The 57,671-nt window shown below is 58.6% G+C and carries 51 protein-coding genes and 1 pseudogene (1 of these 52 running past the window's edge); 27 read left to right on the plus strand and 25 right to left on the minus strand.

The features are described from left to right. Positions 1-388: 388 nt before the first annotated feature. Complete coding sequence (gene tyrS, locus IC37_RS14570) at positions 389-1,588, minus strand: tyrosine--tRNA ligase (protein ID WP_030130034.1); 1,200 nt, start codon at positions 1,586-1,588, stop codon at positions 389-391. A 210-nt stretch (positions 1,589-1,798) separates the two neighbouring features. Between tyrS and IC37_RS14575 the strand changes: the two genes are divergently transcribed. Both IC37_RS14575 and IC37_RS14580 read left to right on the plus strand, forming a co-directional pair. Continuing rightward, positions 1,799-3,229, plus strand: a complete 1,431-nt coding sequence (locus IC37_RS14575) for a peptidoglycan DD-metalloendopeptidase family protein (protein WP_030130033.1) — start codon at positions 1,799-1,801, stop codon at positions 3,227-3,229. 3 nt (positions 3,230-3,232) lie between these two features. Next, on the plus strand, positions 3,233-4,330 hold the full coding sequence (locus tag IC37_RS14580) for an anhydro-N-acetylmuramic acid kinase (RefSeq protein WP_030130032.1): 1,098 nt from the start codon (positions 3,233-3,235) through the stop codon (positions 4,328-4,330). Between the two features lie 68 nt (positions 4,331-4,398). Here IC37_RS14580 and erpA read toward each other — a convergent pair whose 3' ends face one another. Beyond that, positions 4,399-4,749 (minus strand): iron-sulfur cluster insertion protein ErpA, encoded by a 351-nt coding sequence (erpA, locus tag IC37_RS14585; protein ID WP_007906865.1) that lies wholly within the window; start codon positions 4,747-4,749, stop codon positions 4,399-4,401. A gap of 168 nt (positions 4,750-4,917) precedes the next feature. Then, complete coding sequence (gene argC, locus IC37_RS14590) at positions 4,918-5,952, minus strand: N-acetyl-gamma-glutamyl-phosphate reductase (protein ID WP_030130031.1); 1,035 nt, start codon at positions 5,950-5,952, stop codon at positions 4,918-4,920. Between the two features lie 135 nt (positions 5,953-6,087). On the opposite strand from argC, the gene hemJ reads away from it, so the two are divergent. The 6 genes from hemJ to coq7 all read left to right on the plus strand — a co-directional run bounded on the left by hemJ (position 6,088) and on the right by coq7 (position 10,711). After that, positions 6,088-6,519 (plus strand): protoporphyrinogen oxidase HemJ, encoded by a 432-nt coding sequence (hemJ, locus tag IC37_RS14595; protein WP_030130030.1) that lies wholly within the window; start codon positions 6,088-6,090, stop codon positions 6,517-6,519. Positions 6,520-6,553: 34 nt separating this feature from the next. Further along, positions 6,554-7,522, plus strand: a complete 969-nt coding sequence (locus IC37_RS14600; RefSeq protein WP_030130029.1) for a nitronate monooxygenase family protein — start codon at positions 6,554-6,556, stop codon at positions 7,520-7,522. A 93-nt stretch (positions 7,523-7,615) separates the two neighbouring features. Then, positions 7,616-8,593, plus strand: a complete 978-nt coding sequence (locus tag IC37_RS14605; RefSeq protein ID WP_030130028.1) for a DUF805 domain-containing protein — start codon at positions 7,616-7,618, stop codon at positions 8,591-8,593. A gap of 62 nt (positions 8,594-8,655) precedes the next feature. After that, the gene (locus tag IC37_RS14610; RefSeq protein ID WP_030130027.1) at positions 8,656-9,444 is read left to right on the plus strand and encodes an SDR family oxidoreductase; all 789 of its coding nucleotides are present in this window, start codon (positions 8,656-8,658) and stop codon (positions 9,442-9,444) included. 81 nt (positions 9,445-9,525) lie between these two features. Then, entirely contained in the window at positions 9,526-9,864 is a 339-nt protein-coding gene (locus tag IC37_RS14615; protein WP_007906873.1) for a histidine triad nucleotide-binding protein, read from the plus strand. Positions 9,865-10,063: 199 nt separating this feature from the next. Further along, entirely contained in the window at positions 10,064-10,711 is a 648-nt protein-coding gene (coq7, locus tag IC37_RS14620; RefSeq protein ID WP_008008345.1) for a 2-polyprenyl-3-methyl-6-methoxy-1,4-benzoquinone monooxygenase, read from the plus strand. Between the two features lie 136 nt (positions 10,712-10,847). On the opposite strand, the pseudogene IC37_RS14625 reads toward coq7, so the two are convergent. Together IC37_RS14625 and IC37_RS14630 are read right to left on the minus strand one after the other, a co-directional pair. After that, positions 10,848-10,967, minus strand: a pseudogene (locus IC37_RS14625) (S-adenosylmethionine decarboxylase); the annotation flags it as partial. A gap of 81 nt (positions 10,968-11,048) precedes the next feature. Continuing rightward, entirely contained in the window at positions 11,049-11,471 is a 423-nt protein-coding gene (locus IC37_RS14630) for an OsmC family protein (protein WP_030130026.1), read from the minus strand. A 246-nt stretch (positions 11,472-11,717) separates the two neighbouring features. On the opposite strand from IC37_RS14630, the gene crp reads away from it, so the two are divergent. Then, on the plus strand, positions 11,718-12,362 hold the full coding sequence (gene crp, locus IC37_RS14635) for a cAMP-activated global transcriptional regulator CRP (protein WP_030130025.1): 645 nt from the start codon (positions 11,718-11,720) through the stop codon (positions 12,360-12,362). A gap of 54 nt (positions 12,363-12,416) precedes the next feature. On the opposite strand, the gene IC37_RS14640 is transcribed toward crp, so the two are convergent. The 4 genes from IC37_RS14640 to IC37_RS14655 form a co-directional block, all read right to left on the minus strand. Next, positions 12,417-13,118 carry a lipoate--protein ligase family protein gene (locus IC37_RS14640; RefSeq protein ID WP_030130024.1) on the minus strand — a complete coding sequence of 234 codons (702 nt, stop codon included), beginning with the start codon at positions 13,116-13,118 and terminating at the stop codon, positions 12,417-12,419. A 148-nt stretch (positions 13,119-13,266) separates the two neighbouring features. Continuing rightward, positions 13,267-14,103 (minus strand): indole-3-glycerol phosphate synthase TrpC, encoded by an 837-nt coding sequence (trpC, locus tag IC37_RS14645; protein WP_030130023.1) that lies wholly within the window; start codon positions 14,101-14,103, stop codon positions 13,267-13,269. Beyond that, positions 14,100-15,149, minus strand: a complete 1,050-nt coding sequence (gene trpD, locus IC37_RS14650) for an anthranilate phosphoribosyltransferase (protein ID WP_007906883.1) — start codon at positions 15,147-15,149, stop codon at positions 14,100-14,102. Before trpD ends, trpC begins: the two co-directional genes overlap by 4 nt. Before the next feature lie 9 nt (positions 15,150-15,158). After that, the gene (locus IC37_RS14655; protein ID WP_008067458.1) at positions 15,159-15,752 is read right to left on the minus strand and encodes an aminodeoxychorismate/anthranilate synthase component II; all 594 of its coding nucleotides are present in this window, start codon (positions 15,750-15,752) and stop codon (positions 15,159-15,161) included. Positions 15,753-16,161: 409 nt separating this feature from the next. Here IC37_RS14655 and estP point away from each other — a divergent pair, with 409 nt between their 5' ends. After that, positions 16,162-18,069, plus strand: coding sequence for an esterase EstP (gene estP / locus IC37_RS14660; protein ID WP_030130022.1), 1,908 nt, complete (start codon positions 16,162-16,164; stop codon positions 18,067-18,069). Positions 18,070-18,240: 171 nt separating this feature from the next. On the opposite strand, the gene trpE is transcribed toward estP, so the two are convergent. The 10 genes from trpE to IC37_RS14710 form a co-directional block, all read right to left on the minus strand. Next, on the minus strand, positions 18,241-19,722 hold the full coding sequence (trpE, locus tag IC37_RS14665; protein ID WP_030130021.1) for an anthranilate synthase component I: 1,482 nt from the start codon (positions 19,720-19,722) through the stop codon (positions 18,241-18,243). A 70-nt stretch (positions 19,723-19,792) separates the two neighbouring features. Next, positions 19,793-20,611 carry a phosphoglycolate phosphatase gene (locus IC37_RS14670; RefSeq protein ID WP_030130020.1) on the minus strand — a complete coding sequence of 273 codons (819 nt, stop codon included), beginning with the start codon at positions 20,609-20,611 and terminating at the stop codon, positions 19,793-19,795. Continuing rightward, positions 20,608-21,282: a ribulose-phosphate 3-epimerase gene (gene rpe / locus IC37_RS14675; protein WP_008008336.1), complete on the minus strand. Its 675-nt coding sequence runs from the start codon at positions 21,280-21,282 to the stop codon at positions 20,608-20,610. Before rpe ends, IC37_RS14670 begins: the two co-directional genes overlap by 4 nt. A gap of 86 nt (positions 21,283-21,368) precedes the next feature. Then, the gene (locus tag IC37_RS14680) at positions 21,369-22,517 is read right to left on the minus strand and encodes an iron-containing alcohol dehydrogenase (protein WP_030130019.1); all 1,149 of its coding nucleotides are present in this window, start codon (positions 22,515-22,517) and stop codon (positions 21,369-21,371) included. 222 nt (positions 22,518-22,739) lie between these two features. Further along, positions 22,740-23,564, minus strand: a complete 825-nt coding sequence (locus IC37_RS14685) for an ABC transporter permease (protein WP_030130018.1) — start codon at positions 23,562-23,564, stop codon at positions 22,740-22,742. A 12-nt stretch (positions 23,565-23,576) separates the two neighbouring features. Then, positions 23,577-24,824 carry an ABC transporter permease gene (locus tag IC37_RS14690; RefSeq protein ID WP_030130017.1) on the minus strand — a complete coding sequence of 416 codons (1,248 nt, stop codon included), beginning with the start codon at positions 24,822-24,824 and terminating at the stop codon, positions 23,577-23,579. Between the two features lie 198 nt (positions 24,825-25,022). Next, complete coding sequence (locus tag IC37_RS14695; protein WP_030130016.1) at positions 25,023-26,066, minus strand: ABC transporter substrate-binding protein; 1,044 nt, start codon at positions 26,064-26,066, stop codon at positions 25,023-25,025. Between the two features lie 48 nt (positions 26,067-26,114). Continuing rightward, positions 26,115-27,239 (minus strand): ABC transporter ATP-binding protein, encoded by a 1,125-nt coding sequence (locus IC37_RS14700; RefSeq protein WP_030130015.1) that lies wholly within the window; start codon positions 27,237-27,239, stop codon positions 26,115-26,117. Between the two features lie 377 nt (positions 27,240-27,616). Then, on the minus strand, positions 27,617-28,258 hold the full coding sequence (locus IC37_RS14705) for a response regulator transcription factor (RefSeq protein WP_174160275.1): 642 nt from the start codon (positions 28,256-28,258) through the stop codon (positions 27,617-27,619). Positions 28,259-28,377: 119 nt separating this feature from the next. Next, complete coding sequence (locus IC37_RS14710; protein ID WP_030130014.1) at positions 28,378-30,774, minus strand: PAS domain S-box protein; 2,397 nt, start codon at positions 30,772-30,774, stop codon at positions 28,378-28,380. Between the two features lie 73 nt (positions 30,775-30,847). On the opposite strand from IC37_RS14710, the gene IC37_RS14715 reads away from it, so the two are divergent. After that, on the plus strand, positions 30,848-31,840 hold the full coding sequence (locus IC37_RS14715; protein ID WP_030130013.1) for an alpha/beta hydrolase family protein: 993 nt from the start codon (positions 30,848-30,850) through the stop codon (positions 31,838-31,840). Positions 31,841-31,972: 132 nt separating this feature from the next. On the opposite strand, the gene IC37_RS14720 is transcribed toward IC37_RS14715, so the two are convergent. Genes IC37_RS14720 through IC37_RS14730 form a run of 3 tightly spaced genes read right to left on the minus strand, consistent with a single transcriptional unit; the run spans position 31,973 to position 34,429 of the window. Further along, entirely contained in the window at positions 31,973-32,740 is a 768-nt protein-coding gene (locus IC37_RS14720) for a TerB family tellurite resistance protein (protein WP_030130012.1), read from the minus strand. A 1-nt stretch (position 32,741) separates the two neighbouring features. Continuing rightward, positions 32,742-33,413 (minus strand): N-acetylmuramate alpha-1-phosphate uridylyltransferase MurU, encoded by a 672-nt coding sequence (murU, locus tag IC37_RS14725; protein WP_030130011.1) that lies wholly within the window; start codon positions 33,411-33,413, stop codon positions 32,742-32,744. After that, positions 33,410-34,429 carry an aminoglycoside phosphotransferase family protein gene (locus IC37_RS14730; protein ID WP_030130010.1) on the minus strand — a complete coding sequence of 340 codons (1,020 nt, stop codon included), beginning with the start codon at positions 34,427-34,429 and terminating at the stop codon, positions 33,410-33,412. Before IC37_RS14730 ends, murU begins: the two co-directional genes overlap by 4 nt. A 1,125-nt stretch (positions 34,430-35,554) precedes the next feature. Here IC37_RS14730 and ltrA point away from each other — a divergent pair. The 12 genes from ltrA to IC37_RS14790 all read left to right on the plus strand — a co-directional run bounded on the left by ltrA (position 35,555) and on the right by IC37_RS14790 (position 51,593). Further along, positions 35,555-37,252 carry a group II intron reverse transcriptase/maturase gene (ltrA, locus tag IC37_RS14735; protein ID WP_030130009.1) on the plus strand — a complete coding sequence of 566 codons (1,698 nt, stop codon included), beginning with the start codon at positions 35,555-35,557 and terminating at the stop codon, positions 37,250-37,252. Positions 37,253-37,407: 155 nt separating this feature from the next. Beyond that, a complete protein-coding gene (locus IC37_RS14740) occupies positions 37,408-40,206 on the plus strand; it encodes an LPS-assembly protein LptD (protein ID WP_030130008.1) in 2,799 nt (932 codons plus the stop codon). Further along, positions 40,187-41,503 carry a peptidylprolyl isomerase SurA gene (gene surA, locus IC37_RS14745; protein WP_033864892.1) on the plus strand — a complete coding sequence of 439 codons (1,317 nt, stop codon included), beginning with the start codon at positions 40,187-40,189 and terminating at the stop codon, positions 41,501-41,503. The genes IC37_RS14740 and surA overlap by 20 nt, the downstream gene beginning before the upstream one ends. Then, positions 41,500-42,489 (plus strand): 4-hydroxythreonine-4-phosphate dehydrogenase PdxA, encoded by a 990-nt coding sequence (gene pdxA / locus IC37_RS14750; protein WP_030130006.1) that lies wholly within the window; start codon positions 41,500-41,502, stop codon positions 42,487-42,489. The genes surA and pdxA overlap by 4 nt, the downstream gene beginning before the upstream one ends. Beyond that, complete coding sequence (rsmA, locus tag IC37_RS14755) at positions 42,486-43,304, plus strand: 16S rRNA (adenine(1518)-N(6)/adenine(1519)-N(6))-dimethyltransferase RsmA (protein ID WP_030130005.1); 819 nt, start codon at positions 42,486-42,488, stop codon at positions 43,302-43,304. The genes pdxA and rsmA overlap by 4 nt, the downstream gene beginning before the upstream one ends. A gap of 115 nt (positions 43,305-43,419) precedes the next feature. Then, complete coding sequence (gene apaG / locus IC37_RS14760; RefSeq protein ID WP_030130004.1) at positions 43,420-43,800, plus strand: Co2+/Mg2+ efflux protein ApaG; 381 nt, start codon at positions 43,420-43,422, stop codon at positions 43,798-43,800. Further along, positions 43,800-44,681, plus strand: a complete 882-nt coding sequence (locus IC37_RS14765) for a symmetrical bis(5'-nucleosyl)-tetraphosphatase (RefSeq protein WP_030130003.1) — start codon at positions 43,800-43,802, stop codon at positions 44,679-44,681. The genes apaG and IC37_RS14765 overlap by 1 nt, the downstream gene beginning before the upstream one ends. A gap of 33 nt (positions 44,682-44,714) precedes the next feature. Beyond that, positions 44,715-45,044 (plus strand): thiosulfate sulfurtransferase GlpE, encoded by a 330-nt coding sequence (glpE, locus tag IC37_RS14770; protein ID WP_030130002.1) that lies wholly within the window; start codon positions 44,715-44,717, stop codon positions 45,042-45,044. A 297-nt stretch (positions 45,045-45,341) separates the two neighbouring features. Further along, positions 45,342-47,264, plus strand: a complete 1,923-nt coding sequence (locus IC37_RS14775; RefSeq protein ID WP_030130001.1) for a PrkA family serine protein kinase — start codon at positions 45,342-45,344, stop codon at positions 47,262-47,264. Between the two features lie 203 nt (positions 47,265-47,467). After that, on the plus strand, positions 47,468-48,739 hold the full coding sequence (locus IC37_RS14780; protein ID WP_007904257.1) for a YeaH/YhbH family protein: 1,272 nt from the start codon (positions 47,468-47,470) through the stop codon (positions 48,737-48,739). Continuing rightward, entirely contained in the window at positions 48,736-50,298 is a 1,563-nt protein-coding gene (locus tag IC37_RS14785) for a SpoVR family protein (RefSeq protein WP_030130000.1), read from the plus strand. Before IC37_RS14780 ends, IC37_RS14785 begins: the two co-directional genes overlap by 4 nt. Positions 50,299-50,363: 65 nt before the next feature. Beyond that, positions 50,364-51,593 (plus strand): multifunctional CCA addition/repair protein, encoded by a 1,230-nt coding sequence (locus IC37_RS14790; RefSeq protein ID WP_030129999.1) that lies wholly within the window; start codon positions 50,364-50,366, stop codon positions 51,591-51,593. Positions 51,594-51,676: 83 nt separating this feature from the next. On the opposite strand, the gene folK is transcribed toward IC37_RS14790, so the two are convergent. Together folK and folB are read right to left on the minus strand one after the other, a co-directional pair. Next, positions 51,677-52,195, minus strand: coding sequence for a 2-amino-4-hydroxy-6-hydroxymethyldihydropteridine diphosphokinase (folK, locus tag IC37_RS14795; protein ID WP_030129998.1), 519 nt, complete (start codon positions 52,193-52,195; stop codon positions 51,677-51,679). Continuing rightward, a complete protein-coding gene (folB, locus tag IC37_RS14800; RefSeq protein ID WP_030129997.1) occupies positions 52,186-52,542 on the minus strand; it encodes a dihydroneopterin aldolase in 357 nt (118 codons plus the stop codon). Before folB ends, folK begins: the two co-directional genes overlap by 10 nt. Before the next feature lie 74 nt (positions 52,543-52,616). Between folB and plsY the strand changes: the two genes are divergently transcribed. Next, entirely contained in the window at positions 52,617-53,186 is a 570-nt protein-coding gene (plsY, locus tag IC37_RS14805; RefSeq protein WP_030129996.1) for a glycerol-3-phosphate 1-O-acyltransferase PlsY, read from the plus strand. A gap of 23 nt (positions 53,187-53,209) precedes the next feature. Here the strand turns inward: plsY and tsaD are convergent, their stop codons facing one another. After that, complete coding sequence (gene tsaD, locus IC37_RS14810) at positions 53,210-54,235, minus strand: tRNA (adenosine(37)-N6)-threonylcarbamoyltransferase complex transferase subunit TsaD (protein ID WP_030129995.1); 1,026 nt, start codon at positions 54,233-54,235, stop codon at positions 53,210-53,212. A gap of 199 nt (positions 54,236-54,434) precedes the next feature. Here tsaD and rpsU point away from each other — a divergent pair, with 199 nt between their 5' ends. The 3 genes from rpsU to rpoD form a co-directional block, all read left to right on the plus strand. After that, positions 54,435-54,650 (plus strand): 30S ribosomal protein S21, encoded by a 216-nt coding sequence (gene rpsU / locus IC37_RS14815; RefSeq protein WP_002551877.1) that lies wholly within the window; start codon positions 54,435-54,437, stop codon positions 54,648-54,650. A 481-nt stretch (positions 54,651-55,131) separates the two neighbouring features. Beyond that, complete coding sequence (dnaG, locus tag IC37_RS14820) at positions 55,132-57,099, plus strand: DNA primase (protein ID WP_030129993.1); 1,968 nt, start codon at positions 55,132-55,134, stop codon at positions 57,097-57,099. Positions 57,100-57,166: 67 nt separating this feature from the next. After that, positions 57,167-57,671, plus strand: the beginning of a protein-coding gene (rpoD, locus tag IC37_RS14825; RefSeq protein ID WP_030129992.1) for an RNA polymerase sigma factor RpoD. The gene runs 1,343 nt beyond the window's last position; 505 of the gene's 1,848 nt are visible here — the first part of the coding sequence; the start codon lies at positions 57,167-57,169; its stop codon lies beyond the right edge, outside the window.

Consider the following 57,671-nt stretch of genomic DNA (forward strand, 5'->3'; position numbering starts at 1 on the left):
TTGGTTAAGATCTTTCGTCTCAACCGAGGCGCGCATTCTACAGCAGCCCCTGTTACTGTCAAGTGGTTATTTTCAGAAGTTTTCAAAGTTTCCCTTGCAACTTCAACCACTTGCGCTTCCGATCTCTCGTTAGCGGGAGGCGAATTCTACAGCGTTACTCGCTGCTGTCAACACCTCTTTTTCTCCGCTTTCGACCGAGAAGATCGAACCGTCAATAAGGCGACAACACACCGCCTTACCAACTCCTTCTGACTTCAATAAACTGAAGAGTACCGCCGCCGAAAACTGCGTAACTCTTTGTTTGCCAAGGAGTTTTCCGCTTCGACTGCGCCGGAAGTGGGGCGAATTATAGACTTTCAGAATCTGCCGTCAACCCCTGCTTTCAGCTTTATTCGGATTTGAGCGTAATACGCGCAAATGCCTTCTTCCCGGCCTGGCAAACATGGGTCACGCCCACTATGTATATAAAGGTGCGATCGACAACCTCACCATCTATACGCACACCACCAGAAGCGAGAAGATCGCGCGCCATAGCGGAGTTCTTCACCAGGCCCGCTTTATTAAGGACAGCAGCAATCGGCATATCTTCAGCAGCGGTCAATTCGATCTCTGGCAGATCATCTGGCAGCTCACCGTCTTTCATACGGTTGCCCGCCGCACGGTGGGCATTGGCCGCAGCCTCTTCTCCGTGGAAGCGCGCGACGATCTCTTCGGCCAGCTTGATCTTGATGTCACGCGGATTCGCACCCGCCTCAACATCCGCCCGGAATGTATTGATCTCTTCCATGGAGCGGAAGCTGAGCAGTTCGAAGTAACGCCACATCAGCACATCCGGAATAGAAACCAGCTTGCCGTACATGACACCCGGCGCTTCCTGGATACCGACGTAGTTGCCCAGCGACTTGGACATCTTCTTCACGCCATCCAGGCCTTCGAGCAATGGCATAGTCAGAATGCATTGAGCCTCCTGACCATAACCACGCTGCAGTTCGCGCCCCATCAGCAAGTTGAACTTCTGATCGGTACCGCCCAGCTCGACATCCGCGCGCAACGCGACCGAGTCATAACCCTGAACCAGCGGATAGAGGAACTCGTGAATAGCGATTGGCTGATTGGTCGTGTAACGCTTGTCGAAGTCGTCGCGCTCAAGCATGCGCGCCACGGTGTATTGCGAAGTCAGGCGAATGAAGTCGGCTGGCCCCATCTGATCCATCCAGGTGGAGTTGAAGGCCACTTCGGTCCTGGCCGGATCAAGAATCTTGAAGACCTGAGTCTTGTAGGTCTCGGCATTCTCGAGAACCTGCTCACGGGTGAGCGGAGGACGTGTCGCGCTCTTGCCACTCGGATCACCGATCATCCCGGTGAAGTCCCCTATAAGGAAGATCACCTGGTGCCCCAGCTCCTGGAACTGACGCAGCTTATTAATAAGCACGGTGTGACCCAGGTGCAAATCCGGCGCGGTCGGATCGAAGCCTGCCTTAATACGCAGCGGTTGGCCACGCTTGAGTTTCTCGATCAGCTCGGACTCGACCAACAGTTCTTCTGCACCACGTTTGATCAGCGCTAGTTGCTCTTCAACCGACTTCATAACAGACCCGCAAGGCTCAGATTCAAAGGGGAACAACCATACAAGATCGCGCACCAAATACAAGTTTTGCCCGGCGCACGGACGCCAATCCACGGACAGGGCGTTCGCAGACTTGCTTCAGAGTTGATTTGGTTATATTTTATACAGTTATTTCGTCTTCATCATGTCATTCATCTTTTCCAATTCATCTTTTCAAAGTCAAAACTACCTATGACCACAGAGCCGTCTAAAGCGCCGCCGCTTTACCCGAAGACCCACCTGCTCGCAGCAAGTGGCATCGCCGCCCTTCTCAGCCTGGCGCTTCTGGTATTCCCTTCCAGTGATGTTGAAGCCAAAAAGACGACCCTGAGTCTTGAACTGGAAAGCCCTGCAGAACAACTGACACAAGACCAAGACGCCGCCGATGTCGTCCAAGCCACAAATGAGCCGGCAGCCTCCCCCTTCGCGCAGATCGAAAACAGCGCCGAAGACACTCAGCAAGCAGCCCAGGAAACCGCCCAGCCCGCCCCTGCGCCAGCCGTCGAAGAAAAGAAAGCGCCAGGCCATAAGGAAGTGATCGTTGCCAAAGGCGACACTCTCTCGACCTTGTTCGAGAAAGTCGGCCTTCCGGCGACTTCGGTGCATGAAGTACTGGCCAGCGACAAGCAGGCCAAGCAATTCAGCCAACTCAAACATGGCCAGAAGCTTGAGTTCGAACTGAGCCCGGATGGCCAACTGACCAATTTGCACAGCAAAGTCAGCGACACGGAAAGCATCAGCCTGACCAAGAACGACAAGGGTTTTGTGTTCAACCGCATTACCGCCAAGCCCACTGTTCGCTCCGCCTACGTTCATGGCGTGATCAACAGTTCGCTGTCGCAATCCGCCGCCCGAGCCGGTTTGTCCCACAGCCTGACCATGGATATGGCCAGTGTGTTTGGCTATGACGTCGACTTTGCCCAGGATATTCGCCAGGGTGACGAGTTTGATGTGATTTACGAACAGAAGGTCGTCAACGGCAAAGCAGTCGGTAACGGCCCGATCCTCTCTGCACGCTTCACCAACCGCGGCAAGACTTACACCGCGGTGCGCTACACCAACAAACAAGGCAACAGCAGCTACTACACAGCTGACGGCAACAGCATGCGCAAGGCGTTTATCCGTACTCCGGTAGACTTTGCCCGCATCAGCTCGAAATTCTCCATGGGCCGCAAGCACCCGATCCTGAACAAGATCCGCGCCCACAAGGGCGTCGATTACGCCGCCCCACGCGGTACGCCGATCAAGGCTGCCGGTGACGGCAAAGTATTGTTGGCGGGTCGTCGCGGCGGTTACGGTAACACCGTGATCATCCAGCACGGCAATACCTACCGCACGCTGTACGGCCATATGCAAGGCTTCGCCAAAGGCGTCAAGACTGGCGGCAGCGTCAAGCAAGGTCAGGTGATCGGCTACATCGGCACCACCGGTCTCTCCACCGGCCCGCACTTGCACTACGAGTTCCAGGTCAATGGCGTGCACGTCGATCCGCTGGGCCAGAAAGTAGCGATGGCCGATCCTATCTCCAAAGCTGAACGCTCACGCTTCCTCGCGCAAAGCCAACCGCTGATGGCGCGCATGGATCAAGAGAAAACCACCCAGCTGGCTTCGAGTAAACGCTAAGCCATGGCGCTCTATATAGGTGTGATGTCCGGGACCAGCCTTGATGGCCTGGACATTGCGTTGATCGAGCAAACCCCGGCGATCAAGCTGATCGCCACCCATTACATCCCTATGCCTGATTCCCTGCGCGCCGAACTGCTTGGCTTGTGCGCCAGCGGCCCGGATGAGATTGCCCGCTCCGCCATCGCCCAGCAGAGCTGGGTGAACCTGGCCGCACAGGGCATTCACACCCTCCTCGACCAACAAAACCTGAAACCTGACGACATTCGCGCGATTGGCAGCCACGGCCAAACCATTCGCCACGAGCCGGCGCGCGGGTTCACGGTGCAAATCGGCAACCCTGCCTTGCTCACCGAGCTGACCGGCATCACCGTGGTCAGCGATTTCCGCAGCCGCGATGTAGCCGCCGGCGGACAAGGCGCGCCACTGGTTCCAGCCTTTCACGAAGCCCTGTTTGAAGAACGGCCTGGCAACCGCGCGGTATTGAACGTCGGCGGGTTCAGCAACCTCAGCCTGATCGAACCCGGCAAGCCTGTTGCCGGGTTTGACTGCGGTCCCGGGAATGTCCTGTTGGATGCCTGGATTCACCAGCAACGCGGCGACAACTTTGATCGTGACGGCCATTGGGCTGCCAGCGGCAAGGTCAAACCGGTTCTGTTGAACGAGCTGCTCAGTGATCCATTCTTTGTGACCCAAGGCCCGAAGAGCACCGGCCGCGAAGTGTTCAATCTGCCATGGCTGATGCAGCATCTGTCGCAGCTACAGACCTTTGCTGCCGAAGACGTACAGGCCACGCTGCTTGAGCTGACTGCGCTGACCATTGTCGAGTCATTGCAAAGCGCCCAATCAGATACCGAGGAGCTGCTTGTCTGTGGTGGCGGCGCGCACAACGCCACGCTGATGAAGCGCTTGGCCAGCCTGTTGCCGAACGCGAAAGTCAGCAGCACCGCTGCGTATGGTGTAGACCCGGACTGGGTCGAAGCCATGGCCTTCGCCTGGCTGGCCCATTGCTGCCTGGAAGGCATCGCGGCCAACCGCCCGAGTGTCACCGGTGCCCGCGGCCTGCGCGTACTCGGCGCCATCTACCCCGCCTGGACCTGAACCCCAGACAGCAAAACGCCGCAGAGTCCTGAGACTCTGCGGCGTTTGGTAATGCGGTGAGGGTGCGATCAGATCGAGAACGAAGAGCCGCAGCCACACGTGGTGGTAGCGTTCGGGTTCTTGATCACGAAACGCGAACCTTCCAAACCTTCCTGGTAATCCACTTCGGCACCTGCCAGGTACTGAAAACTCATCGGATCGACCACCAGGCTGACGCCTTCGCGCTCGACGATGGTGTCGTCATCGGCCACTTCTTCATCGAAGGTGAAGCCGTACTGAAACCCTGAACAACCGCCGCCCGTAACGAATACGCGCAGCTTCAAGCGATCATTCCCCTCTTCATCGACCAGGCTCTTCACCTTGTGCGCGGCACCGTGGGTGAATTGCAAAGCCGTGGGGGTGAAGGATTCGACGCTCATGCTGACTATCTCCCGGCGTTACGCCGCCATAATGCGTGATGACGCGCATTATCCGCTTCTCCCAGAAAATCGGTCAACTATTGTTACGGTATATCAATCAACCCAATTGCCAGACCACAATGCAAAAAGGCCCGTTCGACGGGCCTTTTTGCTGAGCGGGATAAAGCCTTACGGCAGCATGCCCGCATGGGACAGGCCCAGACGCTCATCGAGACCGAACAGGATATTCAGGTTCTGCACCGCTTGACCGGACGCGCCTTTGACCAGGTTGTCGATCACCGACAATACCACCACCAGATCACCATCCTGCGGACGATGCACGGCAATACGGCAAACGTTGGCACCGCGCACGCTGCGGGTTTCCGGATGGCTGCCGGCAGGCATCACATCGACGAACGGTTCGTTGGCATAGCGCTTTTCGAACAACGCTTGCAGATCCACCGAGCGATCCACGACAGTCGCATAGAGCGTCGAGTGAATACCGCGAATCATTGGCGTCAGGTGCGGAACGAAGGTCAGCCCCACGTCCTTGCCCGCTGCACGACGCAGGCCCTGGCGGATTTCCGGCAAGTGACGGTGCCCTTTGACGGCGTAAGCCTTCATGCTTTCCGACGTCTCGGAGTACAGCGAACCTACAGAAGCACCACGACCGGCGCCGCTGACACCGGATTTGCAGTCTGCAATCAAACGAGTGGTGTCGGCCAGACCGGTCTCAAGCAATGGCAGAAAACCCAATTGCGTGGCAGTCGGATAGCAACCCGGCACAGCAATCAGGCGCGCTTGTTTGATTTGCTCGCGATTGACTTCCGGCAGGCCGTAGACCGCTTCCTCCAGCAATTCCGGAGCGCCATGCGGCTGGCCGTACCATTTGGCCCACTCATCGGCGTCTTGCAGACGGAAGTCTGCCGACAGGTCGATGACCTTGGTCCCGGCAGCCAGCAACTCACCCGCCAGCGCATGCGCAACGCCGTGCGGTGTGGCGAAGAACACCACGTCGCAGGCCCCGAGGGTCTTGATGTCCGGAACGCTGAAAGCCAGGCCGTCGTAATGGCCTCGCAGGTTCGGGTACATATCGGCCACGGCCAGGCCGGCCTCGGATCGGGAAGTGATCACTACCACTTCAGCCTGCGGATGCTGTGCCAACAGACGCAGCAGTTCGACACCGGTGTAACCCGTGCCGCCGACGATACCGACCTTGACCATAAACCTACCCTCAACGAACCCACTGGAAAGCCGTCGATAATAGGGGCCGCGCGGCCCTGCGACAACTGTCAAGGTGACGTGCGGCGGCTCAAGCCTCTACTATCCGGGCTAACGTGAACCTGGGAATACCTGAAAATGCTCTATCTGTGGCTCAAAGCGTTTCATATCGTCAGCATGGTCTGCTGGTTTGCCGGCCTGTTTTACCTGCCGCGCCTGTTCGTCTATCACGCCCAAAGCGAAGACACCGTCAGCAAGGAACGCTTCAGTATCATGGAGCGCAAGCTGTACCGGGGCATCATGGGCCCGGCGATGATCGCCACTCTGGCATTCGGCATTTGGCTGATCAGTCTCAACCCAAGCGCCTACTTCACCCAAGGTGCATGGATGCATGCCAAGTTGACCCTGGTGGTGATCCTGATCGGCTATCACCACATGTGTGGCGCACAGGTAAAACGTTTTGCCCGTGGCGAAAACACCCGCAGCCATGTCTTTTATCGCTGGTTCAATGAGGTGCCGGTTCTGCTATTGCTGGCTATCGTAATTCTGGTCGTCGTTCGGCCGTTTTAAATCCAACAAGTGCAATTCACCCGGGGTACTTCCAATGTCGCTGCCCGTTTTGCTCGAACAACGTTTGCGTCTGCCCGTTGTGGTGGCGCCGATGTTCCTGATTTCCAATCCTGAACTGGTGCTCGCTTGCTGCCGCAATGGCGTGGTGGGCAGCTTTCCTGCGCTGAACCAGCGTGAGAGCAGCGGTTTCAAGGCCTGGCTAGAGGAGATCGAAGCAGGACTGGCAATACTGGAAAACCCCGCGCCTTACGCGGTGAATCTGATTGTCCACAACAGCAATCCGCGATTGCAGGCGGATCTGGCGATCTGCATCGAGCACGAAGTACCCATCGTGATCACCAGCCTCGGCGCCGTGAAGGAACTGGTCGACGCGGTGCATGGTTACGGAGGCCTGGTATTTCATGACGTGACGACGCGTCGTCATGCGGAAAAAGCGGCTGAAGCCGGCGTGGACGGTTTGATCGCCGTGGCTGCGGGCGCCGGTGGTCACGCCGGGACCTGGAGCCCGTTTTCGCTGATCGCCGAGATTCGCCAGTTTTTCGATAAGACCCTGTTGCTGGCCGGCTGCCTGAACCATGGCCATGAAATTCTAGCCGCGCAATTGCTCGGCGCGGATTTGGCCTACTTCGGTACACGATTTATCGGCACCACGGAAAGTCATGCGCCTGACGCGTATAAGGAGATGCTCCTGACTTCCAAAGCCGCAGACATCGTCCATACTCCAGCGGTGTCGGGCGTACCGGCAAGCTTCATGCGCCGGAGCCTGGAAGCTGCCGGTTTCGACATGGCAGCCCTGCAAGGCAAGGGCGAGGTGAACTTCGGCTCCAAGCTCAAGCCGTTGAGCGATGAAGCCAAAGCCTGGAAAACCGTGTGGTCCGCAGGCCAGGGCGTCGGAGAAATCGAGGACCTGCCGAGTGTCGAACAATTGGTCGCACGTCTCGATGCCGAATATCGAAAAGCGCTGGAACTGGCGGCGGCGCTGCCCGAGCGCTGGCCGCGCTGACAGGAAAACTTGGCCAGCCCAACCCGGCCACCCCTACACTCCAAACTTGCAATACCGTCTATTACAAACTCTCGCGACAAGGATGCCTCGGCCATGAGCGAAAACCGTTTCAAGATCGTCTTCGAAGGCGCTCTGCTGCCAGGTGTTGATGCCACCACCGCGAAGCTCAATCTCGCCGAGCTGTTCAAAAGCGATGTCGGGGCCATCGAACGCCTGTTCAGTGGCCGCAAGGTTGCGCTCAAACGCGACCTGTCACACGCCGATGCGCAAACTTACCTTCAGGCGCTGACGAAAACCGGCATCGATGCCCGAATCGAAACGGAACCCTCTATCGAGCTGAACCTGTCCGACGTTTACGAACGTGCTCCTGCCAACAGCCAACCTGTCACGGCAGATCCCGATTCTCCCTATGCACCGCCCCGAGCCTCTGTCGGCGAAACACTGCCGGAGTTTTCTGCACTCAAGGCATTCAGTTTTGTTGGCCGCATCGGTCGCTTGCGCTTTTTGGCCTGGACGATGGCGCTTACGCTGGTGACGCTTGGCGTTGGCGCCGTGCTGGCAATTTTCGGTTTCGCACTCATCAGCACGGACTCGACTGCTGGTTTGATTCTCGCTGGTCTGCTGGCCTTTATCCTGGTCGTGGTGCTCGCATTCATCAGCATCCAGTTCAGCGTGCAGCGTCTGCACGATATCGGCTGGTCCGGCTGGCTCTGGCTGCTGAACCTTGTGCCGGTCGTGGGCAGCATTTTTCCGTTCGTGATAATGATCGTGCCGGGTAACAACACTGCCAACCGGTATGGCGCACCACCGCCGCCCAACAGCAACGCGGTCAGGGTGCTGGCTTCGCTATGGCTGGTGTTTATCGCAATCATGTTTGTCGGCGGGCTGACTGGAGGCCTCACCGCGATCCAGGATGAGTACGAAAGCGCCACCGACAACATCTATCAAAGCAGCGCGGTGATCACCGACGAAGTTGAAGTCGAGCCGGCCGAAGAGGCCGAACAAGCGCCAAATTCATCCGATGATGCAGCCGAAGCTGCCGAGCCCACTGTAGACTCTGCGAAAGAATGAACAGCGCTCCCCGCCCGTGACACCTGCGTCGCCGGCGCGGAGCTGTTGCGATGGAGAACTGCATGACCCGTTACGCTCTGATCACTGGCGCTTCCAGCGGCATCGGCCTGGCGATGGCCGAAGCGCTGGCCCGGCGCGGCCGCAGCCTGATTCTGGTGGCCCGACAGCGTGATCAGCTGGAAAGTATTGCTATTGAATTGACCCAACGTTTTAGTGTGGAAGTGCTGTTTCGCGCCTGTGACCTGGGCGAGCCGCTAAGGCTGTCCGGATTTTTGCTGGAGCTGGAGGAAGGCGATCGGCAGATAGATTTGCTGGTCAACTGTGCCGGCATCGGTACCTGCGGCCCGTTCCTGGCCCAGGACTGGATGACCGAGCAGGACTTGATCGAAGTGAACATCCTGGCCCTCACTCGCTTGTGCCATGCCATCGGCAACAGCATGGCCTTGCAGGGCGGCGGGCAGATTCTGAACGTCGCCTCGGTCGCGGCGTTCCATCCCGGCCCATGGATGAGCACTTACTACGCCAGCAAGGCCTACGTACTGCATTTTTCCGAAGGTTTGCGCGTCGAACTGAAGAAATGCGCGGTCAAGGTGTCGGTGCTCTGCCCCGGCCCGACCCGCACGGCGTTTTTCCGCACCGCGCAACTGGACACCGACAAACTGGTCGAGAGCAAACTGCTGATGAGTCCGGAAGAAGTCGCGCTCTATACCGTGCGCGCCCTGGAGAAAAATCGCGCCATTATCATCCCCGGCCGCCTGAATCGCTGGTTCGCGTTCCTGCCGCGGCTCGGCTCACGTTGGCTAACCCGGACAATCGCGGGCATGGTCAACAAAGCCTATTGCCCGCGCTGATCAATCCTCAAGGCAAAAGGCTGGGCTCTGACATAACCCATGGTTACACTCAGGCCAGCCCAAACAACGGAGAAAACAGCTGTGGATACTCTGTTCACCAAGATCATCAACCGGGAAATCCCGGCGAAGATCATTTACGAGGACGACCAGGTACTGGCCTTCCACGACATCGCGCCACAGGCCCCCGTGCATTTCCTGGTGGTCCCGAAGAAACCGGTGCGCACCCTTAACGACCTCACCGAGGACGACAAGGCTTTGGCCGGGCATATTCTGTTCACGGCCCAGCGTCTGGCTCTGGAATTGGGCTGTGAAGAAGGTTTCCGGGTGGTCATGAACTGCAATGAATTGGGCGGGCAGACCGTCTATCACATTCATATGCACGTGCTGGGTCAGCGCCAGATGCACTGGCCGCCGGGCTGATGTGGCGAGGGAGCTTGCTCCCGCTGGGCTGCGCAGCAGCCCCAATCCATGCGCCGTATTTTTCAGCCCGATCGATGGGCTGAATTTACGACCGCTTCGCGGCCGCGGCGGCTACTCCCTCGCCACAGATGACCCAACGCAAACCCTCCCCCGGCCGATTGGGTTAAACTGGCCGCCGAGATTCTTCCCGGAGGTCAGCATGACTACCCAACGTCACTACTCGCCGATTGACCGTCTTCTGCTGCAAGCCGATGCCGCGATGCGTACTTTGTTGCCCTTCAGTGGTCAGCCCTACCGTCCGTCGCCTGCCATCGTGCAGCCGGATGCGCAAATGAGCGACGAGGACACCCGACACGTCGCCGGTTTGATGCGCATCAACCATACCGGCGAAGTCTGCGCCCAGGCGCTGTATCAAGGTCAGGCCCTGACCGCCAAGCTGCCGAAAGTGCGCGCCGCCATGGAGCACGCCGCCGAAGAAGAAATCGACCATCTGGTCTGGTGCGAACAACGCATTCATCAGTTGGGCAGCCATACCAGCATCCTTAATCCGCTGTTCTACGGCATGTCATTCGGGATTGGCGCGGTCGCCGGGCTGATCAGCGACAAAGTCAGTCTGGGTTTCGTTGCTGCCACCGAGCATCAGGTCTGCAAACACCTGAACGAACACCTTGAGCAACTGCCAGCCGAGGACGAAAAATCCCGGGCGATTCTTGAGCAGATGCGCATCGATGAAGAGCATCATGCTGAAAGTGCGCTGGATGCGGGTGGATTTCGTTTTCCGGCGCCGGTGAAGTTCGGGATGAGTTTGTTGGCCAAGGTGATGACCAAGAGTACTTATCGGATCTGAGGATCAGGTTGTTAAATAGGGCCTCTTCGCGGGCAAGTCGGATCGCCGCACCGCTCGCTCCTGCAAGGGTTCTGTATTCCAACAAATAAAAAAGGCGATTACCGCAAGGTAGTCGCCTTTTTTGTACTCAAAAATCTTAGCTCGGCATGTTGCGCGCGTAGAAGATTTCGAGCTTTTCGTGTTTCACACGCTCAGTCACCTGGGCACGTTGCTCAGGGGACAGGTTGCTGGTGGCGTCGCCGAACAGGTAGTTATCCCCATTCGACGTTCTTCAACAGCAGACGTCAGCTATCGATCGCCAGAGTCTGCACTGCGTTAATGATAGTGGAATGTCGATTCAACCGAGTTCGATAATCTCGTAGTCGTGGGTAATCACCACGCCAGCCGCGCCGAGCATGATCGAGGCCGAGCAATACTTCTCGGCCGACAGCTCGATGGCGCGCTTGACCTGAGCTTCCTTCAGTCCTCGGCCTTTGACCACGAAGTGCATATGGATCTTGGTGAAAACCTTCGGATCTTCGGTCGCACGCTCGGCTTCGAGGAAGGCTTCGCAGCTTTCGACGGCCTGACGGGACTTCTTGAGGATGCTGACCACATCGAAATTGCTGCAGCCGCCAACACCCAGCAGGAGCATTTCCATCGGCCGGACACCCAGGTTACGACCGCCGGCATCGGGCGGACCGTCCATGACTACGACATGACCGCTGCCGGATTCACCGAGGAACATGGCTTCGCCAGCCCATTGGATGCGTGCCTTCATCGCCAAGACTCCACTGTATAAAAAAGGGTCGCCAGCTTAGCACGGGCCCTTGATTGGCAGCGCTTCGCTTTCCTAGGACATAACCATCTGCGCTGTAGGCAAATTCTCGAATCTTCTAGGAATGTGTCTGTTAAGCTGACGTCAATTCGATGGCGTATAGCCAGCTTTGTAGCGAATAAAAGATCGCAGGCTTCGCCAGCTCCTACGAAAAACAAACACACCGTGCAGTCTTTTCGGGATACAACCATGGTTGCTATTACCCCCACTCCCAAAATCAAGAACCTCGACAAGCTATTGATGCATTGTCAGCGCCGTCGCTATGCCGCCAAGAGCAACATCATTTGTGCTGGCGACCGCTCGGATACGCTGTTCTTCATCATCAAAGGTTCGGTAACCATCCTGATCGAGGATGACGACGGCCGTGAAATGATCATTGCCTACCTCAACTCCGGCGACTTTTTCGGCGAGCTGGGTCTGTTTGAGCAAGCCGGCCTGGAACAGGAACGCAGTGCCTGGGTACGTGCCAAGGTCGAATGCGAAGTCGCGGAAATCGGCTACGCGAAATTCCGCGAGCTGTCCCAACAAGATCCAGACATTCTTTACGTACTCAGCGGACAAATCGCACAACGCCTGCGCAATACCACGCGCAAGGTCGGCGACCTGGCGTTCTTCGACGTGACCGGTCGCGTTGCGAGCTGCCTGCTGGAGCTGTGCAAACAGCCAGACGCCATGACCCACCCGGATGGCATGCAGATCAAGGTGACCCGTCAGGAGATCGGCCGGATTGTCGGTTGTTCCCGTGAGATGGTCGGCCGCGTGCTCAAGGATCTGGAAGAGCGCAACCTGGTCGACGTCAAAGGCAAGACCATGGTGGTCTTCGGTACGCGCTAAGCTCGAAAACTCAAGCTCAGAAAACCTAAGCTCTGGAAACGAAGCTTCGAGAACTTAAGCTCCGAGCATTTCCGCCAGCAACTGCCGGTATAGTGTATCGAGCCGCTCCAGCGCCTCAGGAGCGGTAAACTTTTCATGCAGGGCGATATGGCTTTCAGCGCGAACCCGCTGCTCCAGGCCACAGGCTTCATTGAAGCGATTGACCGCCGCGACCATCGACTCTCGTTCGTTATCGATCAACATCGCCCCGTGCACCAGGCCGACCGGACGCTGACCGCCCATGCTCTGGCGCCACCGCTGAGCGGTGCCGACCATCTTTCGACCATCGAGGTTGACGTTGAAACGGCCGTCGCAGAACGCGCCCTCAATTTCGCCCAACGACGAAGTGCCGCCCAGCTCATCCAGTAACTGACAGATCGGATCGCACAGACGCCGGTAGCCGGTTTCGATGCGGTTCAGATCGCCTTCGCTGCGCGGTGGGGCATATACCAGTGCGATGTTGATCGTCGAGGCCGATTGCGGCACTGGCTCGCCGCCGGTTTCACGCAGCAGTACTGGCCAGCCGGCGGCAGCGGATATTTCGCACGCCGCCTCGAACTGCGGCAGACGATTCAAGCGACGAGGCATGACCAACGCGCGGTCAGTGGGTTGCCAGAACAGCAGACCGAACTCCGACTCACCGGTGCACACATGGGCCAGCAGATCCTGTTCGGCGAGCAGGCCGGCTTCGATGGTCAGAGGGGTTGGTGAGGTCATAAGGTATTCCATAGGACGGTCAGTCTGTGGTGCATCTTATGCCGCCTTCGCGAGCAAGCCCGCTCCCACAGTTGTTCCGCGTCGTCTGGATGAACGCGGGCTAATGTGGGAGCGGGTTTGCTCGCGAAGGGAGCGCCCCGATTTTCAATCAATCGAGCGTAGAACCGCTCACTGAAATGCCACGCTCGGGAAAGAACAGGCGTTGCAGTTCGGTACCCGGGCTTTCGGCGCGCATGAACGCTTCGCCAACCAGGAACGCGTACACATCGCTGATTTCCATCAGTTCGACATCGGCCCGGTTGAGGATGCCACTCTCGGTGATCACCAGACGATCACGCGGAATACGCGGTAACAGGTCGAGGGTGGTTTCCAGATTGACCTCGAAGGTGTGCAGGTTGCGGTTGTTGACGCCCACCAGCGGCGTGTCGAGGGTTTTCAAGGCCCGCTCCAACTCGTCGCCGTCGTGGACTTCCACCAGCACATCGAGACCGACGCTTTTTGCCACGGCCGCCAGCTCGGCCATTTTCACATCGTCCAGTGCGGAGACGATCAACAGCACGCAGTCAGCGCCCAGGGCACGGGATTCGACGATCTGGTACGGATCGATCATGAAGTCCTTGCGGATCACCGGCAGCTTGCACGCCGCCCGGGCCTGCTGCAGATAAGCGTCAGCTCCCTGGAAGTAGTCGATATCGGTGAGCACCGACAGGCAAGTCGCCCCGCCCTTTTCGTAACTCCTGGCAATGTCCGCAGGCACGAAGTTCTCGCGAATCACGCCTTTGCTCGGCGAAGCTTTCTTGATTTCAGCAATGACCGCAGGCTGTTTTGTCTTGGCCTGATCGATCAATGCCTTGGCAAAACCGCGGGGTGCATCGGCCGCCTTGGCCAGACTTTCCAGCTCCGCCAGGCTCACGCGAGCGCTACGCTCGGCGACTTCCTGGACTTTGCGGGCCAGAATATTTTCCAGAACCGTCGGTACACTCATCCCTCATTCTCCACTTTGAATACCGCGGTAAATGCACCCAACTCCTCAAGTTTTTCCCGAGCGAGGCCTGTGTGCAGCGCATCGTGCGCCAGGGCAACGCCTTCTTTCAAACTGCTGGCATGGTCGGCGGCGTACAGCGCGGCACCGGCATTAAGCACGATCATCTCGGCGGCTTTCTGGCCATTCTCAGTCTTGCGCTTGCCCAAGGCATCGCGGATCAGCTCAAGGGAGGCCGCCGGGCTTTCCACCGCCAGACCGTGCAGGCTTTGACTCTTCATCCCCAAGTCTTCGGGTTCGACCCAATACTCGGTAATCTGATCATTCTTCAGCTCAGCCACAAAGGTCGGCGCCGCCAGACTGAACTCGTCCAGACCATCTTTCGAATGCACCACCAGCACGTGTTTGCTGCCCAGGCGTTGCAAAACTTCGGCCAATGGCCGGCACAACGCCTGACTGAACACACCCACCACCTGATGCTTCACACCGGCCGGATTCGTAAGCGGGCCGAGCATGTTGAACAAGGTGCGCAAGCCCAGCTCGCGGCGCGGGCCAGCGGCGTGCTTCATGGCACTGTGGTGGGTCTGGGCAAACATGAAACCGATGCCGACGTTGTCGATGCAGCGCGCTACTTGAACCGGCGTCAGGTTCAGGTAGATACCCGCGGCTTCCAGCAAGTCGGCGCTGCCGCTTTTTCCCGACACCGCACGATTACCGTGCTTGGCGACGGTGCAACCGGCCGCCGCGACTACGAACGAGGAGGCGGTCGAAACGTTGAAGATATTCGCGCCATCACCGCCGGTACCGACCACATCGACCACGCCGTCGAGGGTGTTGAGTTCGACCTTGTCCGCCAACTCGCGCATTGCCGTCACCGCGCCGACGATCTCATCGATGCTTTCGCTCTTCATGCGCATGGCCATCATGAACGCGCCGATCTGCGCATCCGTGCATTGCCCGGTCATGATTTCGCGCATGACATCGCGCATCTCATCGGTACTGAGGTCGAGGTGGCCGACGATACGGCTCAGGGCTGTCTTGATATCCATGGAAAGTCCTTAGCGCGTGCCGCCGGTTTGTTTGAGGAAGTTGGCGAACAGCTCGTGGCCCTGTTCGGTGAGGATAGACTCAGGGTGAAATTGCACACCCTCGATGTTCAGCGTCTTGTGGCGCAGGCCCATGATCTCGTCGACCGAGCCGTCTTCGAGCTGGGTCCAGGCAGTCAGTTCGAGGCAATCGGGCAGGGTTTCGCGCTTGACGATCAGTGAATGGTAGCGGGTGACCGTCAGCGGACGATTCAGGCCTTCGAACACGCCCTTGTCCTCGTGAAATACCGGACTAGTCTTACCGTGCATGACTTGACGAGCACGGACCACATCACCACCAAAGGCTTGGCCGATGGACTGGTGACCCAGGCAAACGCCGAGAATCGGCAGTTTGCCTGCGAAGTGCTTGATCGCCTCGATGGAAATACCGGCTTCGGTCGGGGTGCACGGACCGGGAGACACGACAATGCGCTCAGGATTGAGAGCTTCGATTTCGGCAATAGTGAGTTCATCGTTGCGCACGACTTTGACCTCGGAGCCCAGCTCGCCGAGGTATTGCACAACGTTGTAAGTAAAAGAGTCGTAGTTATCGATCATCAGCAACATGGCGTTAAGAACCTCTTGAATTCACTGACTTTTAATACGGCCTTCGAATGATTTACCCGCAGTGCGCTGCGCTTTGTCAGGTGCTGGAGTGGCGCCAGCAAAGCGGCATTTCATACAGGTAAAGAAGGCAAAGCGGTACAGGTCCGGCCAGGCCGGCAGAAAAGATTCAGGCGCGCCAACGCCAACGGGCGTGTGCCTTGATGACTTGATCCAGAAGTTTGCTGACGATCAACACGGGGAAGGTCTCATTCATACGTCTCGGCACAGTAACTTAGCTGGGCAGAGCGTGCAATATGGCCGAGGCGACAGCTCCCGAAACAATTGGAGAGCTCGCGACAGATGGCAAAAGGCCGTAAGTTTTTGGTACTGTCGTTTCGTTCACTACAACAATAAATAAATGGACTTGCTCATGATCAAACAGACGTTGCTTGTACCGCTCGCCGGATGCCTGCTCGCCACTGCCTGTGCCCAGGCGATTGCCGCGCCCAATCCTTATTCGAATTTCGTCGTCTTCGGCGACAGTCTCAACGATGCCGGGCAGTTTACCGACACGGGTGGCCCTGCCGGCGCGACAGAGCGTTTTACCAACCGGACCGGGCCGGTCTACCTGGATGGCAGCGGTGAATTACGCTCATTGAACTCCACGCAATTGTTGGGTGGGCGTCTCGGATTCCCATCCGACCAGACCGCCGCCTCGACCTCGGCCGCGCGCGCCAATCAAGGGCTGGCGGATGGCAACAACTGGGCCGTCGGCGGTTACCGTACCGACCAGATTCTGGAGTCGATCACTACCGAATCGGCCACGGGCGAACGCACCCGGGCAGGTTATCTGCCGACGAACAACTTCCGCGCCGATCCTAATGCGCTGTATTACCTTTCCGGGGGCGGCAACGACTTCCTTCAGGGCCTCGTGCTTAATACCACCCAGGCCAACGCCGCGGCGGATCGCCTGGCCGACAGTGTGCAGACCCTGCAAAGCGCCGGCGCCAAATATATCGTGGTCTGGCTGCTACCGGACCTGGGCCTGGCGCCAGCCATTAACGGCAGCCCATTGCAGTCAGCGATCTCGCAATTGAGTACGGACTTCAACCAGCAGTTGGTCACCCGACTCGCAGGGATCAATGCCGAAATCATTCCGCTGAATATTCCATTGCTACTGCAGGAAACCTTCGCCGACCCGGCGCGCTTCGGCCTCGCCACCGGTCAGAACCTGACGGCTACCTGCTTCAGCGGCAACGGTTGCACGGAAAATGCCGTGTATGGCATCAACAGCGCAACCCCGGACCCGAGCAAGCTGATCTACAACGACTCGGTTCACCCCACTGAAACCGGGCAAAAGCTGATTGCCGATTACGCCTATTCCTTGCTGGCGGCACCTTGGGAACTGACGCTGCTGCCGGAAATGGCCCACGCCACCTTGCGCGCTCACCAAGATGAACTGCGCAGTCAATGGCAATCCGACTGGGAGAACTGGCAAGCCGTCGGCCAATGGCGCGCGATTGTCGCTGGCGGTGGTCAGCATCTGGATGTCGATAGCCAAAGCAGCGGCGCCAGTGCTGATGGCAGCGGCTACAACCTGAATATCGGCGGCAGCTATCGCCTCAATGAAGCCTGGCGCGTCGGTGTGGCAGCAGGCTTCTATCGCCAGAACCTGGATGCAGGCAGCAACGATTCGGACTACAAACTCAATAGCTATCTGGCGACTGCCTTCGCCCAGTTCCAGCAGAATCGCTGGTGGGCCGATGCCGCGTTGACCGGTGGCAAGCTGGATTACGACAATCTCGAACGCAAATTCGACCTGGGTGTCAGCGAAGGTGCGGAAAAGGGTGATACCGATGGTCATCTCTGGGCCTTCAGCACTCGCCTTGGCTACGACATTGCCCAACCGGGCAGCGAATGGCACCTGTCACCGTTCATCAGCGCCGATTACGCCAAAGTGGAAGTCGACGGCTACTCGGAAAACAGCAACCGCGCCACGGCGCTGACTTTTGACGATCAGACCCGAGACTCGAAACGCCTGGGTATCGGCTTGCAAGGCAAATACAACTTCACCCGTCAGACCCAGGTGTTTGGCGAATATGCCCACGAACGTGAGTACGAAGATGATGTTCAGAAGGTAAACATCGCCCTCAATAGCCTGCCCGCTAACGACTTCACACTGGAAGGTTATACGCCACAGAGTCACTTGAACCGCGTGAGTCTGGGGGTCAGCCATAAATTGACCGCCGATTTGGCGTTGCGTGGTGGTTACACGTTCCGCAAGGATGATGACTTTACTCAGCAAGGGGTGAGCGTTGGGGTTGCGCTGGACTTCTAAATCGCAGGCAATAAAAAACGCGGCGCCCTTACACAGGCGCCGCGTTTTTTATGGTGTATGCAAAATCCATGTGGGAGCGGGCTTGCTCGCGAAGACGGCGGCACAGTCAACATTGATGTTGCCTGACCCACCGCTTTCGCGAGCAAGCCCGCTCCTACAGGTTTTGCGTACTTAGTTGTCCGGCGTCTGCTCGGCGAGGGCCACGGCGCGGAACATGGCGCGGCGTTTGTTCAGGGTTTCTTCCCATTCCAGCGCCGGCACCGAGTCGGCGACGATGCCGCCACCGGCCTGCACGTGCAGTTCGCCGTCCTTGATCACCGCGGTGCGGATCGCAATCGCGGTGTCCATGTTGCCGTTCCAGGCGAAGTAGCCGACCGCACCACCGTAGACGCCACGCTTGACGGGTTCCAGCTCGTCGATGATTTCCATCGCGCGAATCTTCGGCGCGCCAGACAAGGTGCCTGCCGGCAGGATCGCCCGCAGTGCGTCCATGGCCGTCAGCCCGGCCTTCAATTGGCCGGTGACGTTGGACACGATGTGCATCACGTTGGAGTAACGCTCGATAACCATCTTCTCGGTGAGTTTCACCGAACCGATCTCCGAAACGCGACCAGTGTCGTTGCGGCCCAGATCGATCAGCATCAAGTGCTCGGCGATTTCCTTGTCGTCCGACAGCAGGTCTTTTTCCAGCGCCACGTCAGCCTCTTCGTTGGCACCTCGCGGACGGGTGCCGGCAATCGGGCGCACGGTGATCAGGTTGTCTTCGACCCGTACCAGTACTTCCGGCGAACTGCCGACGACGTGGAAGTCGCCGAAGTTGAAGAAATACATATAAGGCGTCGGGTTGAAGCAGCGCAGCGCCCGGTACAGGTCGATAGGCGCTGCCTTGAAGTCGATCGACATACGCTGGGACGGCACGACCTGCATGCAGTCACCGGCCAGGATGTATTCCTTGATGGTGTCGACGGCTTTTTCGTAATCGTTCTGGGTGAAGCTCGAACGGAACACCGGATCAGCCGATTGCTGTTTGCTGAAGTCCAGGCCACGGCGCGGAGTGATCGGCTGACGGAGTTGTTCCAGCAGCGCTTGCAGACGCGCCTGACCTTGCTCGAAGGCATCTTCCTGCGACGGATCAGCCAGGACGATCGCGTGCATTTTGCCGGCGAGGTTATCGAACACCACCACCGCATCGGACACCATCAGCAGAATGTCCGGTACGCCCAGTGGATCCGGGTTCGGGCATTTGCCCAGACGTTTCTCCACATAACGCACACAGTCATAACCGAAGTAGCCCACCAGACCACCATTGAAGCGCGGCAGACCGGCGATGGTCGGCACGTTGTAGCGCGCCTTGAAGGCTTCGACGAAGGCCAGCGGGTCTTCAACGTCGTGGCTTTCGATCTCGACGCCGTCGTGGGTCACGCTGACGTGGTGATCGTGAACCCGCAGCACGGTGCGGCACGGCAGGCCGATGATCGAATAACGGCCCCATTTCTCGCCGCCCTGCACTGACTCCAGCAGATAGGAGTTGGGCTCGTCGGCCAGCTTCAGGTAAATCGACAGCGGCGTGTCGAAATCGGCCAGGGTTTCGCAGGCAAGCGGGATGCGGTTGTAGCCGGCAGCGGCCAAACGCAGGAATTCTTCGCGGATCATGAGGTGCCTCGTGGCTTGAGGGTCTAACGGTCAGGTGTGCAAACGCGCCGGTACGCCGGCCAGGAACAAGTCAGGCGCGCCAACGCCAGCGGGCCAGGGCCTTGATGACTTTCATCCAGAGTTTGCGAGTGACCACCACGATGGCGTTTCCAGGAGGGGATTGAACAGCGTCGGGCAACGTTATCTCAGCGGCCGGATCCAGGCAACCGGGAATTAGTTTGCGCAGATCATCGATCACCAACGCCGGCGATTCTTCGGCAATCGGTCGACCGTGGTTATAGCCGTAACTGAGGGCAACGCATTTGACCCCCGCCGCTTTCGCCGCCAGCACATCGCTGCGCGAGTCGCCGACGAACAACGATTGCGACGCCGGAATGTTGGCCATTTTCATCACGAAAAACAGCGCGGCCGGGTCAGGTTTCTTGTTCGGCAGGGTGTCGCCACCGATGATCCATTTGAAGTAGCGGCCGATCTTCATCTGATCCAGCAGCGGCGCGACGAAGCGCTCCGGTTTGTTGGTGATCAGCGCCATTTCGACGCCTTGTTTGTTCAGCCACTTGAGGGTGTCACGCACGCCGGGGTAAACCACCGTCAGTTCGTGACCGTCTTCATAAAAGCCGTTGAACAATTCCAGGGCACGCTCGGCCTCGACCTCATCGACACCCTCAGCGTCGATGTGGTTGGCCAAGGCCCGGCGCACCAGCATGTGCACGCCGTTGCCAACCCACTCGCGCACCGGTTCGATACCAGCAGGTTGACGCCCGAGTTTGAGCAGCATGTTATCCACAGCCGCCGCGAGATCAGGGACCGAATCGACCAGCGTGCCATCCAGATCGAACATCACCAGCCGCGGCAGACGCCCGGGGAACAGCTGCTCAAAACCGCTCATGGGCGAGCCAGCGCCAGTTCGGAGCGCATTTTTTCAATCACTTCCTGGTAGTTCGGCGCATTGAAGATCGCCGAACCGGCGACGAAGGTGTCGGCGCCAGCAGCAGCGATTTCGCGAATGTTGTTCACGTTCACGCCACCGTCGATTTCCAGGCGAATGTCACGACCGGAGGCATCGATCAGTGCCCGCGCTTCACGCAGTTTGTCGAGAGTGCCGGGAATGAACTTCTGCCCGCCGAAGCCAGGGTTGACGCTCATCAGCAGGATCATGTCGACCTTGTCCATCACGTACTTGAGCACGTCCAGCGGGGTCGCCGGGTTGAATACCAGCCCCGCCTTGCAGCCGCCTTCGCGGATCAGTTGCAGGGAACGGTCGACGTGCTGCGTGGCTTCCGGGTGGAAGGTAATGTAGGTCGCACCGGCCTCGATGAAGTCACCGACGATGCGGTCCACCGGGCTGACCATCAGGTGCGCGTCGATCGGCGCAGTTACGCCGTACTTGCGCAGCGCGGAGCACACCATCGGGCCGATGGTCAGGTTTGGCACGTAGTGGTTGTCCATGACATCGAAGTGTACGAAGTCGGCGCCGGCGGCCAGGACGTTGTCCACTTCCTCACCCAGGCGGGCGAAGTCGGCGGAGAGAATCGACGGAGCAATGACGAAGGGCTGCATGACGCACCTTTTTTGAGCAGAATCACGATGGCGCGCATTGTATACCTCATGCTTTGACGCGCGCACCGTGCTGCGATGATTGGGTACTAATAGGCCGCTCGGTAGATCTTCTCGATATCGACGGCGCTCAGCTTGCGCGGATTGTTGCGCATCAGGCGTTCGATACCGGCAGCTTCCACGGCCATGGCCGGAATCGCATCCTCAGGCACCCCGAAACTGCGCAGGCCCAGCGGGATTTCCACCGCCGCGCACAGTTCGGTCATCGCCTCCACGGCTTTGTCCGCCGCTTCGTTGGCGCTCAGATGAGCGGTCTTCACCCCCATGGCCTCGGCAATATCCTGCATGCGTTCCACGCAAGCCATCTTGTTCCAGGTCATGACATACGGCAGCAGCAAGGCATTGCTGACGCCATGGGCAATATTGAACCGCCCGCCCAGGGGATACGCCAACGCATGCACTGCGCCGACCCCGGCATTGCCGAACGCCATGCCGGCCATCAGGCTGGCGGTGGCCATGTCTTCGCGAGCTTGCAGATGGGATGGATTGGCGTAGGCCTTGGGCAGCGCCTTGGTAATCAGCTTGATCGCGCCAATGGCCAGAGCGTCGGTGATTGGCGAGGCATTGAGCGACAGGTAGGACTCGATGGCGTGCACCAGCGCATCGACGCCACTGGCGGCAGTGACACTGCGCGGGCAGGTCAGGGTCATTTGTGGGCTGACCAGCGCTACGTCCGGCAACAGGTAGTCGCTGACAATGCCTTTCTTCAGCTGCGCGACCTTGTCGGAGAGGATGGCCACGTTGGTCACTTCCGAACCGGTGCCGGCGGTGGTCGGGATGGCAATCAGCGGCGGGCCTTTGCGCGGTACCTGATCGACGCCGAACAAATCCTCCAGAGCGCCGTGGTAACCGGCATAGGCTGCAACGCTCTTGGCGATGTCGATGGCACTGCCACCACCGAGACCGATCAGTCCGTCATGCCCGCCTTCACGGTAAACCCGCATGCAGTCTTCAACGATGGCGATTTCCGGGTCTGGCAGCACCCGGTCGAAAATCTCATAGCTGCGCTCGCCCAGCTGCGCCAGCGCCAGCTCTACCGTGCCGGACTTGACCAGTGCGGCGTCGGTGACGATCAGCGGGTTGTCGATGTCCAGACGCGTCAACTCGGCCGCCAGTTGCTCGATGGCACCTGCGCCGGTGATCAGTTTGTGAGCGATTTTGAAAGAGGAAAGACTCATGTGCGCAGCCTCTTATCGATAGGGGAGCTGGGCACAATAGTAGCTGGGGATTGGGGGTTGTCTGCTATTAAGTTCGTGAATGACAGCCGATCCCGAAAACTACACAAATCGACTGTGGGAGCGGGCTTGCTCGCGAAGGCGGAGTGTCAGTCGACGTGTATGTCGAATGTGCCGCCGTCTTCGCGAGCAAGCCCGCTCCCACATTTTGAGCTGTGTGAAATTTCAGACCTGCGCGGTACGCAGTTTTTCGCTGCGCCCGCGCAGCCACTCCAGCGTCAGCAACAGGATCACCGAGAACGCGATCAACAGCGTCGCGGCAGCGGCAATCGTCGGGCTGAGGTTTTCGCGGATGCCGCTGAACATCTGCCGAGGCAAGGTCGCTTGCTCAGGACCGGCGAGGAACAGCGTCACCACCACTTCATCGAATGAGGTGGCAAAGGCAAACAGCGCACCGGAAATCACGCCCGGCGCAATCAATGGCAATGTCACCCGACGAAACGCGGTCAGCGGCGAAGCGCCCAGGCTTGCAGCGGCCCGCACCAGGTTTTGGTTAAACCCCTGCAACGTCGCCGACACAGTGATGATTACAAATGGCACGCCCAAGACGGCGTGCACGACGATCAGCGAGATATAGCTGTTACCGAACCCCAGCGGCGCAAAGAACAGATAGCTGGCCACACCAATAATCACCACTGGCACCACCATCGGCGAAATCACCAGCGCCATCACCAGCGGTTTACCCGGAAAATCGCCCCGGGTCAGACCGATCGCCGCCAGCGTACCGAAGATCATCGCCAACACGGTGGCCGCCGGGGCCACGATCATGCTGTTCTTCAACGAACGCATCCATTCCGCCGACGCAAAAAAGTCCTGGTACCAGTGCAGCGAGAAGCCTTGCAGCGGATAGACCAGAAAACTCCCTGAGTTGAACGACAGCGGAATGATCACCAGCACCGGCAGGATCAGGAACAACAAAATCAAGCCGCAGAGAATCCGCAAACTGTAGAACCACACCCGTTCGATGGGCGACATATAAGGACTCAGCATTTCATTCTCCCCTTAGCTCAGGCGCAGGCGACTGGCGCCCACCAGCCAGCTGTAAATCAGATAAAGCACCACGGTCGCCAGCAGCAACAGCCCACCGAGTGCGGTCGCCATGCCCCAGTTGATGCTGGTGTTGGTGTAGAAGGCGACGAAATAACTGACCATCTGATCGTTCGGGCTGCCCAGCAATGCCGGGGTAATGTAGTAGCCGATGGCGAGGATGAACACCAACAGGCAACCGGCGCCGACACCGGCATAGGTCTGCGGGAAATACACCCGCCAGAAACTGGCGAACGGGTGGCAGCCGAGGGAAATCGCTGCACGCATGTACGTCGGCGAGATGCCTTTCATCACGCTGTAGATCGGCAGAATCATGAACGGCAGCAGGATGTGCACCATAGAGATGTAGACCCCGGTGCGGTTGAACACCAGCTCCAGCGGCTTGTCGATGACGCCCATGGCCATCAGGCCGCTGTTGATGAGGCCACCCGATTGCAGTAACACGATCCACGCGGCGACCCGCACCAGAATCGAGGTCCAGAACGGCAACAGCACCAGAATCATCAACAGGTTGCTTTGTCGCGATGGCAGGTTCGCCAGCAGGTAGGCCAATGGATAGGCCAGCACCAGACAGATCACGGTGATGATCAGACCCATCCAGAAGGTCCGGGCGAAGATATCGAGGTAGATCGCCTGATCGGGGGTGGCCGGGGCCACTTCGCCGAGGTCGTCGATACGGTGGTCGACGGAGGCCAGCAGGTAATAAGGCGTGACGCCACTGGTGTTGCGGCGCACGACTTGCCAATAGGCCGGGTCCCCCCAACGTTCATCCAGCGCTTCCAGCGCTTCTTTATAGGAGGCCGGTTCGGTGGCGAACGGCAAGGCGCGGGCGGTTTTGGTCAGCAGGCTGCGGTAGCCGGCCAACTCCATGTTCAAGCGCTTGGACAAGTCGCCCAAGGTCTGATTCTTGCGAGCTTCGGCGAGGTCTTCGCTGGCGGCCTTGTACACAGGCTCTGCCGGCAGGCCTCGGCCATCCCAACTGGCGATGGCTGCCACGGTGCGCGGCATGGTGCCGACCACTTCCGGGTTACCGACGCTTTTGTAGAGCAGCGCCACGATCGGCACCAGAAACACCAGCAACAGAAACAGCACCAACGGCGCGATCAAGGCTTGTGCTTTCCAGCGGTTGATCCGCTCGGCGTGCTTGAGCCGCTGCTTCAAGGTGGGGTCAGTGCCCGCGTTCAGGGGAATGGCGGTGGCCATGGCGTACTCCGGAAATCTTTGATCGTTGCAGAGGCGGCAAACGCCACCTCGAACTTTTGGTACTGATCGTTCCCACGCTCTGCGTGGTAACGCATCCAGTGATGCTCTGCGTCACAGGGACGCGGAGCGTCCCGGGCGGCATTCCCACGCAGAGCGTGGGAACGATCATCCGGTGAACCGTCGTCCCGTGTAGCGTGGTTACTTCGCAGCCCAGGAATTGAAGCGCTGCTCCAGTTGCTCGCCGTTGTCAGCCCAGAAGCTGACGTCGATCTGCACTTGGTTGGCGATGTTTTCCGGGGTGGTCGGCATGTCTTTCAGGACATCCTTGGACAGCAATGGCACGGCTTGGGTGTTGGCCGGGCCGTAGGCGATGTTTTCCGAGTAGGTCTTCTGCTGCTGCGGCGCCACCGAGAACGCGATGAATTTTTTCGCCGCTTCGGCACGGGTCTTATCTAGACCCTTTGGAATCGCCCATGCGTCGAAGTCGTAGATGCCGCCGTTCCACACCACTTTCAGGTTGCTTTCTTTCTGTACCGCCGCGATCCGGCCGTTGTAGGCAGAGCTCATGACCACGTCGCCGGAGGCGAGGTATTGCGGCGGTTGTGCGCCGGCTTCCCACCACTGGATGCTTGGTTTGAGCTCATCGAGTTTCTTGAACGCGCGGTCCTGACCGTCCTTGCCGGCCAGCACTTTGTAGACGTCTTTCGGTGCTACGCCATCGGCCATCAAGGCGAATTCCAGGGTGTACTTGGCGCCTTTACGCAGGCCGCGTTTGCCCGGGAATTTCTTGGTGTCCCAGAAATCCACCCAACTGGTCGGAGCGGTTTTCAGCTTGTCGGCGTTGTAGGCCAGCACGGTCGACCACACGAAGAAGCCCACACCGCACGGCTGAATAGCGCCTTTGACGTAGTCTTCGGTCTTGCCGAACAGCGCAGGATCGAGTTGCTCGAACATGTCTTCGTCGCAACCACGGGACAGTTCTGGCGATTCAACTTCCACCAGGTCCCAAGACACGCTCTTGGTGTCGACCATGGCTTTGACCTTGGCCATCTCGCCGTTGTATTCGCCAGCGACGATTTTGCCGTTGCCTGCCGCTTCCCATGGTGCGTAAAAGGCTTTGGCCTGCGCCGCCTTGTTCGCCCCGCCAAAAGACACCACGGTCAGGTCCGGGCCCGCCGCCATCGCGTGCGCCGCACCCATCATGCCCACGACCAGGGCTGTGAATTTCAGGGATCTCAACATTTATTGTTCTCCAACTGCAGGGTTAGTGTTGGTGAAGCAGGGGGGCGATCAATGCGCCTCTAAAAGTGGGTCGAGCGCGCGAACGTGTTCGACCTGCCAGCCAAGCGGTACCACATCACCGACAGCCAGCGCGGGATCGAGCTCGGCAATCGGTTGTTTCACGAAGAAGTCGGTCTTGCCGCAGACTTCCAGGCGAACCCGGACGTGGTCGCCCAGATAGATGAATTCCGCCACCCTCCCTGAGAAGCGGTTGACGCAGGACTCGCTCGAGCCATTGAGGCTCACGCGTTCCGGGCGAATCGACAGCGTGACCGGTTCGCCAGTCTTGCCGACGTTGACCGCCAGCGCTTCAACCTTTTCACCGCGACCGAGCTCGACCACGCAGCGGTCGCCGGTGTGGCTGTGCAAGCGGCCATTGAGACGGTTGTTCTCGCCGATGAAGTTGGCGACGAAGGTGTTTTTCGGTTCTTCATAGAGGGAGCGCGGCGGGGCGATCTGCTGGATTTCACCTTGATGGAAAACCGCCACACGGTCGGACATGGTCAGGGCTTCGCCCTGGTCGTGGGTCACGTAGACCACAGTCACGCCGAGGCGCTGGTGCAGGTGTTTGATTTCCATCTGCATGTGTTCACGCAGTTGTTTGTCCAGTGCGCCCAGGGGTTCGTCCATCAGTACCAGTTGTGGTTCGAACACCAGAGCGCGAGCCAGGGCCACACGCTGCTGCTGACCACCGGACAGTTGCGCTGGATAACGCTGGGCGAAGGTGTCGAGCTGAACCATGCTCAAAACACGCTTGACCCGGTCACTGACGTCGCTTTTGTTCAAGCCGCGCACGGTCAGCGGGAACGCCAGGTTCTCGGCGACCGTCATGTGCGGGAACAACGCGTAGTTCTGGAACACCATGCCGATGTCGCGTTTATGCGGCGGCACGTTGTTGATGGAGCGCCCGGCCAGTTGAATTTCCCCGGCGGTCGGCGTTTCGAAACCGGCGAGCATCATCAGACTGGTAGTCTTGCCGGAGCCGGACGGCCCGAGCAAGGTGAGAAATTCGCCTTTGCGAATATCCAGGTTGAGGTCTTTGACGATCAGGTTCTCGCCGTCGTAGCTCTTTTGCACTCCACGAAAGCTGACCAGAATATCGCTGGCCCCTGCGCTTGAATCAACCTGGCTCATACCCACACCTTTGTTATTGATGACTGCTGTGGACTAAGCCTAGTGGACGCTGGGAGCCACGCAAATCGGGGCGCAGGAGAGAATCGCCTCAGCCGGATGGAAGGTTGGGGGTAGGGATTGCCCTACAAGGATGGCGGGAATGGATAGGGGAGCGGTTAGCTTGACGCTGCAAGCCGCAAGAACGGGCAAAAGCGATGGGCAAAAGGGTGTCGTTATTGGATATGCCCACGATGGGATGCACAAAGGAGATTCCCTGTGGGAGCGGGCTTGCTCGCGAAAGCGGTAGATCAAGCAACATGGATGTTGAATGTGATGTCCTCTTCGCGAGCAAGCCCGCTCCCACATTGGATTGCAGTGAATCAGTGGGATTAGTCGTGTCAGAGGAGTTTGTGCTCCATCGCGTACTTCACCAGTTCGGCCAGGGAGGTGATGTTGAGTTTCTGCATCAACCGCGCCTTGTGAGTGCTGATGGTTTTGCTGCTCAGGGCCAGTTGTTGGGCGATGTCATTGACGTTGGCGCCTTGGGCCAAGCGTTCGAACACCGAGAATTCACGCTCCGACAGCAACGAGTGCAACGGCCGCGAATCCGTCAGGCCGACTTCGAAGACCATGCGGTCGGCCAGGTCCGGGTCGATGTATCGCCCACCCGCCGCGACCTTGCGGATTGCCGTCAGCAGCAATGCCGGATCGCTGTCCTTGGTCGCATAGCCTGCGGCGCCAACCTTTAACGCCCGTGCGGCCATTTGCGCTTCGTCGTGCATCGACAACACCAGAATCGCCGGGGGATTGTTCAGTGCGCGAATCCGCGGGATCGCTTCCAGGCCATTGACCCCGGGCATGGAGATATCCAGCAACACCACTTCGCACGGAACATGGCGCAAGGTCTCGAGCAACTGCTCGCCATTGCTCGCCTCCCCTACCACCAGCAAGTCCTTGGCCAGGCCAATCAATTGCTTGATGCCTTCGCGAACGATGGTGTGGTCTTCGGCTACCAGTACACGGATCACGTTCTTCTCCATTCTTCTTATGTCAGAGCCAAGATCATTCGCGAGCAAGCCCGCTCCCACATTTGGAATGCGTCCCCCCCTGTGGGAGCGGGCTTGCTCGCGAAGGCGCCAGTCCAAACAACTTAAAACCATCAGGCTTCATCCAGCGGCACTCGCACACTCAGGGTCGTGCCCTCCCCCGGCTCACTCTCAAGCGACAACTGCCCGCCCATGATCAACACCCGCTCACGCATGCCAACCACGCCAAAGGATGTCGGCCGGCCAGCGGCGGCGACAAATCCTACGCCATCATCACTGACGGTCAGACAGAGTTCATCGCCCTCAAGGGCCAGCGTCAGTTCAACAGTATGCGCCTGGGCGTGGCGCATGACATTGGTCAGCGCTTCCTGAAGGATCCGGAACAGCCCGATGGCCTTGGCATCGCTGAGCACCGGCAGGTTATCCGGCACCTGCACCAGGCATGGGATCTGCGTACGCGCCTCGAACCGCCGGGCCTGCCACTCAATGGCCGAAGCGATCCCGGCATCGAGAATCGGCGGCCGTAGCGCCGTGGCCACATCGCGCACCAGTTGAAACAGCTGAGCGATCAAACGCTTCATGCTGTTCAAACGCTCGTGCAGCCCCGGATCGAGCTGGGCATAGGCCAGCTCACACATGGATGTTTCCAGCTTGAGCACGGTCAGCATCTGACCCAGTTCGTCATGAACTTCCCGGGCAATCCGGGCCTTTTCCTCTTCCCGCACGCTCTCCAGGTGCGCGGACAACTCACGCAATTGCTCGCGGGAGCTGGCCAGCTCCAGTTCGATGCGTTTGCTCTCGGTGATGTCCCAGACAATCCCGTCCCAGACATAGGTGCCGTCTTCAAGTCGACGGGTGATGGCCTTGATCTCGGCCCAGCGTTGTTCACCCTGACGGGTCAGAATCCTCCCCTGCCACGACCAGTCACTGTCGGTATCCAGTGCATGATCCTGAGTCTGGTGATAACTGGCCTTGTCGTCCGGATGCACCAGACTGCGCAGGCCTTTGTCCCGATGGGCCAGGGTGGTTGGCGAGTACCCCACCAGGCTCTCGCTGCCTTCACTGATGTAGGCAAAGTCGATCTGCCCGGTCACCGGCGCACGCTCCAGACGAAAGACCAGGCCGGGGACGTTGGCGGCGATCCCTTGCAGCCTCGCCTCGCTTTCCTGCAATGCGGCCAGAGCGCGACGACGCTCGGTGACGTCATTGAGGTAAACCACCAGGTATTCGCCATCGCGAAAACGCAAGAAGCTCAACGAAACATCCGCCGGCAGAATACTGCCATCCGCTCGCACGCAATTGGTTTCGAAACTTAGCGGCCCGTCCTCACTGGCCCGCGCGCGCTTCCACAGGCTCAGCCAGCGGTCCATGTGCAAACCGGGTTCGAAGTCGATCAACGGCCGATCAATGATCCCTCCCGCCGGGTAGCCGAGCATGGTTTCGGCCGCGCGGTTGGCGTAGCGCACATGGCTGTCCCAATTGACCCAGAGGATGCCGACGGTGCTCTGATCGATGGAAAATTGCGTGAGGCGCAAGGCCTCTTCGCTGGCCTCGCGCAGGGCAATGTCTTCGCGCGCCGCCAGCAATCGCTGCTCCAGACTGTGTTGTTGGCGACGCAGCCAAAACACAATGGCCATGCAGCTCAACAGCAACACCACCAAGAGCAGACTGAGGTTCTGCCAAAAACCCGGCGACTCGGACAGCCGCGGGTACTTGGGTTGCAGCCATTGATTGTGCAGTTGTTCGAGGTCCTTGGCCGGAATCGCCCGTAGCGCACTTTCGACGATCCCGGCCAACTCCGGCCAGTCCCGGCGCGTGGCCACTCGCAGCAGTTGCGGGAAACCGATATCGCCCACCACGGCCAGCCCGGAGAATTCGGGCTCGACAGACAGACGCCCGAACTGCGCTTCATCGACCACGGCATAACCGGCCTGCTGACTCAACAACAATTGCAGCGCCTGACGCTCCAGAGGCACGCCTTGCAGGTTCAGATGGGGATAATTGCTGCGCAGATAATCGGCGGTGACGCTGGGCATGCGCACGGCGACGCGGGTCTGGCTGTCGAGCTTTTCCAGCTCTACCGCACCGGTGCTCTTCTGGTCGCTGACCACCAGTTGCGGCACCCGCATGTAAGGGTCGGAAAATTGCCAGAGCCGCAAAGCCGCGGGGGTTTGCGTCAGCCCTGGCGCGATATCGATGTCGCCTTCACGCGCCGCGGCTTCCAGTTGCGCAAGATCAGGATAATTGCGCCAGCTCAGTTCGATCTTGAGCGCCTTGGCCAGCCACTTCATCAGCTCGACGTTAACCCCGGACAGGCGCTGCAAGCGGCGATCGTATTGGGCATAGGGCGTTTGCAGCACCACCCCGACCCGCAACTCGCCATGCTGCGCCAGCCATTGCTGTTGCGCTGGCGACAAGTGCACGACATGCGCTGGTGGCGCGGGCGCCGCCCAGCCCATCAAGGGAAACCACAACCAGCCGATAACCCACAGGCAGCGAAAATGCATCATCGAAGTCTCACACACTGACAAGTACTGACCAACCCATTAGGCTGCCGGAATAACTTCTGGCCTGGAATATCCGATGCCCCCTGTCTACCGCCTGGCACTGCCAGCATTGTGCCTGTCGTTGATCCTGCCTTGCGCGTTTTCCGTCGAGGCGGGCGACCCGGCACCTGCCACTGCGGAAAAACCCGCAGAAGAAAAACCGGTTGAACGCCAGCCGCTGCTTGAGCGTAGTCAGGAAGAAGCGACAGCACTTGAGCGAAAAATCCCTGCGCAGGAACAGCAACAACTGCAAGCCGGCACCGACAGCTTTCTCGCCTTGTGGAAACCGGCCAATACCGCCGAACCCAAAGGCGCGGTGATTATCATCCCGGGCGCCGGCGAAACCGTTGACTGGCCGCAATCGATCACCCCATTGCGGCGCAAGTTGCCGGACGCCGAGTGGAGCAGCCTGAGTATCACCTTGCCAGACCTGCAAAGCGAAGCCATTGCGCCACGGATCGTCGAAGTGGCGCCAGTGCCCAAAGCGTCTGATGCCGGCAGCAAAGACTCCACGACTGCGGCGCCCATCGAACAGGCGGCCGGCGGCGAAGCGGATGTGGCCGACAAGGCCATCGTCGAAACCACCGAAGAACAGGCCAAAACGGACGCGGAACGAATCTTCGCTCGCATCGATGCGGCCATCGCCTATGCCGAACAGCAAAGCGCTCGCAGCATCGTCGTGCTGGGCCATGGCACCGGTGCTTATTGGGCCGCGCGTTATCTGAGCGAGAAGCAGCCATCGCAAGTCGAGAAGTTGGTGATGATCGCCGCTCAGACGCCTGTTACAGCGACGCCGGGGCTGGCTGAGCTCACACCCACCTTGAAGCTGCCTACCGCAGATATCTTCTATATGGATAAGCCGGTGGATCGTAACGCGGCGCTGGAGCGTTTGCAGGCCAGCAAGCGCTTGAAGACTTCGGGGTTCAGTCAGGTGTCGCTCAAGGCTTTGCCGGGGAATGCCAAGGCCGAGCAAGAGCAATTGGTCCGTCGGGTGCGCGGGTGGTTGAATCCGCAGAGTGCGGCAGACTGATAGATCGGCGGCGCCCCCTTCGCGAGCAAGCCCGCTCCCACACTAGATCGCGTTCAGACAGGTAACGCCGATCAAATGTGGGAGCGGGCTTGCTCGCGAAGGCGATAGCACTGTCAACACAACTCTGCCCTGCTAACGAAAATCCCGCCGCTCACGAATCAACGTATAGGCAGTATGCAATTCACGAGTCTTGTCCGTGGCCTCACGAACCTGCAACGCCGTCGCACCGCTGCCGGCAATCTTGTCCGGGTGATGGCGACTGAGCAAGCGTCGATAGGCGCGTTTGATTTGCGCCGGCTCACTGGTCGCCGACACTCCCAATAGCCGCAAGGCATCTTGATAAGTTACAGCGCTGCTGACCGATGGGCGTTTCTGCGGCTCATAGTCAGTCGCCAAGGCCTGCACCTGTTGCCGCGTCCACCCTAACCATTTGCCCCATTGGGCAATCAGCTCGCGCTCACTGCGACCGGCGCGGCCGTCGGCCCAGACCATCCGCCAACAGGCACGCAACACACCTTCCGCCGCATGGGGTTGAGCACTCAGGCGTCGCAGATAACCGCGCAACCGGTCATGTCCCGACTTACCGCGATTGAACGCCGCAATCGCTCGACGTTGCGCCGATTCGGTCATCTCCAGCGAGCGCATTTCCTGTCGCGCCTGCTGGATGTGGCCATCCACTACCCGCCCATCACTCTTGGCCAAACGGCCCAGCAACACGAACAGCAGTTCATCGTTGCGCAGCACCGAACGACCACCGAATTTTTCCCACAAATGTGCCCAGCTTTGCAGGTGCAAGCGCCGGTCCAGCGCCTGTCCTAACAAAGCGCCGAGCATGGCCCCCGGAATGCTGGCTATGGCAAAGCCCGCTCCGGCTCCAATCAGAGTCCCTGGCCACAACATGTCAGCGTCTCGCTTCTATCAAAGTTTCTACTTCAGCCAGGCGCTCATGAGTACCGACATCCACCCACTGCCCATTCAGGCGTTCGCCGGTCACTAGTCCATCGGCCATGGCTTTGCGCAGCAGCGGCGCAAGCTTGAAGGCACCGGCCGAGCAACCGTCGAACAGCTGCGGGTGCAGCACGGCGATGCCGCTGTAGGTCAGGGATGATGTATCCGGCCGGCCGTCCTGCACCTGGCTATCGACCAACGTGAAGTCTCCACTCGGGTGGTGCGCCGGGTTGTCCGCCAATACTAGATGAGCGAGCCCGGCGATGGGCTGATGCAACACGCTGAAGTCGTAGTCGGTCCAGATGTCACCGTTGACCACCACAAAAGCCTCGTCCCCCAGCAACGGCAACGCGCGAAAAATACCACCACCGGTTTCCAGCGGCTCACCTTCCGCCGAGTACTGAATGCTCACGCCATACCGCGAGCCATCGCCCAGGTAATCCTCGATCTGCTGACCGAGCCAGGCATGGTTGATCACGATCTCGGTAAACCCTGCAGCCGCCAAGGCGCGCAGGTGATATTCGATCAGGGGCACTCCGCCGGCGCGAACCAGTGGTTTTGGCGTGGTCAGGGTCAGCGGACGCATGCGCTCGCCTTTACCCGCCGCCAGAATCATTGCCTTCATTCATTCGCTCCAGCACGCAGACTGGCCAGCAATTCACCCAGCTCCGCCAATTCAGGGCGACGGGCGATGACCGCGTCTATATAAGCAAAGAAGCGTGGCACATCGCCAAGGTAGCGTGGCTTGCCATCGCGATGGCAGATGCGGGCGAAAATGCCGATGACTTTCAGGTGTCGCTGCACGCCCATCAGGTCGCTGGCACGCAGGAAATCTTCAAAGTCTGGTTGAACCGGAATGTCGAGCGCGCCGGCTTGCTGCCAGTAATCCTCCAGCCAGCCACGCACGCGCTCTTCAGGCCAACTGAGGAAGGCGTCCTTGAACAGGCAGGTCACGTCGTAGGTCACAGGGCCGTAGACCGCGTCCTGAAAATCCAGCACACCGGGATTCGGCTCGCTGAGCATCAGGTTGCGCGGCATGTAGTCTCGATGCACCAGGACTTTGGGCTGGGCCAGAGCGCTGTGGATCAGCAGATCACTGACCTGCTGCCACAGGATTTGCTGCGCCGAGTCGAATTCGATGCCCAGTTCGCGCTTCACGTACCATTCGGGGAACAGTTCCAGCTCGCGACGCAGCAGTGCCACGTCATAACTCGGCAGCGGTGCCACCATCGGCAACTGTTGGAAAGCCAGCAACGCTTGCAGGGCATCCTTGAACAAATCGTCAGCGTTTTCGCTGTCGATCACGTCCAGGTAAGTCTTGTTACCCAGGTCATTGAGCAAAAGAAAACCACGCTCGAGGTCTTCGGCATAAATTTTCGGCACGTTTATTCCGGATTTCGCCAGCAGAAACGCAATATCCACGAAGGGTTTGCAGTTTTCCTGGGGCGGTGGCGCGTCCATTACGATGAAGCTTCGGCCTGCGCCTTCCCAGCGAAAATAACGTCGAAAACTCGCGTCGCTACTGGCCGCGGTCAACGTGGCCGGGGGCACGGAGCCCCAGCCTTGTTCTGCAAAGAGGATAGCCAACTGTTCATCGAGCCAAACTTTCAGGTGTTGCAAGCGTACATCTTGATCAGGCATTGCAAGGGTCTCCGACGGCGCTAGCCGTCAAGCGGGTCATGCTTTATTATCCGACATCTTGTGCGACACGCGTGGCCACACTTCGAGGTGTAAGGTCATCTTGAAGGGTTTTCGATGAAAACCGACAGCTTGGGTACCCAATCCCATGAATCAAAACCGTCCCAGAAGTCCAATGTCTTCAAGGACTTGCCGCAGCGGCGGTGACATAAGCCCAAGGTCGCTTAGCACGGTAGCGCGACCGCAGAATCGGTTCTCCCGGTTCTGAGTGCACCTTTATACATAAGCCCCCTGAGGGCTAAACCCACGCGGAAGACAATCCCCGCTGGGGTTATCTCCTGCACTAGAAACAGGAGGTAACAATCTCACAGAGCATGCTGCCCCGACAGTCCCTGCTCTCATCTCATCAAACCGGAGACATGAGCGAAAGCTCTGTCTGTCATTGTCCATTTATCTTGCTTGCAGGGTAACAGCGGACTCGTTGTGCGACCAACGATAGCCTAGGAAGACATGCGTCACTGGTAACGGTGGGGTATGAAGCTTTTCCGACAATGTAGCCCCCAATCTTGGGTGCATTTTCGCTGCGAAGCGTGATGTGGACACTCGGAGCAGAACCGGGTCGAGGCGCTAGGCTGGCTGGTAAGGGTAACGTAAGTGAACTGCTGATAAACACCGTAAGGATAACCATGCCAAAACTGCTGATAGGCATGAACCAAAAGGTATGGGGTCGGATATTCCTGTGGGATGTGGGAATACGTCGCTGCAATGCCCCCGGTGGAAAGGCAGACCCTAACCCAGTCGTGTGACAGGCGGGGAACGTGGTAAGCCCGTATGGCTGCCTTCGGGCAGGTGAACCGCAAGGGGATCTGTTGGCTGTGCGGGTATGGGATCGCAGAGAAAGCGAACGCCGGGCTGTAATGGTCCGGATAGGGGTTGAGACATTACCCCACGGGAAACCGGGCAGACTTCTGCGTGGTCTTTCGTCGCATGAACTCTGACTGAACCTGTCTCAATGATCTTAGAGGCCAGCTGTAGTGGTCTCCTATTAATCCAACCCTGACGGGAACGTCCATTCCCGTCAGGGGATGCGTACGTCTCCTGTCCGGGGAAACTTGGGAGGAAGGCAGCATGATAGTACACAGCCTAAAAGCCGTGTCTGCGCCCTCCGACATTCCGCAACAGTGGCATGACATCGACTGGTGTCGTGTTCAGCGGAACGTTCGGGCAATGCAGTTACGGATTGCGAAGGCTTGTCGGGAAGGCCAATGGCGCAGGGTGAAAGCCTTGCAACGGATGCTGACCCGCTCTCGAACGGCCAGATACTTGGCTGTACGGCGAGTCACTGAAAACCAGGGCAAGCGCACGGCGGGAGTCGACCGCGTGCTCTGGGATACACCCGATGCTAAATGGAAAGCGGCAAATGGGTTGAAGCGCCACGGATATAAGCCACGGCCTTTACGGCGTGTGTTCATTCCGAAGTCAAATGGGACGGAACGTCCTTTGGGCATTCCGACCATGACTGACAGGGCCATGCAGGCGTTGTATTTGCTGGCGCTGGCACCCATCGCAGAAACCACGGGTGATCCGAATAGCTACGGCTTCAGGATCGAACGCTCGACGGCGGATGCGATGGGCCAGCTGTTCGTTTGCCTATCCAAGAAGGTTTCGGCCCAATGGGTATTGGAGGCGGACATCAAAGGTTGCTTCGACCATATCAATCACGACTGGTTGATCGCCAATATCCCTACGGACAAGGCGATCCTCCGGAAGTGGTTGAAGGCTGGTGTGATTCATAAAGGCCAGCTACAGGCAACGAATGCCGGTACGCCACAGGGCGGGATTATCTCGCCTACCTTGGCAAACATGGTGTTGGACGGTCTGGAAACACAGCTCAAGCAACATCTGGGCGTGACAAGGGCCAAGAAGCTGAAGATCAATGTGGTGCGATATGCGGATGATTTTGTGATTACCGGTAGCTCGAAAGAAGTGCTGGTAAACGAGGTCAAACCTTGGGTGGAGCAGTTCCTTGCGGTACGGGGGCTACAGCTGTCGCTTGAGAAAACCCATGTCGTCCACATAGATGAAGGCTTCGACTTTCTGGGATGGAATTTCCGTAAATATGGCGGGAAGCTCCTGATCAAACCAAGCAAGAAAAACGTGCGTACGTTTTATCGCAAGGTAAAGGAGGTCATCAGCGCCAATAAGGCGGTGAAACAGGAGAATCTGATTCGCCTGTTGAATCCAGTACTGCGTGGCTGGGCGCTCTATCACCAGCCCGTGGTAGCCAAGAAAGCGTACAGTCGCATGGATTACCAGATATTCAAGGCACTTTGGCATTGGGCAAAACGGCGACACCCGAATAAAAGTCTCGATTGGATCAGGAAGAAGTATTTCAAACATATCGAAGGGCGAAGCTGGGTGTTCCGTACCACGTTACTGATAGAGGCTGAAGTCAAAGAGGAGATCAGGCTATACACCCTGGAGGCTACGCCGATCGAGAGGCACAGAAAAATCAGCGGGGAGTACAACCCGTTCGACCCCGTGATGGAGGAAATGGGCGAAAAACTGCGGATGTCCCGGATGCTCGGGAAGCTGAAATACCGCAGGCAAGTATCAAGCCTGTTTCAATCACAAAAAGGTCTGTGTCTACTGTGCAAGAACCCCATAACTAGGGAGACAGGGTGGCATGACCACCACATCATTTATCGCTCACAAGGCGGTGGTGACTCGCTAAGCAACCGGGTACTATTGCATCCCATTTGCCACCAGCAGCTTCATGCTCGTGGGTTAACAGTGAACAAACCGGCTCCCAATTATGGGGGTTAGGTAAAGACTTGAGCCGTATGCGCTGAAAGGCGCACGTACGGTTTTTAGGGGGGAGCAGGCCAGAAATGGTCTGTTCCTACCCAACTTTCAGACCATCGAGAGGCGTGCGGCCCACACCGCGGGCAGATGGCACGCAGGAAGCCCGGACTAATAAGATGGCATTGAAATCCCCCGCGTTTCGTAAAAAATTTCCGTTGTTGGTCACCGGCAGTCTGCTGGCCCTGCAACCCCTGGCCACGTCGTTCGTGGTCGCCGCGGAACAGTATGACTGCTCAGTCTCTGCTTCGGGTGCCTGGGACTGTGCGCCAAAGGCGCCGGCTGCGGCATTGCCACCCCGTCCTGTCCATGACGGCAGCGCAGTTTCCGCCACCGGTGAAGCCCCGGCAGACACCGGTTCCAGCGCAGACACCGGCGCCAAACCTGTGCTGGTTACCGAGTCCAAGGGCCGCGGCCTGAAGTCGCGTAGTGAAGACTACAGCCACCTCGACTGGGTTCCACGCGAGAAGCTCACCGCAGCGCAATTGGCAGAAACCGGTCCTTACTGCTCTGGTTCCTATATCGAACCGATTCGTCCTGGCATGAATGACAAGACGAATAAAAGTGACGCTCCGACCTTTCTCGGTGCCAAAGCCTCTCGTTATAAGCAGGATGAGCAGGTCGCCACCCTGGCCGGTGACGTGGTCATGCGTCAGGGCAGCATGCAGGTCGAAGCCGACGAAGCGAACCTGTATCAGGCCGAGAGCCGTGGCGAACTGAGCGGCAACGTCCGTGTTCGCGACAACGGCGCACTGATCGTGGGCGACCACGCCGACGTGCAGCTCGACACCGGTGAAGCCAAGGTCGACAACGCCGAATACGTGATGCACAAATCGCGCATCCGCGGTAACGCGCTGTACGCCAAGCGTGCCGAGAACGCGATCATCCGCCTCAAGGATGGTACGTACACCACGTGCGAACCGGACAGCAACGCCTGGCAGCTCAAGGGCAACAACATCACCTTGAACCCGGCCACCGGTTTCGGTACCGCAACCAACGTGACGCTGCGGGTCAAGGACATTCCGGTTCTGTATACGCCGTACATCTATTTCCCGATCGACGACCGTCGCCAGTCCGGCTTCCTGCCGCCGACCATCGGCACCGGCAGCGATACCGGCTTCCTGCTGGTCACCCCGTATTACTTCAACCTGGCACCGAACTACGATGCCACGTTGTACCCGCGCTACATGAGCAAGCGTGGCCTGTTGATGGAAGGCGAGTTCCGCTACCTGACCAAGTCCAGCGAAGGTCAGTTCGGCGCCGCGTACCTCAACGACGAAAACGACGATCGCAAGCTGCAGAGTGAATACGAAAAAACCCGCTACATGTACAACTGGCAGCACAAGGGTGGCCTCGACTCGCGCGTCTTTACGCAAGTTGATTACACCAAGATCAGCGATCCGTATTACTTCCAGGATCTGCAGACCGACCAGATTGGCGTGAAAAGTTCCGACTACGTGAACCAGCAGGGCTCTGTCACCTATCGTGGCGACAGCTATGCCGCTCGTTTGAACGCCCAGGCTTATCAGCTGGCGACTGTTTCGAACATCACGCCGTATGATCGTTTACCGCAGATCACCTTCAATGGTCAGCTGCCATATCATCCGCAAGGGCTGAATTTCGATTACGAGACAGAGCTGGTGCGGTTTGAGCGTGACCTGCTCGATGGGAACTACGTAAACGAAGACGGCACGGTCGCACCGCGTCTTGATAACAACGTACAAGGCTTGGCACGAGCCAACGGCAACCGTTTGAACCTCAAGCCGGGTGTCAGCCTGCCGTTGGACTGGACTTATGGTTTCTTGAAACCATCCCTGAAGTACCAGTACACACAATACGATCTGGATCTGGATGGCACCGGCAAGAGCCAGATTGCTGCGCAAAGTGCAGAGGCGGACCGACTCAACGGTACCTACAGTCGTAACCAGAACCGTGGGGTGCCGATCGCGAGCATCGACAGCGGCCTGTACTTCGATCGCAACACTCAATGGTTCGGCAAAAACTATCGCCAAACCCTCGAACCGCGCTTGTTCTACCTCTACGTCCCTGAGACTGATCAGGAAGACATTCCGGTATTCGATACAGGCGAATACACCTTCAACTACGCCTCGCTGTTCCGCGACAACCGCTTCTCCGGCTCCGACCGTGTCGGTGACGAGAACAAGCTGTCGCTGGGCGTGACCAACCGCTGGATCGAAGACAACGGTTTCGAGCGTCAACGCATCAGCGTCGGCCAGGCTTTGTACTTCAAGGACCGCGAAGTCCAGTTGCCGGGTATCGATGCGAAAACCCGCGACGACGCACAAGCCAGTGTTTCGCCATATGCACTTGAATACGAATACCGCTGGAACCGTGATTGGCGCACCACCGCCGACTACAACTGGGACCCGGACAGCCGCAGCCCTCGCTCGGGCAGCGCGATGTTCCACTACCAGCCGGAAGACAACCCGAACAAAGTCATCAACGCCGGCTATCGCTATCGCAACGACCAGGTCCGTTATGACCAGAACACCGGTCAATGGACGGTGGGTGGCGGTGACTACGGCACTCCGGGCACTCCTGGTTACGTGAAGGACTACTACAAGATCAAGCAGCACGACTTCTCGGTGATCTGGCCGATCGTGCCGCAGTGGAACGCCATCAGCCGCTGGCAGTATGACTACAACCGCAACCGTACCCTGGAAGCCTTCGGTGGTTTCGAGTACGACAACTGCTGCTGGAAACTGCGCCTTATCAACCGTTACTGGGTCGACTATGAAGAGTTCAGTCAAGCCGCCCCGGAAAACGAAAAAGGCGACCACGGCGTCTTCCTCCAAATTGTTCTGAAGGGACTCGGCGGCCTCACTGGCGCCAAGGTAGAGAGCTTCCTCGACAAAGGCATCCAAGGTTATCGTGAACGTGAAGACCAAGCTTTCTGATTGTCTGCGCCCGCTAATGCTGGGCGCGCTGTTCCTGGGTACCGCGGCCAACGCCGCGGTACAGTCCATCGATAAAGTGGTGGCCATCGTCGACAACGACGTGGTCATGCAAAGCCAGCTGGACCAGCGTGTCCATGAAGTTCAGCAAACCATCGCCAAACGCGGTGCTGCCGTACCGCCTGCAGGCGTACTGGATCAGCAGGTGCTCGAGCGTCTGATCGTCGAAAACCTGCAACTGCAGATCGGCGAACGCTCCGGCATCCGCATCACCGATGAAGAACTGAACCAGGCAGTCGGCACCATTGCCCAGCGCAATAACATGTCCATCGAACAATTCCGCGCGGCCCTGGCTCGCGACGGCCTGTCTTATGACGACGCTCGTGACCAGATCCGCCGCGAAATGGTCATCAGCCGTGTGCGTCAGCGCCGTGTAGCGGAACGCATTCAGGTGTCTGAGCAGGAAGTGAAGAACTTCCTGGCGTCCGACCTCGGCAAGATGCAGCTGTCCGAAGAATTCCGTCTGGCCAACATCCTGATTCCTACGCCGGAAAGCGCCAACTCCGACGCGATTCAGAATGCAGCCAAGCAAGCCGACGCGGTTTACCAGCAACTCAAGCAAGGCGCTGACTTCGGCCAGCTGGCAATCGCCAAATCCGCCAGCGAAACCGCGCTGGAAGGCGGCGACATGGGCTGGCGTAAAGCCGCTCAACTGCCACCTCCGTTCGATCGCCTGCTGAGCACCATGACGGTTGGCGACGTTACCCAGCCAATGCGCACGCCGGGCGGCTTCATCATCCTGAAGATCCTCGACAAGCGTGGCGGCGAAGCCCAGGTGCGTGACGAAGTGCATGTGCGTCACATCCTGGTCAAACCAAGCCCGATCCGCGACGAAGAAAAAACCAAAGCCCTGGCTCAATCGCTCTATTCCCGTATCGAAGCGGGCGAAGATTTCGGCGAACTGGCGAAAAGCTTCTCGGAAGACCCGGGCTCGGCCCTCAACGGGGGTGACCTGAACTGGATCGACCCGAATGCGCTGGTGCCTGAATTCCGCGAAGTGATGGCCAAGACCCCACAAGGTCAGCTGTCCAAGCCGTTTCAAACCCAATATGGCTGGCACGTTCTGGAAGTCCTTGGCCGTCGCGCCACTGACAGCACCACCCAGGCCCGCGAACAGCAAGCGATGACCGTACTGCGTAACCGCAAATACGACGAAGAGCTGCAAACCTGGCTGCGTCAGATCCGTGACGAAGCGTATGTAGAAATCAAGCTCCCTGGTGCAGACCAGGCAACACCGTGAAACCCAAGCGTTTCGCGTTGACCCCCGGCGAACCGGCCGGCATAGGTCCCGACCTGTGCCTGCTGCTCGCCTCGCAAGCCCAGCCATACCCTCTGATTGCCATTACCAGCCGCGACCTGCTCATCGAGCGGGCCGCGCAGCTGGGTGTGGTTGTCGATCTGCTGCCGGTAACGCCGGACAGCTGGCCGGATGCTCCCGCGCAGGCCAACAGCCTGTATGTGTGGGATACGCCACTTAACGCCAAGGTCACCGCCGGGCAACTGGACAAAGCCAATGCGGCTTTCGTTCTGGAAACCCTGACCCGCGCTGGTCAGGGCTGCCTGGACGGACATTTCGCCGGCATGATCACCGCCCCTGTGCACAAGGGTGTGATCAATGAATCCGGAATCGCCTTTTCCGGGCACACTGAGTTTCTTGCGGACCTGACTCATACCGCGCAAGTGGTGATGATGCTCGCCACTCGTGGCTTGCGCGTGGCACTGGTTACCACTCACCTGCCCCTTCGCGAGATTGCCGATGCAATCACGCCGGAGCGCCTGGAGCGGGTCACACGGATTCTGCACGCCGACCTGCAAAAAAAATTCGGCATCGCCCAGCCCCGCATCCTGGTTTGCGGGCTTAACCCGCACGCCGGTGAAGGCGGTCACCTGGGCCATGAAGAAATCGACATCATCGAACCTACATTAGAGCGCCTGCGCGGCGAGGGCATGGACCTTCGCGGTCCCCTGCCCGCCGACACTCTGTTTACCCCCAAATATCTGGAGCACTGCGACGCGGTGCTGGCGATGTACCACGACCAGGGCCTGCCCGTGCTGAAATACAAAGGCTTCGGCGCGGCAGTCAATGTGACCCTCGGCTTGCCGATCATTCGCACGTCAGTCGACCACGGCACCGCCCTGGATCTGGCCGGCAGCGGCAAAATCGATACCGGCAGCCTGCAAGTCGCCCTGGAAACCGCCTACCAGATGGCCGAGACCCGTTTATGACCGAGCATTACCAACACAAGGCGCGCAAGCGCTTCGGCCAGAATTTCCTGCACGATGCCGGCGTTATCGACCGCATCCTGCGTTCTATCCATGCCAAACCCGAAGACCGCCTGCTGGAAATTGGCCCGGGCCAGGGTGCATTGACCGCAGGCCTGCTCAACAGTGGCGCCCAGCTGGACGTGGTGGAGCTGGACAAGGACCTGATCCCGATCCTCAACCAACAGTTCGCCGGCAAGAGCAATTTCCACCTGCATCAGGGCGACGCGCTGAAGTTCGACTTCAACAGCCTGAATGCCGCGCCGAACAGCCTGCGAGTGGTCGGCAACCTGCCGTACAACATCTCTACACCGCTGATTTTTCATCTACTGCACAACTCCCACCTGATCCGCGACATGCACTTCATGCTGCAAAAGGAAGTGGTCGAGCGCCTGGCGGCAGGTCCTGGCGGCGGTGACTGGGGTCGCCTGTCGATCATGGTTCAGTATCACTGCCGGGTCGAACACCTGTTCAACGTTGGCCCGGGGGCGTTCAATCCGCCGCCGAAAGTCGATTCGGCCATCGTGCGTCTGGTGCCTCACGCAGTACTCCCACATCCAGCCAAAGATCACAAACTGCTGGAGCGCGTCGTGCGCGAAGCCTTCAACCAGCGCCGCAAAACATTGCGCAACACCCTCAAACTGCTGCTGAGCAACGCTGAAATCGAAGCCGCCGGCGTCGATGGCAGCCTGCGCCCCGAGCAGCTCGATCTGGCTGCCTTCGTGCGTCTGGCCGACAAGCTCAGCGAACAAGTCCTACAAAAGCCTGCCACCGACTGACAGGCGATGAGCGCTATCGGGTAGGACGCCACTCTGGTTTACTACCCGATACTTGGCCTAGACTGACTTCTATCAGCTACGCCCCGCGTCCCGCTTCGTTTCTAAGGCCTTTTGCATGTCCGATCCTCGTTATCAGGTCGACGTCAGCGTCGCCACCCGCTATCTGGCAGAACAATCGCAACCCGAGCACAACCGCTTTGCCTTCGCCTACACCATCACCGTGCAAAACAATGGCTTGCTACCCGCCAAACTGCTTTCACGGCATTGGGTGATCACCGACGGTGACGGGCATGTCGAGGAGGTTCGCGGTGCGGGCGTCGTCGGCCAACAGCCGTTGATCGACGTGGGCAAGAGCCACACTTACAGCAGCGGCACTGTCATGACCTCCAAGGTCGGCACAATGCAAGGCACGTATGAAATGGTCGCTGACGACGGCAAACACTTCGATGCTGTCATCGCTCCGTTTCGTCTGGCGGTACCCGGAGCCCTGCACTGATGGCGACGTATGCCGTCGGCGACTTGCAAGGTTGCCTTGAACCGCTGCAATGCCTGCTCAAGCAAGTTGCCTTCGACCCTGCACAGGACCGCCTGTGGCTGGTGGGTGACCTCATCAACCGGGGCCCACAGTCGCTGGAAACCTTGCGCTTCCTCTTTAGCATCCGCGAATCGCTGATCTGTGTACTCGGCAATCATGACCTGCACTTGCTGGCCGTCGGGCAAAACATCGAACGCCTGAAGAAGGCCGACACGCTGCGCGAGATTCTTGAAGCACCCGATAGCGCGGAATTGCTGGAGTGGGTGCGACAACAAAAGCTCATGCACTACGACGAGCAGCGCGATATCGCCCTGGTCCATGCCGGCATCCCGCCTCAATGGTCGCTGCGCAAAGCCTTGAAGTGCGCCGCCGAAGTCGAAGAAGCCCTGCACGACGACAACCGCTTCGCGCCTTACCTTGACGGTATGTACGGCAACGAGCCGGTGAAATGGGACAGCGACCTCAAAGGCGCGGCCCGGCTGCGAGTCATCACCAACTATTTCACCCGGATGCGCTTCTGCACCAGTGACGGCAAACTCGACCTCAAGGGCAAGGAAGGCATCGACACCGCACCGCCGGGTTATGCGCCGTGGTTCACCCACAAGGAGCGCAAGACCAAAGGCCTGAAGATCATCTTCGGCCATTGGGCGGCGCTCGAAGGCCAGTGCAACGAGCCAGGTCTGTTTGCGCTCGACACCGGTTGCGTCTGGGGTGGCGCCATGACCCTGATGAATGTCGACACCTTTGAACGCCTGCAATGTAAATGCGACGCCCATGGCCACACTCGGCCGGCTGTCGCCGCCTCTATTCCCGAACAAACGTCAGCCAGCGCCCCGCGCTAGACTGCGCTTTCAGCCGAGCCACAGGAGCCCGCCATGAGCGAATTCAAACGTATCCCCCCAGAACAGGCCCAGGCCCTGCGCGAACAAGGCGCGGTGGTGGTCGATGTCCGCGATCCGGCAACTTTTGCTGCGCTGCACATCGCCGGTTCGAAGCATCTGGACAATCATTCTCTGCACGCTTTCATTCAGGGCGCTGACCTGGATGCGCCGACGGTAGTGGTCTGCTATCACGGCAATTCCAGTCAGGGCGCGGCTGCTTATCTGATCAGCCAGGGCTTCTCCGACGTCTACAGCATGGACGGCGGTTTTGAGCTGTGGCGTACGACCTATCCTTCGGAAACGGCGCAAGGCACTTCCGAATAATTTTTTTCAAGGCGCGCAAGGCCCGGCCCCCGTGGGTTCGCGCGCTGACTGACGAACGGCCTGCCACAACTAATTACTTATTGCGCCTTTACCTTCAAGATTCCGAACTATCCTTAAGCGCAGGCCATCCAAAACAGGGGAGAGCCGGTACACCGGCGCGCGGGTCATCGGGAGTAGCTTTCGGGGTTGATACCCTGAAGGTGTTCTGGGGGGTAAACAGCAACTGCATATTCAGTTGCTTGCCAGCATCGACTGACTGATCCGGCGTCGGCTCCACGTATCGAGCGAGGTGACGTCATGAGTATCTTTAGCCACTTCCAACAACGCTTCGAGTCCACGCGCCAGGAAGAACTCACTCTGCAAGAGTACCTGGAGCTGTGCAAAAAGGACCGCAGCGCCTACGCTTCCGCAGCTGAGCGTCTTTTGCTGGCCATCGGTGAACCGGAGCTGCTCGACACCTCGACCAACTCGAGGCTGTCGCGAATCTTTTCCAACAAGGTGATCCGCCGCTATCCGGCCTTTGAAGACTTCCACGGGATGGAAGAATGCATCGACCAGATTGTGTCGTATTTCCGCCATGCCGCTCAGGGTCTGGAAGAAAAGAAACAGATCCTCTACCTGCTTGGCCCTGTCGGTGGCGGTAAGTCGTCCCTGGCCGAAAAGCTCAAACAACTGATCGAGAAAGTGCCCTTCTATGCAATCAAGGGCTCGCCGGTTTTCGAGTCGCCTCTGGGTCTGTTCAACGCCACCGAAGATGGCGCGATCCTCGAAGAAGACTTCGGCATTCCCCGGCGCTATCTCAATACCATCATGTCGCCATGGGCCACCAAGCGCCTGGCCGAATTCGGCGGCGACATCAGCCAGTTCCGCGTAGTGAAACTCTATCCGTCGATCCTCAACCAGATCGCGGTCGCGAAAACCGAGCCGGGAGATGAAAACAACCAGGACATCTCGGCACTGGTGGGCAAGGTCGATATTCGAAAACTGGAAGAGTTTCCGCAGAACGACGCCGATGCCTACAGCTACTCGGGGGCACTGTGCCGGGCGAACCAGGGCCTGATGGAGTTCGTCGAAATGTTCAAGGCACCGATCAAGGTGCTGCACCCATTGCTGACGGCCACCCAGGAAGGCAACTACAACAGTACCGAAGGCCTGGGGGCGATTCCGTTTACCGGGATCCTGCTGGCCCACTCCAACGAATCGGAATGGCACACCTTCCGTAACAACAAGAACAACGAAGCCTTCATCGACCGGATCTATATCGTCAAAGTGCCGTACTGCCTGCGCGTCAGCGACGAAGTGAAGATCTACGACAAGCTCCTGTTCAACAGCTCGCTGGCCAAGGCCCATTGCGCGCCCGACACCCTGAAAATGCTCGCTCAGTTCACCGTGCTCTCGCGCCTCAAAGAGCCGGAAAACTCCAACATCTACTCCAAGATGCGCGTGTATGACGGCGAAAACCTCAAGGACACCGATCCGAAGGCCAAGTCGATCCAGGAATACCGCGACGCAGCGGGAGTCGACGAAGGCATGAACGGTCTGTCGACCCGCTTCGCCTTCAAGATTCTGTCGAAGGTCTTCAACTTCGATCCGCACGAAATCGCCGCCAACCCGGTGCATCTGCTCTACGTGCTGGAACAGCAGATCGAACAGGAACAATTCCAGGCCGAGACCCGGGAACGCTATCTGCGCTTCCTGAAAGAGTACCTGGCGCCGCGTTATATCGAATTCATCGGCAAGGAGATCCAGACTGCCTACCTCGAGTCTTACAGCGAGTACGGCCAGAACATCTTCGATCGCTACGTGCTGTACGCCGACTTCTGGATTCAGGATCAGGAATATCGCGATCCGGAAACCGGCGAGATCCTCAACCGCGTGGCCCTGAACGAAGAACTGGAGAAAATCGAAAAACCGGCGGGCATCAGCAATCCGAAGGATTTCCGCAACGAAATCGTCAACTTCGTACTGCGCGCCCGAGCCAACAACAACGGCAAGAACCCAACCTGGCTCAGCTACGAAAAACTGCGGGTGGTTATCGAGAAAAAAATGTTCTCCAACACCGAGGACCTGCTGCCGGTCATCAGCTTCAACGCCAAGGCCAGCAAAGAGGACCAGCAGAAGCACAACGACTTCGTCACACGGATGGTCGAGCGGGGCTACACCGACAAACAGGTACGACTGCTGTCCGAGTGGTACTTGCGGGTCAGAAAATCACAGTAACCCGCTGCCGGTCAGACCGGTTGTCGTTAGCCCGAGGCCTGTTTACGCTTTTTCTGTTACACAGGCCTCTGGAGGTGTCCGAAATGCGGTAGCGAGGTTCAGGCAGCATCAAAGCGCTTGGGGGGAGCGTGTACACCTCCCCGGCACTGGCCTTATGCTGCGTTAGCGCTCGCCCCTTTCAGGACAGCTTCTAAGGAGCAGTCATGAGCTATGTGATCGACCGACGTCTCAATGGCAAGAACAAGAGCACGGTAAACCGTCAGCGGTTTCTGCGGCGCTACCGTGATCACATCAAAAAGGCTGTCGAAGAGGCGGTCAGCCGGCGCTCCATTACCGATATGGAACACGGCGAGCAGATCAGCATTCCCGGCCGCGACATCGACGAGCCAGTGCTTCACCACGGTCGTGGCGGCAAACAAACCATCGTGCACCCCGGCAACAAAGAATTCACCAGCGGCGAGCACATTGCCCGTCCGCCCGGAGGTGGCGGCGGTAGAGGTCCCGGCAAAGCCGGTAACACGGGTGAAGGGATGGACGAGTTCGTCTTCCAGATTACCCAGGAGGAATTCCTTGAATTCATGTTCGAGGATCTTGAATTGCCAAACCTGGTCAAACGCCACCTGACCGGCACCGACACCTTCAAGACCGTACGCGCAGGCATCAGCAATGAGGGCAACCCGTCACGGATCAACATTATCCGCACGCTGCGTTCGGCCCATGCCCGGCGCATTGCCTTGTCTGGCAGCAGCCGGGCGAAATTGCGCGAAGTCAAAGAGGAACTACTGCGGCTTAAACGGGAGGAACCGGACAACTTCGGCGATATCCAGGAGCTCGAAGCAGAAATCGAGAAACTCAGCGCGCGCATTCACCGAGTGCCATTTCTCGACACCTTTGACCTCAAGTACAACCTGCTGATCAAGCAGCCGAACCCCAGCTCCAAAGCAGTGATGTTCTGCCTGATGGACGTGTCCGGCTCCATGACCCAGGCGACCAAGGACATCGCCAAACGCTTCTTCATCCTGCTGTACCTGTTTCTCAAGCGCAACTACGACAAAATCGACGTCGTGTTCATCCGCCACCACACCAGCGCCCGTGAAGTGGATGAGGAGGAATTTTTCTATTCTCGGGAAACCGGCGGTACCATCGTCTCCAGCGCCCTGAAACTGATGCAGGAGATCATGGCCGAGCGTTATCCGAGCAATGAATGGAACATCTATGCCGCACAGGCGTCCGACGGCGACAACTGGAACGACGATTCGCCGATCTGCCGCGACATCCTGATCAATCAGATCATGCCGTTCGTGCAGTACTACACTTATGTTGAGATTACCCCGCGCGAACATCAGGCCCTGTGGTTCGAGTACGAACGCATCGCCGAAGCCTTCTCTGACACTTTTGCCCAGCAACAACTGGTCTCGGCCGGGGATATCTACCCGGTCTTTCGTGAACTCTTCCAGCGCAGGTTAGTGACATGACCGCCAAAGAGCAGAAGCGCCAACCCATTTCCACCGGCTCCGAATGGACATTCGAGCTGATCCAGGCCTACGACCGCGAAATCAGTCGTCTCGCGGCCCGCTACGCGCTGGATACCTACCCCAACCAGATCGAAGTGATCACCGCCGAGCAGATGATGGATGCCTACGCCTCTGTCGGCATGCCCTTGGGTTATCACCATTGGTCCTATGGCAAACACTTCCTCAGCACCGAAAAATCCTACAGTCGTGGCCAGATGGGTCTGGCCTACGAGATTGTGATCAACTCGGACCCCTGCATAGCCTATCTCATGGAAGAAAACACCATCTGCATGCAGGCGCTGGTGGTGGCTCACGCGTGCTACGGCCATAACAGTTTTTTCAAAGGCAACTACCTGTTCCGCACCTGGACCGACGCCAGCTCGATCATCGATTACCTGGTGTTCGCCAAGCAGTACATCATGCAGTGCGAAGAACGCCACGGGATCGACGCGGTAGAGGACTTGCTCGATTCCTGCCATGCGCTGATGAATTACGGCGTCGACCGTTACAAACGCCCTTATCCGATTTCCGCCGAAGAAGAACGCCGTCGGCAGAAGGATCGGGAAGAGCATCTGCAAAAGCAGATCAACGATTTGTGGCGGACCATCCCAAAAGGCGCGGACAAGTACAGCGACAAGGACAACGCACGCTTCCCCGCCGAACCTCAGGAAAATATCCTGTACTTCATCGAAAAACACGCCCCGTTGCTGGAGCCTTGGCAGCGCGAAATCGTGCGGATCGTGCGCAAGATCGCCCAGTATTTTTATCCACAGCGCCAGACCCAGGTGATGAACGAAGGCTGGGCCACGTTCTGGCACTACACCTTGATGAACGACTTGTATGACGAAGGCCTGGTCACCGAAGGCTTCATGATGGAATTTCTGACTTCCCATACCAGCGTGGTCTTTCAACCCGGCTTCGACAGCCCCTACTACAACGGCATCAACCCATACACCCTGGGTTTTGCCATGTATCGCGATATCCGCCGGATATGCGAACACCCCACCGAAGAGGACTATCGCTGGTTTCCGGAAATCGCTGGCACCGACTGGCTGTCCAGCATCAAATTCGCCATGAGCAGCTTCAAGGACGAGAGTTTCATCCTGCAGTACCTGTCACCCAAGGTGATCCGCGACCTCAAGCTGTTCAGCATCCTCGATGACGATCAGAAGGACGATCTGCTGGTTCCAGCGATACACGACGAAGAAGGCTATCGAACCATTCGTGAAACCCTGGCGGCACAATACAACCTGGGCAATCGCGAACCCAACATACAGATCTACAGTATCGATCGGCGTGGCGACCGCTCCCTGACTTTGCGTCACCAGCAACACGACCGCAAACCGCTGGGCGACTCTACCGACGAAGTGCTCAAGCACCTGCACCGCCTCTGGGGCTTCGACATTCATCTGGAAACCCTGCAAGGAGATCAGGTAATGAAAACCCATCATGTTCCGCCCCGAAGCGAGCATGGCGAGGGGGACTACGGCCGGCTGGACTTGGCAGTCATTCATCTTTGATCCTGTTTTTCTGCCTCCGGAAGTTCGACGCAAAGGTTATTCTGTCGGGCTAACGGAGGTTTTTTATGCAGATTTATAAAGTCGGTGGAGCGGTCCGCGATCGCCTGCTGGGCAAACCTGTCACCGATATCGACTGGGTCGTTGTGGGCGCCACCACCGAAGAAATGCTCGCCAAGGGCTTTCGTCCGGTGGGCGCGGACTTCCCGGTGTTTCTTCACCCAAAAAGCGGTGAGGAATACGCCCTCGCCCGCACTGAACGCAAAAACGGGCGCGGCTACGGCGGCTTCATCTTTCACGCCAGCCCCGACGTCACGCTCGAAGAAGATCTGATTCGTCGCGACCTGACGATCAACGCCATGGCCGAAGACGATCACCAGAACCTGACCGACCCTTACCATGGTCAACGGGATCTCGAGGCGCGCCTTCTTCGTCACGTTTCCCCCGCGTTCGCCGAAGATCCTCTCCGTGTCTTGCGCGTTGCCCGCTTCGCCGCGCGTTACGCGGAACTGGGCTTCACCGTCGCCCCCGAGACATTGGAGCTGATGCGCCAACTCAGCGAATCAGGTGAATTGGAAGCGTTGACCGCGGAACGCAGCTGGAAAGAAATCGCCCGCGCGCTGATGGAGGAGCAGCCCCAGGTGTTCATCGCGGTGCTGCGCGAGTGCGGTGCTCTCAAGGTACTGATGCCGGAAGTCGACGCACTGTTCGGCGTACCGCAACCCGAAGCCCATCACCCGGAAATCGACACTGGCGTGCATACCCTGAGCGTGCTGGAGCAAGCGGCGCTGCACAAACAACCGCTGACCGTACGCTGGGCCTGCTTGCTGCATGACCTGGGCAAAGGATTGACGCCTGAGGAAGAATGGCCCCGCCACATCGCCCACGAGCACAATGGCCTGAAGCTGATCAAAGCGGTCAACGAGCGTTTCAAGGCACCGAAGGACTGTCAGGAACTGGCGCTGCTGGTAGGCGAGTATCACACCCATGGCCATCGTGCGCTGGAGCTGAAACCGTCGACCTTATTGGAGTTGCTGCAGAGTTTCGACGTCTATCGTCGACCCCAGCGCTTTGAGGAATTTATCGCGGCGTGCGAGATGGACGCTCGGGGGCGTAAAGGCCTGGAGCAGAGAAGTTATCCACAGGCGGATTATTTGCGGGGCGCGGCAACTGCGGCGCGAAGCGTTGCGGTTCAGCCATTGCTGGAGAAGGGCTTCAAGGGACCGGAGTTGGGCGAGGCGATCAAGCGCGAGCGGCTCAAGGCGTTGAAGGCTTACAAAGAGGCGGCGTCAGTTTGAAAGCATCGCGGGCAAGCCCGGCTCCCACAGGATTTTGCATAGAACCTGTGGGAGCGGGCTTGCCCGCGAAAGCGTCAGCACCGTCAAAGCAAATCGGAAGGGGTCAACTGCTGGCCCCGCCACTCAAACGCCACCGGCGCCAACACCTGATCGATTTGCGCCTCACTCCACAGAGTCGCAAAGCTCTTGCCTACGCCCGGATGCACTCTATCCGGCGCAATCAGCGACAACGGCCATAGCACGAAAGCATTTTTCAGAATCTCTGCCCTCGGCAAGATCAAGCCATCGAAGTTGCCCACCAGGTCGCCGAACAGCAGCACGTCGATATCCAGCGGCAAGCCCTTGCGGTCCGGCGCGTAACGGCCGTTATCCGCTTCGATGAATTTCAACCGTCGATCCAGTTCCATCAGCGGCAGATCGGTGAAGGCCGAGACCACAAAGTTGTAGAACGGCCCGCTTTTGATCCCCACTGGCTGGCTTTCGAATACCGCCGAGCAGCGCATATCCACCAGGAAACCCGCCAGGGCGTCCAGGCCTGCCTGCAAATGGGATTCGCGCTCGATATTGCTACCAAGCCCGAGATACACCTGAGTCAGCGACATCCGCGCTCGATCTCCACGCCCACACCACCCGTGGCAGCCGGGATGGCACCTGGTTTGGTCAGTTTGAGGCGCATCCAGGTGATCTTGAATTCGCTCATCAGCACTTCTGCCAGACGCTCGGCAAAGGTCTCGACCAGTTGGAACTGCGCCTGCTCGGCAAACGCCTGGATGCGCGACGAAACGCTCGCGTAGTCGAGCGCCAGGGTCAGGTCATCACCGGCGGCGGCCGGACGATTGTCCCAGGCGAAGCTCAGATCAAGTCGCAGACACTGTCGGATGCCTCGTTCCCAGTCGTAGGCACCAATCACAGTGTCGACTTCCAGGCCCTCGATAAACACTCTGTCCAAGCACTTCTCTCCACTGCACGACAAGGGCGCAATGCGCCGTTAGAATCAGGGCGTCCTCGCCCGGAATAGTTAGCATGTTTTGGTTACTGGCGATCCTCGCCTACCTGCTCGGCTCTCTGTCCTTCGCCATTTTGCTCAGCCGCCTGACCGGTAACCCCGATCCGCGAATGAGTGGCTCGGGCAATGCCGGTGCCACCAACATGTTGCGTCTGGCCGGCAAGAAACTCGCCATCCTGACCCTGGTCGGCGACCTCTGCAAAGGGCTACTGCCCGTACTGATCGCCGGCGTTGCGGGCCTTTCGCTGCAAGAACAGGCCTGGATCGGCGTCTCTGCCGTTATCGGCCATCTATTCCCACTGTACTTTCGCTTTCGCGGTGGCAAAGGTGTCGCCACTGCGGCTGGCATGCTGCTGGGGCTCTATCCGCCCGCCGCGCTGCTGGCGGTTTGCGCCTGGCTGCTGACGTTCTACCTGACCCGCACCAGCTCACTCGCCGCCCTGATTGCCACACCACTGACCCTGCCATTGTTTGCCTGGCAGGAACCGGCGGCATTGCTGCCCATGAGCGCACTCACAGGCCTGATCGTCTGGCGTCATCGCGGCAATCTACGCGACCTGTTTGCCGGGCGCGAACGGCATTTTTAAATACCGCACGTGAGCACCGCTCATCACAGCGCCGACAATTGCTCCATCGGCCAGCGCGCCTGCACGCTGATCGCCAGGCTTTCATGCTGACCGGCCTGCAAGCGCTGGCAGCCGGCAAACGCAATCATCGCGCCATTATCGGTGCAGAACTCTGGACGGGCATAAAACACATCGCCCTTCATGTCGCCGAGCATTTTCTCCAGAGAAGCCCGCAGCGCTTTATTGGCGCTGACGCCCCCTGCGATCACCAAACGCTTGAGACCCGCCTGTTTCAGGGCACGCTTGCACTTGATGGTCAAAGTCTCCACCACGGCCTGCTGGAACGCCAGCGAGATGTCGCAACGGGCTTGCTCGCTGTCGTCCCCGGCGTTGACGCTCTGCTGCCAGGTGTTCAGAGCAAAGGTTTTCAGGCCGCTGAAGCTGAAAGCCAAGCCTGGACGATCACACATCGGACGCGGAAAAGTGAAACGTCCTGCAACGCCCTGCTCCGCCAGACGCGCGATCTCCGGGCCGCCCGGATAATTGAGCCCCATCATTTTCGCGGTTTTATCGAAAGCTTCGCCGGCAGCATCGTCGAGGGTCTCGCCCAAGAGCGTGTATTGACCGATCCCGTCGACCTGAACCAGCTGCGTATGACCGCCTGACACCAACAAAGCGACGAACGGGAACTCCGGAGGTTGCGACTCCAGCATCGGCGCCAGCAAGTGACCTTCCATGTGGTGCACGCCCAAGGCCGGAATGCCCCAGGCAAAGGCCAGCGCCTGGGCGCAGGAAGCCCCCACCAGCAAGGCTCCGACCAGGCCAGGACCCGCGGTATAAGCGATGGCGTCGATCTCGGTCGGCACACAGCCAGCCTCGGCCAGGACCTGACGAATCAAGGGCAGCATGCGTTTGACGTGATCGCGCGAAGCCAGCTCCGGCACCACGCCGCCATAGGCACGATGCAGATCGATCTGACTGAACAGCGCGTCGGCCAACAACCCGCGTTCACTGTCGTAAAGTGCGACACCGGTTTCGTCGCAAGAGGTTTCTAATCCCAGTACTAGCATGGGTTTGCGCCTTGTAGAGGCTGAATTCGAAGGCGCGCATAATAGTCGTCGCGTGATGCCCCGACCAGCGGTTTTCGATCAGAGGCTTTGCATTCCGAGCGATGAGGGGTTAACATCCGCAACCCTTAAAAACCGACGTCTTCAAGTGCTCTTTTGCCGCGAGGATGTTGACCCCGGTAATGAATGAAGGTAGCTCTGGATGCCAGCCGTCAAAGTAAAAGAGAACGAACCCTTCGACGTAGCTCTGCGTCGTTTCAAGCGCTCCTGCGAAAAAGCCGGTGTACTGGCTGAAGTTCGTAGCCGCGAATTTTACGAGAAGCCAACTTCTGAGCGTAAGCGTAAAGCAGCAGCCGCTGTTAAGCGTCACGCCAAGAAAGTTCAGCGCGAACAGCGCCGCGCCGTTCGTCTGTACTAATACACAGACGATCGTAGCAAGCTTCTGCCAAGCCCGGCCCTCAGCCGGGCTAATGGCATTTGCGGACATCGCTTGATGCTTCACCGTCAAAGCCGCAGACGCGACCGAGACAAATCTGCTTCACAACGTCAGACCTGGCTCTTTTGCCAGCGGTGCACGTCTTTTCTGACGAGCCTTCCAAGGCTACTGACGAGCACACCCACTGATTCCTCTCACGACGATCAGCCCAAGGCACCTTCTTGCGTGCCCGCTTATGAGCTATCCGAGGCCAATGACTGGCTGTTGTCGGATTCAGCGAAACACTTTCAAATAGTCGAATACTGACTGGTACTAATGTCAGTGGATTTTCGGCAGATACACTTCCCGACAGCGATACGCAGACGACACCGGTCGAGCCGCACACCCTGCGCGCCTCAAACAACGACACGCGTTCGGCCGCCCTTCGTTTTGGGTCCATTTCAGCGCAGATGACGAGAACGCCATGGCCGGGCTAATTCCCCAGAGCTTCATTGACGACCTTCTGAACCGCACCGACATCGTCGACGTGGTCAGCTCGCGCCTGCAAATGAAAAAAGCCGGCAAGAACTACACGGCCTGCTGCCCGTTTCACAAAGAAAAAACCCCCTCCTTCAGCGTCAGCCCCGACAAACAGTTCTATTACTGCTTCGGCTGCGGCGCTGGCGGTAACGCCCTCGGCTTCATGATGGACCATGACAACCTGGATTTCGTCCAGGCTGTCGAAGAACTGGCCAAAGCCGCCGGCATGGAAATTCCCCGCGAAGAAAGTGGCCGACCGCACAAACCGCGGCAACCCACCGATTCGCCGCTGTATCCGCTGCTCACCGCCGCCGCCGATTTTTATCGTCAAGCCCTGAAAAGCCATCCGTCGCGCAAAGCCGCCGTGGATTACTTGAAGGGTCGCGGACTAACGGGGGAAATCGCCCGGGACTTCGGGCTCGGGTTTGCCCCGCCCGGCTGGGACAACCTGTTCAAACACCTGAGCAGCGACACCCTGCAGCAAAAAGCCATGATCGATGCCGGCCTGCTGATCGAGAACGCCGAAACCGGCAAGCGCTATGACCGCTTCCGCGATCGCGTGATGTTCCCGATCCGCGACAGTCGCGGGCGCATCATCGCCTTCGGTGGCCGGGTACTGGGCGACGATAAGCCGAAATACCTGAACTCACCGGAAACCCCGGTTTTCCATAAAGGCCAGGAACTCTACGGCCTTTATGAAGCACGCAAAAACAACCGCAACCTCGACGAAATCATCGTCGTCGAAGGCTATATGGACGTTATCGCCCTCGCCCAGCAAGGCCTGCGCAATGCCGTCGCAACCTTGGGCACCGCCACCAGCGAAGAGCACATGAAGCGCCTGTTTCGCGTCGTGCCCAGCGTGCTGTTCTGCTTTGATGGCGACCAGGCGGGCCGAAATGCCGCCTGGCGAGCACTGGAGGCAACCCTGCCATGCCTGCAGGACGGGCGTCGGGCGCGCTTTCTGTTTCTGCCCGAGGGTGAGGACCCGGACACCCTGGTCCGTTCCGAGGGCACTGACGCCTTCCGCGCGCGAATCAATCAGCACGCCCAGCCATTGGCCGATTACTTTTTTCAACAGTTGACCGAGGAATCGGACCCGCGCTCCCTCGAAGGCAAGGCCCACATGGCCACCCTCGCCGCACCGTTGATCGACAAAGTCCCGGGCGCCAACCTGCGCATCTTGATGCGCCAGCGCCTGAGCGAAATTACCGGGCTTAGCGGTGAAGCCGTGAGCCAACTGGTGCAAAGCGCGCCTCAGGAAGCGCCACCGGCTTACGATCCGGGCATCGATTACGACGCCATGCCCGATTACAGCGACTACCATCAGCCGCAGGCACAAGAGATGTACGTGCCGCAGCAGGAATGGACGCCGAAAAAGCCTGGGGCAGGCGGCAAGAAATGGGACAAGAAACCGTGGGACAAAAACGGCAAGTGTGGCGGCGATCGCGATCAACCGCGCGCGCCACGGGTACCGGCCGCTGTAGAGCCGCCCACCCTGGCAGCCTTGCGCACGCTACTGCATCACCCGCAACTGGCTGAGAAAGTCGAGGACGCCGGGCACTTCGCTGCCGAGGACCATACCAACACGCAACTGTTGGTCGCCCTGCTCGAAGCCGTACAGAAGAATCCCAAGCTAAACTCATTTCAACTGATTGCGCGCTGGCACGGCACCGAACAAGGCCGACTGCTCAAAGCGCTGGCAGAAAAGGAATGGCTGATTGATGGAGATAACCTTGAACAACAGTTTTTCGACACCATTACTAGCTTGTCAGCCCGCCAACGCGAGCGAAACCTGGAACAACTTCTTCGAAAAGCACGTCAAAGTGAATTGAGCACCGAAGAGAAAAATCAACTGCGCGACCTTTTAAGTCGCAATGTTTCCGCATCAAGCCCGACCTCAACTGGCGCGTGAGGTCATAGCTCAGGTATAATCCTCGGCTTGTTTTTTGCCCGCCAAGACCTTCAGTGGATAGGGTGTTATGTCCGGAAAAGCGCAACAGCAGTCTCGTATCAAAGAGTTGATCACACTTGGTCGTGAGCAGGGCTACCTGACTTACGCGGAGGTCAACGACCACCTGCCGGAGGATATTTCAGATCCGGAACAGGTGGAAGACATCATCCGCATGATCAATGACATGGGGATCAACGTATTCGAGGTTGCGCCAGATAAGGATTCCCTTATGCTGGCCGACGCCGATACCGACGAAGCCGCGGCCGAAGAGGCAGCAGCAGCGTTGGCAGCGGTCGAGACCGACATTGGTCGCACCACCGACCCAGTGCGCATGTACATGCGTGAAATGGGTACGGTAGAGCTCCTCACACGTGAAGGCGAAATCGAAATCGCCAAACGTATTGAAGAGGGCATCCGCGAAGTGATGGGCGCAATTGCGCACTTCCCTGGCACGGTTGACCATATTCTCTCCGAATACACTCGCGTCACCACCGAAGGTGGCCGCCTGTCCGACGTCCTGAGCGGTTACATCG

It is taken from the genome of Pseudomonas sp. QTF5 (assembly GCF_000512695.2).
Classification (GTDB): domain Bacteria; phylum Pseudomonadota; class Gammaproteobacteria; order Pseudomonadales; family Pseudomonadaceae; genus Aquipseudomonas.

Excerpts from the sequence above, each read along its gene's own strand:
- tyrS (WP_030130034.1), bottom strand. The coding sequence starts at position 1,588 with ATGAAGTCGGTTGAAGAGCAACTAGCGCTGATCAAACGTGGTGCAGAA.
- IC37_RS14575 (WP_030130033.1), top strand. The coding sequence starts at position 1,799 with ATGACCACAGAGCCGTCTAAAGCGCCGCCGCTTTACCCGAAGACCCAC.
- IC37_RS14580 (WP_030130032.1), top strand. The coding sequence starts at position 3,233 with ATGGCGCTCTATATAGGTGTGATGTCCGGGACCAGCCTTGATGGCCTG.
- erpA (WP_007906865.1), bottom strand. The coding sequence starts at position 4,749 with ATGAGCGTCGAATCCTTCACCCCCACGGCTTTGCAATTCACCCACGGT.
- argC (WP_030130031.1), bottom strand. The coding sequence starts at position 5,952 with ATGGTCAAGGTCGGTATCGTCGGCGGCACGGGTTACACCGGTGTCGAA.
- hemJ (WP_030130030.1), top strand. The coding sequence starts at position 6,088 with ATGCTCTATCTGTGGCTCAAAGCGTTTCATATCGTCAGCATGGTCTGC.
- IC37_RS14600 (WP_030130029.1), top strand. The coding sequence starts at position 6,554 with ATGTCGCTGCCCGTTTTGCTCGAACAACGTTTGCGTCTGCCCGTTGTG.
- IC37_RS14605 (WP_030130028.1), top strand. The coding sequence starts at position 7,616 with ATGAGCGAAAACCGTTTCAAGATCGTCTTCGAAGGCGCTCTGCTGCCA.
- IC37_RS14610 (WP_030130027.1), top strand. The coding sequence starts at position 8,656 with ATGACCCGTTACGCTCTGATCACTGGCGCTTCCAGCGGCATCGGCCTG.
- coq7 (WP_008008345.1), top strand. The coding sequence starts at position 10,064 with ATGACTACCCAACGTCACTACTCGCCGATTGACCGTCTTCTGCTGCAA.
- IC37_RS14630 (WP_030130026.1), bottom strand. The coding sequence starts at position 11,471 with ATGAAGGCACGCATCCAATGGGCTGGCGAAGCCATGTTCCTCGGTGAA.
- crp (WP_030130025.1), top strand. The coding sequence starts at position 11,718 with ATGGTTGCTATTACCCCCACTCCCAAAATCAAGAACCTCGACAAGCTA.
- IC37_RS14640 (WP_030130024.1), bottom strand. The coding sequence starts at position 13,118 with ATGACCTCACCAACCCCTCTGACCATCGAAGCCGGCCTGCTCGCCGAA.
- trpC (WP_030130023.1), bottom strand. The coding sequence starts at position 14,103 with ATGAGTGTACCGACGGTTCTGGAAAATATTCTGGCCCGCAAAGTCCAG.
- trpD (WP_007906883.1), bottom strand. The coding sequence starts at position 15,149 with ATGGATATCAAGACAGCCCTGAGCCGTATCGTCGGCCACCTCGACCTC.
- IC37_RS14655 (WP_008067458.1), bottom strand. The coding sequence starts at position 15,752 with ATGTTGCTGATGATCGATAACTACGACTCTTTTACTTACAACGTTGTG.
- estP (WP_030130022.1), top strand. The coding sequence starts at position 16,162 with ATGATCAAACAGACGTTGCTTGTACCGCTCGCCGGATGCCTGCTCGCC.
- trpE (WP_030130021.1), bottom strand. The coding sequence starts at position 19,722 with ATGATCCGCGAAGAATTCCTGCGTTTGGCCGCTGCCGGCTACAACCGC.
- IC37_RS14670 (WP_030130020.1), bottom strand. The coding sequence starts at position 20,611 with ATGAGCGGTTTTGAGCAGCTGTTCCCCGGGCGTCTGCCGCGGCTGGTG.
- rpe (WP_008008336.1), bottom strand. The coding sequence starts at position 21,282 with ATGCAGCCCTTCGTCATTGCTCCGTCGATTCTCTCCGCCGACTTCGCC.
- IC37_RS14680 (WP_030130019.1), bottom strand. The coding sequence starts at position 22,517 with ATGAGTCTTTCCTCTTTCAAAATCGCTCACAAACTGATCACCGGCGCA.
- IC37_RS14685 (WP_030130018.1), bottom strand. The coding sequence starts at position 23,564 with ATGCTGAGTCCTTATATGTCGCCCATCGAACGGGTGTGGTTCTACAGT.
- IC37_RS14690 (WP_030130017.1), bottom strand. The coding sequence starts at position 24,824 with ATGGCCACCGCCATTCCCCTGAACGCGGGCACTGACCCCACCTTGAAG.
- IC37_RS14695 (WP_030130016.1), bottom strand. The coding sequence starts at position 26,066 with ATGTTGAGATCCCTGAAATTCACAGCCCTGGTCGTGGGCATGATGGGT.
- IC37_RS14700 (WP_030130015.1), bottom strand. The coding sequence starts at position 27,239 with ATGAGCCAGGTTGATTCAAGCGCAGGGGCCAGCGATATTCTGGTCAGC.
- IC37_RS14705 (WP_174160275.1), bottom strand. The coding sequence starts at position 28,258 with ATGGAGAAGAACGTGATCCGTGTACTGGTAGCCGAAGACCACACCATC.
- IC37_RS14710 (WP_030130014.1), bottom strand. The coding sequence starts at position 30,774 with ATGATGCATTTTCGCTGCCTGTGGGTTATCGGCTGGTTGTGGTTTCCC.
- IC37_RS14715 (WP_030130013.1), top strand. The coding sequence starts at position 30,848 with ATGCCCCCTGTCTACCGCCTGGCACTGCCAGCATTGTGCCTGTCGTTG.
- IC37_RS14720 (WP_030130012.1), bottom strand. The coding sequence starts at position 32,740 with ATGTTGTGGCCAGGGACTCTGATTGGAGCCGGAGCGGGCTTTGCCATA.
- murU (WP_030130011.1), bottom strand. The coding sequence starts at position 33,413 with ATGAAGGCAATGATTCTGGCGGCGGGTAAAGGCGAGCGCATGCGTCCG.
- IC37_RS14730 (WP_030130010.1), bottom strand. The coding sequence starts at position 34,429 with ATGCCTGATCAAGATGTACGCTTGCAACACCTGAAAGTTTGGCTCGAT.
- ltrA (WP_030130009.1), top strand. The coding sequence starts at position 35,555 with ATGATAGTACACAGCCTAAAAGCCGTGTCTGCGCCCTCCGACATTCCG.
- IC37_RS14740 (WP_030130008.1), top strand. The coding sequence starts at position 37,408 with ATGGCATTGAAATCCCCCGCGTTTCGTAAAAAATTTCCGTTGTTGGTC.
- rsmA (WP_030130005.1), top strand. The coding sequence starts at position 42,486 with ATGACCGAGCATTACCAACACAAGGCGCGCAAGCGCTTCGGCCAGAAT.
- apaG (WP_030130004.1), top strand. The coding sequence starts at position 43,420 with ATGTCCGATCCTCGTTATCAGGTCGACGTCAGCGTCGCCACCCGCTAT.
- IC37_RS14765 (WP_030130003.1), top strand. The coding sequence starts at position 43,800 with ATGGCGACGTATGCCGTCGGCGACTTGCAAGGTTGCCTTGAACCGCTG.
- glpE (WP_030130002.1), top strand. The coding sequence starts at position 44,715 with ATGAGCGAATTCAAACGTATCCCCCCAGAACAGGCCCAGGCCCTGCGC.
- IC37_RS14775 (WP_030130001.1), top strand. The coding sequence starts at position 45,342 with ATGAGTATCTTTAGCCACTTCCAACAACGCTTCGAGTCCACGCGCCAG.
- IC37_RS14780 (WP_007904257.1), top strand. The coding sequence starts at position 47,468 with ATGAGCTATGTGATCGACCGACGTCTCAATGGCAAGAACAAGAGCACG.
- IC37_RS14785 (WP_030130000.1), top strand. The coding sequence starts at position 48,736 with ATGACCGCCAAAGAGCAGAAGCGCCAACCCATTTCCACCGGCTCCGAA.
- IC37_RS14790 (WP_030129999.1), top strand. The coding sequence starts at position 50,364 with ATGCAGATTTATAAAGTCGGTGGAGCGGTCCGCGATCGCCTGCTGGGC.
- folK (WP_030129998.1), bottom strand. The coding sequence starts at position 52,195 with ATGTCGCTGACTCAGGTGTATCTCGGGCTTGGTAGCAATATCGAGCGC.
- plsY (WP_030129996.1), top strand. The coding sequence starts at position 52,617 with ATGTTTTGGTTACTGGCGATCCTCGCCTACCTGCTCGGCTCTCTGTCC.
- tsaD (WP_030129995.1), bottom strand. The coding sequence starts at position 54,235 with ATGCTAGTACTGGGATTAGAAACCTCTTGCGACGAAACCGGTGTCGCA.
- rpsU (WP_002551877.1), top strand. The coding sequence starts at position 54,435 with ATGCCAGCCGTCAAAGTAAAAGAGAACGAACCCTTCGACGTAGCTCTG.
- dnaG (WP_030129993.1), top strand. The coding sequence starts at position 55,132 with ATGGCCGGGCTAATTCCCCAGAGCTTCATTGACGACCTTCTGAACCGC.